Source organism: Rhodococcus sp. NPDC057529, assembly GCF_042802055.1.
In the GTDB taxonomy this organism is placed as follows: domain Bacteria; phylum Actinomycetota; class Actinomycetes; order Mycobacteriales; family Mycobacteriaceae; genus Rhodococcus_F.
The window spans coordinates 205,837-262,171 of record NZ_JBHVEY010000011.1 but is presented as its reverse complement, the minus strand read 5'-3'; the positions used below and the strand labels follow the sequence as shown (position 1 = coordinate 262,171).

The 56,335-nt window shown below is 67.9% G+C and carries 52 protein-coding genes and 1 pseudogene (2 of these 53 running past the window's edge); 24 read left to right on the top strand and 29 right to left on the bottom strand.

The window, feature by feature from the left end; genetic code table 11:
• Both ACFU5V_RS23145 and ACFU5V_RS23140 read left to right on the top strand, forming a co-directional pair.
• Window positions 1-669, top strand: partial view of an alpha/beta fold hydrolase gene (locus ACFU5V_RS23145; RefSeq protein ID WP_378702204.1) — the 3' portion only. The gene continues 210 nt to the left of window position 1, outside the view; only the last 669 of its 879 coding nucleotides appear in the window; its start codon lies beyond the left edge, outside the window; it ends in the stop codon at window positions 667-669.
• 116 nt (window positions 670-785) lie between these two features.
• Entirely contained in the window at window positions 786-1,679 is an 894-nt protein-coding gene (locus ACFU5V_RS23140) for a class I SAM-dependent methyltransferase (protein WP_378702202.1), read from the top strand.
• Window position 1,680: 1 nt separating this feature from the next.
• Here ACFU5V_RS23140 and ACFU5V_RS23135 read toward each other — a convergent pair whose 3' ends face one another.
• Both ACFU5V_RS23135 and ACFU5V_RS23130 read right to left on the bottom strand, forming a co-directional pair.
• A complete protein-coding gene (locus ACFU5V_RS23135) occupies window positions 1,681-2,490 on the bottom strand; it encodes an MBL fold metallo-hydrolase (RefSeq protein WP_378702200.1) in 810 nt (269 codons plus the stop codon).
• A gap of 60 nt (window positions 2,491-2,550) precedes the next feature.
• Entirely contained in the window at window positions 2,551-3,318 is a 768-nt protein-coding gene (locus ACFU5V_RS23130; protein ID WP_072942526.1) for a thiazole synthase, read from the bottom strand.
• A 206-nt stretch (window positions 3,319-3,524) separates the two neighbouring features.
• On the opposite strand from ACFU5V_RS23130, the gene ACFU5V_RS23125 reads away from it, so the two are divergent.
• Entirely contained in the window at window positions 3,525-3,740 is a 216-nt protein-coding gene (locus ACFU5V_RS23125; protein ID WP_378702198.1) for a hypothetical protein, read from the top strand.
• A gap of 8 nt (window positions 3,741-3,748) precedes the next feature.
• On the opposite strand, the gene ACFU5V_RS23120 is transcribed toward ACFU5V_RS23125, so the two are convergent.
• The 11 genes from ACFU5V_RS23120 to ACFU5V_RS23070 form a co-directional block, all read right to left on the bottom strand.
• Window positions 3,749-5,920: a tetratricopeptide repeat protein gene (locus ACFU5V_RS23120; protein ID WP_378702325.1), complete on the bottom strand. Its 2,172-nt coding sequence runs from the start codon at window positions 5,918-5,920 to the stop codon at window positions 3,749-3,751.
• Window positions 5,921-5,960: 40 nt separating this feature from the next.
• Entirely contained in the window at window positions 5,961-6,971 is a 1,011-nt protein-coding gene (locus tag ACFU5V_RS23115; protein ID WP_378702196.1) for a glutamate ABC transporter substrate-binding protein, read from the bottom strand.
• Window positions 6,971-8,347 (bottom strand): hypothetical protein, encoded by a 1,377-nt coding sequence (locus ACFU5V_RS23110; RefSeq protein WP_378702194.1) that lies wholly within the window; start codon window positions 8,345-8,347, stop codon window positions 6,971-6,973. Before ACFU5V_RS23110 ends, ACFU5V_RS23115 begins: the two co-directional genes overlap by 1 nt.
• Before the next feature lie 116 nt (window positions 8,348-8,463).
• On the bottom strand, window positions 8,464-9,870 hold the full coding sequence (locus ACFU5V_RS23105) for an amino acid permease (RefSeq protein WP_378702323.1): 1,407 nt from the start codon (window positions 9,868-9,870) through the stop codon (window positions 8,464-8,466).
• Window positions 9,871-10,194: 324 nt separating this feature from the next.
• Window positions 10,195-10,791, bottom strand: a complete 597-nt coding sequence (locus ACFU5V_RS23100) for a short chain dehydrogenase (RefSeq protein ID WP_378702192.1) — start codon at window positions 10,789-10,791, stop codon at window positions 10,195-10,197.
• Complete coding sequence (locus ACFU5V_RS23095) at window positions 10,788-12,713, bottom strand: APC family permease (RefSeq protein WP_378702190.1); 1,926 nt, start codon at window positions 12,711-12,713, stop codon at window positions 10,788-10,790. The genes ACFU5V_RS23100 and ACFU5V_RS23095 overlap by 4 nt, the downstream gene beginning before the upstream one ends.
• 143 nt (window positions 12,714-12,856) lie before the next feature.
• The gene (locus ACFU5V_RS23090) at window positions 12,857-14,350 is read right to left on the bottom strand and encodes a gamma-aminobutyraldehyde dehydrogenase (RefSeq protein ID WP_378702188.1); all 1,494 of its coding nucleotides are present in this window, start codon (window positions 14,348-14,350) and stop codon (window positions 12,857-12,859) included.
• Window positions 14,350-15,462 carry a proline racemase family protein gene (locus ACFU5V_RS23085; protein WP_378702186.1) on the bottom strand — a complete coding sequence of 371 codons (1,113 nt, stop codon included), beginning with the start codon at window positions 15,460-15,462 and terminating at the stop codon, window positions 14,350-14,352. Before ACFU5V_RS23085 ends, ACFU5V_RS23090 begins: the two co-directional genes overlap by 1 nt.
• Before the next feature lie 17 nt (window positions 15,463-15,479).
• Window positions 15,480-16,382, bottom strand: a complete 903-nt coding sequence (locus ACFU5V_RS23080; protein ID WP_378702184.1) for a dihydrodipicolinate synthase family protein — start codon at window positions 16,380-16,382, stop codon at window positions 15,480-15,482.
• Window positions 16,383-16,404: 22 nt separating this feature from the next.
• Window positions 16,405-17,112 carry a GntR family transcriptional regulator gene (locus ACFU5V_RS23075; protein ID WP_378702182.1) on the bottom strand — a complete coding sequence of 236 codons (708 nt, stop codon included), beginning with the start codon at window positions 17,110-17,112 and terminating at the stop codon, window positions 16,405-16,407.
• 44 nt (window positions 17,113-17,156) lie between these two features.
• Window positions 17,157-18,422: an NAD(P)/FAD-dependent oxidoreductase gene (locus tag ACFU5V_RS23070; protein ID WP_378702180.1), complete on the bottom strand. Its 1,266-nt coding sequence runs from the start codon at window positions 18,420-18,422 to the stop codon at window positions 17,157-17,159.
• 267 nt (window positions 18,423-18,689) lie between these two features.
• Between ACFU5V_RS23070 and ACFU5V_RS23065 the strand changes: the two genes are divergently transcribed.
• The 6 genes from ACFU5V_RS23065 (at window position 18,690) to ACFU5V_RS23040 (ending at window position 23,802) form a co-directional block, all read left to right on the top strand.
• Window positions 18,690-19,406 (top strand): GntR family transcriptional regulator, encoded by a 717-nt coding sequence (locus ACFU5V_RS23065; RefSeq protein ID WP_378702178.1) that lies wholly within the window; start codon window positions 18,690-18,692, stop codon window positions 19,404-19,406.
• A gap of 386 nt (window positions 19,407-19,792) precedes the next feature.
• Window positions 19,793-20,641, top strand: coding sequence for a substrate-binding periplasmic protein (locus ACFU5V_RS23060; RefSeq protein ID WP_378702176.1), 849 nt, complete (start codon window positions 19,793-19,795; stop codon window positions 20,639-20,641).
• An 11-nt stretch (window positions 20,642-20,652) separates the two neighbouring features.
• A complete protein-coding gene (locus ACFU5V_RS23055; RefSeq protein ID WP_378702174.1) occupies window positions 20,653-21,387 on the top strand; it encodes an amino acid ABC transporter permease in 735 nt (244 codons plus the stop codon).
• Window positions 21,388-21,439: 52 nt separating this feature from the next.
• Window positions 21,440-22,228: an amino acid ABC transporter ATP-binding protein gene (locus ACFU5V_RS23050; RefSeq protein ID WP_378702172.1), complete on the top strand. Its 789-nt coding sequence runs from the start codon at window positions 21,440-21,442 to the stop codon at window positions 22,226-22,228.
• A 45-nt stretch (window positions 22,229-22,273) separates the two neighbouring features.
• Complete coding sequence (locus ACFU5V_RS23045) at window positions 22,274-23,047, top strand: SDR family NAD(P)-dependent oxidoreductase (protein WP_378702170.1); 774 nt, start codon at window positions 22,274-22,276, stop codon at window positions 23,045-23,047.
• Window positions 23,044-23,802 (top strand): SDR family NAD(P)-dependent oxidoreductase, encoded by a 759-nt coding sequence (locus ACFU5V_RS23040; protein ID WP_378702168.1) that lies wholly within the window; start codon window positions 23,044-23,046, stop codon window positions 23,800-23,802. The genes ACFU5V_RS23045 and ACFU5V_RS23040 overlap by 4 nt, the downstream gene beginning before the upstream one ends.
• Before the next feature lie 15 nt (window positions 23,803-23,817).
• On the opposite strand, the gene ACFU5V_RS23035 is transcribed toward ACFU5V_RS23040, so the two are convergent.
• Window positions 23,818-25,413 carry an alpha/beta fold hydrolase gene (locus ACFU5V_RS23035; RefSeq protein WP_378702166.1) on the bottom strand — a complete coding sequence of 532 codons (1,596 nt, stop codon included), beginning with the start codon at window positions 25,411-25,413 and terminating at the stop codon, window positions 23,818-23,820.
• 93 nt (window positions 25,414-25,506) lie between these two features.
• Window positions 25,507-27,114 (bottom strand): SLC13 family permease, encoded by a 1,608-nt coding sequence (locus tag ACFU5V_RS23030; protein WP_378702164.1) that lies wholly within the window; start codon window positions 27,112-27,114, stop codon window positions 25,507-25,509.
• Between the two features lie 245 nt (window positions 27,115-27,359).
• On the opposite strand from ACFU5V_RS23030, the gene ACFU5V_RS23025 reads away from it, so the two are divergent.
• Together ACFU5V_RS23025 and ACFU5V_RS23020 are read left to right on the top strand one after the other, a co-directional pair.
• A complete protein-coding gene (locus ACFU5V_RS23025; RefSeq protein WP_378702162.1) occupies window positions 27,360-28,907 on the top strand; it encodes an amino acid permease in 1,548 nt (515 codons plus the stop codon).
• Window positions 28,908-28,944: 37 nt separating this feature from the next.
• The gene (locus tag ACFU5V_RS23020; protein WP_378702160.1) at window positions 28,945-29,970 is read left to right on the top strand and encodes a glutamate ABC transporter substrate-binding protein; all 1,026 of its coding nucleotides are present in this window, start codon (window positions 28,945-28,947) and stop codon (window positions 29,968-29,970) included.
• Window positions 29,971-30,018: 48 nt separating this feature from the next.
• Here ACFU5V_RS23020 and ACFU5V_RS23015 read toward each other — a convergent pair whose 3' ends face one another.
• Genes ACFU5V_RS23015 through ACFU5V_RS23000 form a run of 4 tightly spaced genes read right to left on the bottom strand, consistent with a single transcriptional unit; the run spans window position 30,019 to window position 34,277 of the window.
• Window positions 30,019-30,702: a phosphonatase-like hydrolase gene (locus ACFU5V_RS23015; protein WP_378702158.1), complete on the bottom strand. Its 684-nt coding sequence runs from the start codon at window positions 30,700-30,702 to the stop codon at window positions 30,019-30,021.
• A gap of 42 nt (window positions 30,703-30,744) precedes the next feature.
• The gene (locus ACFU5V_RS23010; protein ID WP_378702156.1) at window positions 30,745-32,454 is read right to left on the bottom strand and encodes a cobalt chelatase; all 1,710 of its coding nucleotides are present in this window, start codon (window positions 32,452-32,454) and stop codon (window positions 30,745-30,747) included.
• Window positions 32,455-32,464: 10 nt separating this feature from the next.
• The gene (locus ACFU5V_RS23005; RefSeq protein WP_378702154.1) at window positions 32,465-33,433 is read right to left on the bottom strand and encodes an AAA family ATPase; all 969 of its coding nucleotides are present in this window, start codon (window positions 33,431-33,433) and stop codon (window positions 32,465-32,467) included.
• Between the two features lie 10 nt (window positions 33,434-33,443).
• Window positions 33,444-34,277, bottom strand: a complete 834-nt coding sequence (locus tag ACFU5V_RS23000; RefSeq protein WP_378702152.1) for an IclR family transcriptional regulator — start codon at window positions 34,275-34,277, stop codon at window positions 33,444-33,446.
• A gap of 198 nt (window positions 34,278-34,475) precedes the next feature.
• Here ACFU5V_RS23000 and xsc point away from each other — a divergent pair, with 198 nt between their 5' ends.
• Both xsc and ACFU5V_RS22990 read left to right on the top strand, forming a co-directional pair.
• Window positions 34,476-36,284: a sulfoacetaldehyde acetyltransferase gene (gene xsc / locus ACFU5V_RS22995; RefSeq protein ID WP_378702150.1), complete on the top strand. Its 1,809-nt coding sequence runs from the start codon at window positions 34,476-34,478 to the stop codon at window positions 36,282-36,284.
• A gap of 163 nt (window positions 36,285-36,447) precedes the next feature.
• On the top strand, window positions 36,448-37,203 hold the full coding sequence (locus tag ACFU5V_RS22990; RefSeq protein ID WP_378702148.1) for a TSUP family transporter: 756 nt from the start codon (window positions 36,448-36,450) through the stop codon (window positions 37,201-37,203).
• A gap of 51 nt (window positions 37,204-37,254) precedes the next feature.
• Here ACFU5V_RS22990 and ACFU5V_RS22985 read toward each other — a convergent pair whose 3' ends face one another.
• The 4 genes from ACFU5V_RS22985 to ACFU5V_RS22970 form a co-directional block, all read right to left on the bottom strand.
• Window positions 37,255-38,622, bottom strand: coding sequence for an MFS transporter (locus ACFU5V_RS22985; RefSeq protein ID WP_378702146.1), 1,368 nt, complete (start codon window positions 38,620-38,622; stop codon window positions 37,255-37,257).
• Complete coding sequence (locus ACFU5V_RS22980) at window positions 38,619-39,890, bottom strand: hydroxyacid-oxoacid transhydrogenase (RefSeq protein WP_378702144.1); 1,272 nt, start codon at window positions 39,888-39,890, stop codon at window positions 38,619-38,621. The genes ACFU5V_RS22985 and ACFU5V_RS22980 overlap by 4 nt, the downstream gene beginning before the upstream one ends.
• Window positions 39,891-40,082: 192 nt before the next feature.
• A complete protein-coding gene (locus tag ACFU5V_RS22975) occupies window positions 40,083-40,868 on the bottom strand; it encodes an IclR family transcriptional regulator (protein ID WP_378702142.1) in 786 nt (261 codons plus the stop codon).
• Window positions 40,869-40,965: 97 nt separating this feature from the next.
• Window positions 40,966-42,147, bottom strand: a complete 1,182-nt coding sequence (locus tag ACFU5V_RS22970; RefSeq protein WP_378702140.1) for a PucR family transcriptional regulator — start codon at window positions 42,145-42,147, stop codon at window positions 40,966-40,968.
• A 176-nt stretch (window positions 42,148-42,323) separates the two neighbouring features.
• Between ACFU5V_RS22970 and ACFU5V_RS22965 the strand changes: the two genes are divergently transcribed.
• The 5 genes from ACFU5V_RS22965 (at window position 42,324) to ACFU5V_RS22945 (ending at window position 46,388) form a co-directional block, all read left to right on the top strand.
• Window positions 42,324-42,581 carry a DUF3311 domain-containing protein gene (locus ACFU5V_RS22965; RefSeq protein ID WP_378702138.1) on the top strand — a complete coding sequence of 86 codons (258 nt, stop codon included), beginning with the start codon at window positions 42,324-42,326 and terminating at the stop codon, window positions 42,579-42,581.
• Window positions 42,578-44,071, top strand: coding sequence for a sodium:solute symporter (locus ACFU5V_RS22960; RefSeq protein WP_378437287.1), 1,494 nt, complete (start codon window positions 42,578-42,580; stop codon window positions 44,069-44,071). Before ACFU5V_RS22965 ends, ACFU5V_RS22960 begins: the two co-directional genes overlap by 4 nt.
• Entirely contained in the window at window positions 44,072-45,688 is a 1,617-nt protein-coding gene (locus tag ACFU5V_RS22955; RefSeq protein ID WP_378702136.1) for an amidohydrolase, read from the top strand.
• 158 nt (window positions 45,689-45,846) lie between these two features.
• Window positions 45,847-46,098, top strand: a complete 252-nt coding sequence (locus ACFU5V_RS22950) for a type II toxin-antitoxin system ParD family antitoxin (RefSeq protein ID WP_378442491.1) — start codon at window positions 45,847-45,849, stop codon at window positions 46,096-46,098.
• Window positions 46,095-46,388, top strand: coding sequence for a type II toxin-antitoxin system RelE/ParE family toxin (locus tag ACFU5V_RS22945; protein ID WP_378702134.1), 294 nt, complete (start codon window positions 46,095-46,097; stop codon window positions 46,386-46,388). Before ACFU5V_RS22950 ends, ACFU5V_RS22945 begins: the two co-directional genes overlap by 4 nt.
• Before the next feature lie 702 nt (window positions 46,389-47,090).
• On the opposite strand, the gene ACFU5V_RS22940 is transcribed toward ACFU5V_RS22945, so the two are convergent.
• Together ACFU5V_RS22940 and ACFU5V_RS22935 are read right to left on the bottom strand one after the other, a co-directional pair.
• Complete coding sequence (locus tag ACFU5V_RS22940; protein WP_219453847.1) at window positions 47,091-47,243, bottom strand: hypothetical protein; 153 nt, start codon at window positions 47,241-47,243, stop codon at window positions 47,091-47,093.
• Between the two features lie 347 nt (window positions 47,244-47,590).
• Window positions 47,591-47,926: pseudogene (locus tag ACFU5V_RS22935) on the bottom strand (MerR family transcriptional regulator); the annotation flags it as partial.
• 127 nt (window positions 47,927-48,053) lie between these two features.
• Here ACFU5V_RS22935 and ACFU5V_RS22930 point away from each other — a divergent pair.
• The 5 genes from ACFU5V_RS22930 (at window position 48,054) to ACFU5V_RS22910 (ending at window position 51,404) form a co-directional block, all read left to right on the top strand.
• Window positions 48,054-48,473 carry an Hsp20/alpha crystallin family protein gene (locus ACFU5V_RS22930; protein WP_378702321.1) on the top strand — a complete coding sequence of 140 codons (420 nt, stop codon included), beginning with the start codon at window positions 48,054-48,056 and terminating at the stop codon, window positions 48,471-48,473.
• A gap of 40 nt (window positions 48,474-48,513) precedes the next feature.
• A complete protein-coding gene (locus tag ACFU5V_RS22925) occupies window positions 48,514-48,849 on the top strand; it encodes a hypothetical protein (RefSeq protein WP_378702132.1) in 336 nt (111 codons plus the stop codon).
• Between the two features lie 530 nt (window positions 48,850-49,379).
• Window positions 49,380-49,757, top strand: a complete 378-nt coding sequence (locus ACFU5V_RS22920; protein WP_378702130.1) for a J domain-containing protein — start codon at window positions 49,380-49,382, stop codon at window positions 49,755-49,757.
• A gap of 277 nt (window positions 49,758-50,034) precedes the next feature.
• Window positions 50,035-50,541: an STAS domain-containing protein gene (locus ACFU5V_RS22915; protein ID WP_378702128.1), complete on the top strand. Its 507-nt coding sequence runs from the start codon at window positions 50,035-50,037 to the stop codon at window positions 50,539-50,541.
• Between the two features lie 551 nt (window positions 50,542-51,092).
• A complete protein-coding gene (locus ACFU5V_RS22910; RefSeq protein WP_378432107.1) occupies window positions 51,093-51,404 on the top strand; it encodes a WhiB family transcriptional regulator in 312 nt (103 codons plus the stop codon).
• 432 nt (window positions 51,405-51,836) lie between these two features.
• Here the strand turns inward: ACFU5V_RS22910 and ACFU5V_RS22905 are convergent, their stop codons facing one another.
• Window positions 51,837-52,469, bottom strand: coding sequence for a zinc-ribbon domain-containing protein (locus ACFU5V_RS22905; protein ID WP_378702126.1), 633 nt, complete (start codon window positions 52,467-52,469; stop codon window positions 51,837-51,839).
• Window positions 52,470-52,925: 456 nt separating this feature from the next.
• On the opposite strand from ACFU5V_RS22905, the gene ACFU5V_RS22900 reads away from it, so the two are divergent.
• Entirely contained in the window at window positions 52,926-53,270 is a 345-nt protein-coding gene (locus ACFU5V_RS22900) for an Lsr2 family protein (RefSeq protein WP_378702124.1), read from the top strand.
• 328 nt (window positions 53,271-53,598) lie between these two features.
• Here ACFU5V_RS22900 and ACFU5V_RS22895 read toward each other — a convergent pair whose 3' ends face one another.
• The 3 genes in view from ACFU5V_RS22895 to ACFU5V_RS22885 are tightly spaced (each overlapping or abutting the next) and all read right to left on the bottom strand, a layout consistent with a single transcriptional unit that may run on beyond the window.
• On the bottom strand, window positions 53,599-54,552 hold the full coding sequence (locus ACFU5V_RS22895) for a LysR substrate-binding domain-containing protein (RefSeq protein ID WP_378702122.1): 954 nt from the start codon (window positions 54,550-54,552) through the stop codon (window positions 53,599-53,601).
• Window positions 54,530-55,390: an HpcH/HpaI aldolase/citrate lyase family protein gene (locus ACFU5V_RS22890; RefSeq protein WP_378702120.1), complete on the bottom strand. Its 861-nt coding sequence runs from the start codon at window positions 55,388-55,390 to the stop codon at window positions 54,530-54,532. Before ACFU5V_RS22890 ends, ACFU5V_RS22895 begins: the two co-directional genes overlap by 23 nt.
• On the bottom strand, window positions 55,390-56,335 hold the 3' portion of the coding sequence (locus tag ACFU5V_RS22885) for a CaiB/BaiF CoA transferase family protein (RefSeq protein WP_378702118.1). The gene runs 230 nt beyond the window's last position; only the last 946 of its 1,176 coding nucleotides appear in the window; its start codon lies beyond the right edge, outside the window; its stop codon occupies window positions 55,390-55,392. The genes ACFU5V_RS22890 and ACFU5V_RS22885 overlap by 1 nt, the downstream gene beginning before the upstream one ends.

Here is a 56,335-nt window from a genome sequence, read left to right as displayed (position 1 = left end):
AAACCCGCCGAGACGGACGGCACCGTCTACTCGAAGCGGACGATGGCCGCCGACGTCGTCGCACTCGCGAGGGAACTGGGCCACGACCGGTTCGCGCTGGCCGGGCACGACCGCGGCGCGCTGGTCGCCATCCGCGCCGGACTCGACCACCCCGATGCGATCAGCCATCTCGCATCGCTCGACGTGCTGCCCACCCTGGACATGTGGGACATCCTGCACGGCGCGGACGCCGCGGTCGCGTTCCACCTGTACCTGATGGCGCAGCCACCCGGACTTCCGGAGCAGATGATCGGCGCGAGCGCCGACGCCTTCTTCGGCCACTTCCTCGACGCCTGGACCGCTGATCCCGACGCGATGCCCGCCGACGTGCGCGCGGAGTACCTGCGGGCGTCCCGCGACGCCGTGCCGTCCATCGTCGCCGACTACCGGGCGTCCGCGGGCATCGACGTCGAGCACGACCGGGCGGACCGGGCCGCCGGGAACCACCTGCGGATGCCCGTCACCGTCATCCAGCAGGACTGGGGCAGCGTGCTCGGCTACGACGCCGCCGGCCTCTGGCGGGCCTGGGCGCCAGACCTGGTGCACGACACCCTCGCCGCGGGGCACTTCATGGCGGAGGAAGCGCCCGGGGACATCGTCGACGCGCTGCGTGCGCTTCTGAAGCGGTAGACGCCGAAACAGGTTGTACAGCAACATGATAGATGCGGTGTGCGGGGCGGCGTAGACTCGCCGGGGAGCCTGGTCGGCCGTCACGGCCGACACTTCGGCACGATCGGGAGGTACACATGCGCACCGACGGCGATTCCTGGGACATTGTCAGCAGCGTGGGGCTCACGGCCCTGGGGGTGGCGACGTTCCGGGCGCTGGAAACCGGCCGTCCCGATGCCCTGATCCGCGACGACTACGCGCCGTGGTTCGTGGAGGCCGCGGGCGAACCGCATTTCACCGGGCTGCTGGCCGACCCGTCCTCGCTGGGAGACACACCGTTCTCCGGGTTCATGGGGTTCCGGACGCGGTTCTTCGACGAATTTTTCCTCACGGCCGCGGCGGACGGAGTGTCGCAGGCGGTGATCCTCGCAGCCGGGTTGGATGCGCGGGCGTATCGCCTCGACTGGCCGGCGGGCACGACGGTGTTCGAGGTCGATCAGCCGAAGGTGCTGGAGTTCAAGGGCGAAGTGCTGTCCGAGCACGATGCGCGGCCCAAGGCCGACCGTCGACCGGTGCCGGTCGATCTCCGGGACGATTGGCCGGCCGCCCTCGGCGCCGCAGGCCTCGACCAAGCCAAGCCCACCGCGTGGTCGGCCGAGGGACTGCTGGCGTACCTGCCGGGCGCGGCACACGACGCGCTGTTCGAGCGGATCGACGAACTGTCGAGCCCGGGCAGCCACCTCGCCGTGGACAATTTCGCGCCGGGCACCGACGCGAAGCGTTTCGACGAGATCAGGAAGAAGTACTTCGACAAGGACCCGTTCGGCGACCTCGACATCACCCAGTTGTTCTACGGCGACGAGCGCGCCGACCCGGAGCACTGGTTGACCGAGCACGGCTGGTCGGTGCGGAGTTATTCTCCGTTCGCGCTGGCCGAGTCGTACGGTCGACCCGCGCCCGAACTCCCGGAGGAACTCGCGGACCTGGCCGACCGCGCGACGTATCTGACGGCAGTGAAGACCGGCGGCTGAGTCAGCCCCGCTCGGCGGCGAGTTCCTCGAACAGCGTCGGGTCGTGGGCGGAGAAGACCCGGACCCGCGGGGCCACCTGATTGTTCAGTTCCCGGAGTCGGCGGTGATTGGCGCGGATTTTCGAACGGTCCACCGCGATCAGCTCTTCCATCACCCGCAGGGCGCGACCGGCGGTTCCCGGCGACACCTGCCCGGGGGCGGCGACGGTGCTGCGGTGGTAGAACGCGTCGCCCGCGTGCAGCAGCCAACTGCGGTCGCCGGTGTCGACGGCCACCGCCGCGTGACCGCGGGTGTGCCCGGGCATCGGGACGAGCACGATGCGGTCGCCGACCCCGTCGATCGGGTGGGCGCCGGAGAAGCCGAGCACGGATTCGCCCGGTCCCGAATAGGTGTGCGTCCTCGGCCGCGGGGTGAGCTGGGCGGGACGGTACCGCACCTTCTCGCGGAACGACGAACGTCCCTCCGACGCTGCCTCTTCCGCGGCGGTGGTGTGCAGGGTGGCGTTCGGGAAGTCGGCGACCCCGCCGATGTGGTCGAAGTCGAGGTGCGTCGCGACGATGTGGGTCACGTCCGAGGGATTCAGTCCCAGCTTGCCGAGTTGGCGGACCGCCGTCTCCGACTCGCGGAACCGGGCGCCGGTCAGCTTCGCGTACTTGCCGACGCGACCGGTGGGGTCGGCGACATCCGCCAGTCCGAAACCGGAGTCGACCAGCACGATGCCCGCGTCGGTCTCGCAGGCCAGCACGTGGCACACCAACCGCCCGATGAGCGCCGAGGAGAACGAGCCGCAATTGAGGTGGTGTACTCGCATGGGCGTTCACGCTAGCCGAGTCGGTGTTCGCGGGCGCCCGATTACACCGCGACCGGGAACTTACACCGCGACCGGGGACGACGCCTGCGCCCAGAACCGTTTCGGTATCCGCCCGGCGGTCCGGGCGCGGCGTCCGGCCGTGACCGCCCCGGCCATCGCCGCCGCCATCAGCGGCGGGTCCGACGCCCGCGTGACCGCGGAGGCGAGCAGGACGGCGTCGCAGCCGAGTTCCATCGCCAGCGCCGCATCGCTTGCGGTGCCGATCCCGGCGTCGAGGATGACCGGGATGTCCGTGCGCGCGACGATCATCTCGATGTTGCGGGGATTGGAGATGCCGAGCCCGGTGCCGATCGGCGACCCGAGGGGCATCACGGCGGCGCACCCGGCGTCGACCAGACGCTGCGCGAGCACCGGGTCGTCGTTGGTGTACGGCAGCACGACGAAGCCGTCGTCGACGAGTTGTTCTGCTGCGGAGACGAGTTCGATCCCGTCGGGAAGGAGCGTGCGTTCGTCGGCGATCACCTCGAGCTTGATCCAGTTGGTGCCCAGTGCCTCCCGGGCCAGCTGTGCCGTCAGCACCGCCTCCGCGGCGCCACGGCAGCCTGCGGTGTTCGGCAACAGCGCGATGCCCAGCCGATCCAGCAGTTCGAGCAGTCCGGTTCTCCCCACGGCATCCACCCGGCGCATCGCGACCGTGGTCAGTTCGGTGCCCGAGGCGATCAGCGCCTCTTCGAGAACGGCCAGGTTGGCCGCACCCCCGGTTCCCATCACCAGCCGCGACGAGAAGTCCCGGCCCGCGATCGTGAGTGCGTCGGTGTGATTGCGCATAGGTACCTCTCCGATCGGCTCGAGTACCCGAACCCTACGGTCGAACCGTCTCCGACGTCAGAGCCACTTGTGTGCTGCGTCATAGGTCCAGATTGGACCCCTGCGTCGCCGTTCTTCTGGATCTTCTGGACCCGTACCAGATGCCGCAGAGTTGTCGGTCAGATGAGCTGAGCGGCACACGCCGCGACGTCACGATCGGAGCAGACATGAACACGATGGTCGCCGGCAGGAACCGCACCGCGAGGTCGAGGGAGGAGCAGCGCTTGGCCGCGGAACTGGAGGATGCCCGGCGCCGCATCATCGAACTCATGGGGCAGCTCGCCGACACAGTGCGCAGCCGCGACGCTCTGAGCGACCGGATGCAGGTGATGGCGTGGAATGCCCGGTGGGGCCGCGAACCCGTCGGATTCGGCGGGCTCTGACCCCGGCGCTACAGCCACGTGGTCGGGCGGATCAGATTCGCGAGATCCACCAGCGTGTACCGGTGCCTGCGCTCGGGGGCCTTGCGGGCGAGCGCCCGGAGCGCCGCCTCCGCCCCGGTGCGCAGGCCGCGCTCGGTGAACGGCACCCCGAGGATCCTCGTCGCCTCGGGGACACCGCCGGCATGCAGCCAATCCACGGCCACGCCGAGAACCAGCACGCGGGTCTGGAGCGCGCGTCGCTCGTCGTGGGCGAGCAGTTCGACCCGGCGGGCCGCCTCCTGCAGATCCCGTTCGCTCACCTCCGCGAGGGGCCGATCGTGGACGAGCATCAGCACACTCGTCAACCGCGCCTCGGCGTAGTGCCGGGACGTCGGCGGCACCTCGTCGAGCGCCTCCACCGAGTTCACCCGGTCGTCGCGGTGCTCGAGTTGCCGTGCCAGCCCGAACGCCGCACTGACCGCGCCGTGATCGGTGCGCCACACCGTGCGGTAGTACTTCTCGGCGGTCCCGCGCCACCGCCCGAGGTTCTCGCCGGCGCGGTATTCGCACCACATCTCGGACGTCGCCGCGAGCGCGAGTTTCGGGGCCTCCTCGCCCGGTAGCGCCGTCAGGACCGCATCGAAGCGGGTGAACGCCTCCTCGAAGTCGCCGCCCACCAGGGCGCACAGCCCGGTGTGCCAGTCGACGCGCCACGTGTCCTCGAGTTCGTGGTCGAGGGATTCGAGGATGGTGGCGGCATCACGCGGCTGCCCGAGGTCGAGGTGCGCGCGCACCTCGGCGAGCGGGATCTCGATGCTCGTCGACTCCACGCCCTCCTTCGCCGCCACCTCCTTGGCCCGGTGCAGCGAATCGAGGAGTTCCCGCGGCCTGCTGTGCACGACGGACAGCAGCGGGGCCGCCGGATCGTCCGGGTCCACCAACGGAATCGGCAGTGCCCGAACGATGCTCATCGCGCTGATGCGTTCGTCCCGGCGATGCCCGTCCACGTAGACGTCGGTGCGGCTGATCGTGAGGTCGGTCCCGAACGTCGTGCGCTGCGGGCTGAAACGGTGGGACAGTCCCGGCTGCGGGTTTCCGGTCCGCTGCGCCCGCACCTCACGCAGAACACCCTCGAGCTGCGTCGACATCTCGTCGGCCGACGCGAAACGCTTGGCCGGGTCGGGGTGGATGGACCGCAGCAGCAGCCGCTGGTAGAACTCGTATTCCGCCAGCAGCGGCGCCGCCTCCGGTGACGGCAGGCCGTCGACGTAACAGCCCCCGGCGGTGGGCATGTCGAGGGTCAGCACGGCGAGCGTCCGCCCGACGGTGTAGATGTCCGAGGCGACGGTGGGCCCGGTGGTGGCGATCTCGGGGGCTTGGTAACCCTGTGTGCCGTAGATGTATCCGTGATCGCCGATCCTCGCGACCGCGCCCATGTCGATGAGCTTGAGCTGGTCGTAGTCGTCGCCGATCATGATGTTCTCGGGTTTGAGGTCGTTGTACACCAGCCCCATCGAGTGCAGGTATCCGAGCGCAGGCGTGACCTCGAGAAGGTAGCGGATTGCATGCTCCACCGGCAGCCTCGGCTTCGGGTCGTCGGGAGCCGCGTCCTCCTTCAGTTCGGTGAGCACGTCCCGCAAGGTCCGGCCCCGGACGTACTCCATGACGATGTAGCCGACGGGATTGCCGTCCATCCCGGGGTGTTCGACGAAGTTGTAGATCTTCACGATGCTCGGATGCGTCACCTCGGCGAGGAACCGGCGCTCGGCGAGCGCCACTTCCTGGGCCTCGGGGTCGCCCGAATGCAGCAGGCCCTTGAGGACGACCCAGCGGTCGCTGACATTGTGGTCGAGCGCGAGATAGATCCAGCCGACGCCGCCGTGGGCGAGACACCCGAGGACCTCGTACTGACCCGCCACCAACTCGCCCGCCTCCAGTTGCGGGGCGAACGAGAACACGGTCCCGCAGTGCGTGCACACCCCTTCCGTGTCACCCGGCCGGGCCTCGGTGGAACGTCCGACGGGCCGCTTGCACCGGTCGCAGTACCGTTTGTGCTCGGCGAGTACGGGATTGGTCAGGAGCATCGACAGGTCGGAGGTGTGTGCGGCGTCCGGCACCGTGCGGGACGACGGGACCTCGTCCTCGTCGTCGTCCGCGAACGGATCGAACCGCACTCCGCGTGTGGATTCCGGTTCGTCCATCGGGGTTCGCCTGGTCTCGTCGCTCACGTTCGGTGACACCTCAGTCCCGGTAGGTGGCGGTCGGCGGTCCCGTGACGGGTCCGAGCACCGTCAGCCAGCTGTCGTAGAGCCTCATCCACGTTCCGTCTGCGCGCATCCGATCCAGCGTCCCGTTCACGAAGCGCACCAGATCCTCGTTGCCCTTGTTGACCCCGATACCGTACGGCTCCGACTGCAGCGGCGGGCCGACGATCTCCAGATTCGGATCCTGTGCGGCGAGCCCGGCCAGGATGGAGTCGTCGGTGCTCGCGGCGTCGGCCCGGCGCTGCTGAAGCGTCACGAGGCAGTCGTCCCAGTCGGGCACCGTCACGATCGTGGCCTCGGGCTGCACCCGGCGAACCGTGTCCAGTGAGGTGGTGTCGGCGACGGTGCAGACGCGCTTGCCCGCCAGATCCTCCGGGCCGGAGATGCCGGAGACCTTCGGCACCAGCAGTCGCTGGTATGCCTGGAAGTACACGGTGGAGAAGGCGACGCGTTCGGACCGTTCACACGTGATCGTCGTGCTCTTGACCACGAGATCCACGGCCTTCTTCTCGAGGGCGTCGAAACGGTAGCCGGACGTGAGCAGGCGGAACTCGACCCTGGAGGGGTCGCCGAACAGGTCCCGCGCCATCTCACCCGCGACGTCGACGTCGAATCCCATCAGCATGCCGGTGGTCGGGTCCCGGAAGCTGAACAGGTTGGTGTTCTGGTCGATCCCGACGACGAGCCTGCCGCGCGCGGTGATCTCGGCCAGCGCGCTTCCCGGCGCCCGGACGTCCGGCGCGGCGACCGGGCGCAGACTCGCGAGCGCGCCGCAGGAGTCGGGTGCGGGTGGTTCCGCGGGCACGTCGCCGGTGGGCGGATGGATCTGAAGCCCGTTCGTCAACGGCTGTTCGGAGTAGTCGCCGCTGGCGATGGGAGTGAGGGGTTGCGGGGCGGCGCAGCCGGCCGCGAGAACGGTGGCCACCGCAGCGGAGACCAGGAGGGCGCGCGGGCACGTCCGCCGTCTCGGTCGCCTCACCCGCGTCATCAGTGGTACTCGTTCAGTCTGGGCCAGATCCCCCCACCGACGGCGAACCCGCAGAGCACGCCGATCACCATGCTACCCACCGCGAGCAGCGACAACGAGCGAAAGGACTCGGTCATTCCGTCGACTTCCTCGCCGCGGAAGCTGTCGATCCCGTGTTGCAGCGCCTCGTCGAGGGCCGCGAACGTCGCGGGCGACGCGGAGTCCGCGGGGCCGATCGCGACGGCCGTCGCCCCCGGGTAGTCCCCTGCCTCCAGCCTCTGTTCCAGCGTCTCGTGCGCGTGCCGCCAGTCGCCGAGTGCCGTCACCGCCTCGTCGATCGGCTGCGTGGCTCCCGGTTCGTGAGAACCGCCCTGCAACCCCGCGAGCACGTCGGCCAGCGCGGCGGAGCGGCGGGCGTAGTCGATCTCGGACTGTTCGTCGGAGCCACGCTGCAGCAGCGCGAGGGTCTCGTCCGCCCGGGCCTGCTGAGCGAGGATCCGCGCCTGGGTGATCGTCGCGAGTGGTTGCGCCCCTTCGGTTCTCGCCCGATCCGTGGCCGCAGTGGAGACCAGGGCGGCGCCGGCCAGCCAGACCAGGAGGGTCGCGGCGAGCAGCGACGCGACGACCAGTCCGGGATTGATGCGGCGTTTGCTCTTGCGCGCCAGGTACACCTGCGCGAGGAGGAGCGCGACGAGCAGGGCGACGGTGACGGCGAACGCGGCTCGGGGAAGGCGCCCGGTGAGGACCTGGGTGTCGGCGACGGCCCTCGACTGCTCCGAGTACAGACGCTCGGCGGCGGGCAGGATCGTGTCCTGCATCATCGAGGACGCGTCGCTGAGGTAGGCGACGCCGACCGGGTTGCCCGAGCGGTTGTTGGCGCGGGCCGTCGCGACCAGCGTGGTGTACGCGGCGAGGTTCCGGGACACCTCGGACAACTGGCCGAGGGCGGCGGCATCGGTCGAGTCGACCCCGTTCGACGCGGTGACCAGCGCATTCGACGCGTCCCCGATCGCCTGGTTGTACCGATTGCGGACGGCGATCGGCTCCACGCCGCCCGAGATGAACGACGTGGCCGCCGCGGCGTCGGCGATGGACAGCGAACTGTACAGCCGTTCGGCCGCGTAGGTGAGGGGTTCGGTGTGCGTCCGCAGGGTCTCGATGCGTTGTTGCCGGGCGCCGATCGCCGCCGACGTGACCGCCCCGGTCGCCAGCGCCGCGGTGACGAGCACGATACCCAGCACGGACAGCCGTCCCGGGGTCGAGACGAGGAATTCCCGCCACGGCCGGCGCCGGGAGTCGGGCTCGACGAGCAGCGACTCGTCGAGCGAGTGTTCTTCGGTGACGACGTCGTCTCCGCGGTGGAACACGGTGTCCTCCTCCGCCGAGGTCTTCTGCAAGTGTGCCCCGATTCGCGCCGGGTCGTGCCGGAAAAAGCCGATGTGGCATCGGGGGCACAAAGGAGGGGCAGGGACCGCTGGTGCGGTCCCTGCCCCTCCTCGGGTGAAGCAGTGTGTCAGTGTTGCTCGCGGGTCACGACCCCGACGAGTTGTTCCGCTTCGGCACCCGTGTCGGCGGCCGATTCCGCGGGCGCGGTGACGGTGTCGAGCCGTTCGGCGCTGGTGCGGCTGCGCCGGCGGAACTCGTAGCCGATCAGGATGAAGGCCAGAGTCACCACACTCAGCCAGAATTGCGAACGGGTGGTGGGGAGCACGGCCATGGCCGCGATGACGGTCCCCATCAGTGCGATGGTCGCGTAGCTGAGCCAGGGGAACAGCCACATCTTCAGGGTGAGGGCCCCGGGATCCTGCGCCTCCAGCTTCCGGCGGAGCGCGACCTGGGAGATCGCGATCATGAGGTAGACGAACAGCGCCACGGCGCCGTACGAGTTGACCAGGAACGAGAACACGAGATCCGGGGAGACGAACGCCGCGATCACCGAGGCGTATCCGATCACCGTCCCGGCGAGGATGGCGCGCCGGGGCACACCGCCACCCGACAGGCGGGTGAACATGTGCGGGGCGTCGCCGTTGCGGGTGAGGGCGAAGAGCATCCGCGAGGACGTGTACAGGGCGGAGTTCAGGCAGGACAGCACCGCGGTGAGGATGACGACGTTCATGATCGTGGCCACGCCGGGAATGTGCAGGGCGGACAGGGCCGCCGCGTAGGGGCTGACTCCGACGGCTTCGGCGCTCCACGGCACCACGGCGACGACCACGAAGATGGATCCGACGTAGAACGTGATGATCCGGACCACGATGGAGCGCATCGCCCGGGCGACGGCCTTCTTGGGTTCCGCGGACTCGGCGGCCGCGATGGTCACGATCTCCGCGCCGGTGAAGAAGGCGACGCAGGGAACGACCGCGGCGAGCACCGCGCCCCAGCCGAGCGGAGCGAATCCGCCGTGATCGACGAGGTTCGCCACCCCGGGGGTCGAGTCCGGCCACAGTCCGGTGATCCACAGGGCACCCAGACCGAGGAAGAGGACGATCGCGATCACCTTGATCGACGAGAACCAGTACTCGAACTCGCCGAACGACCGTGCCGACACCAGATTGGTGCAGGTCAGGATGACGAGAAGGCCGAGGCTGAGGATCCACAGCGGCGCGGACGGCAGGTAGAGCTGGAGTATTCGGCCACCGGCGATGGCTTCGACGGCGACGACGATGACGAAGAAGTACCAGTACATCCAGCCGACGGAGAATCCGGCGCGATTGCCGAGCGCTTCCCTGGCGTACACGTAGAACGATCCGACCACCGGCTTGGCCACGGCCATCTCCGCCAGCATCCGCATGATCAGGAGCGTGATGACCCCCGCGATGAGAAACGACACGATCGCCGCCGGGCCCGCGCTCTCGATGACGACACCGCTGCCGACGAACAATCCGGCACCGATCACGCCGCCCAGGGCGATGAGGTTCATGTGCCGTTTCTTCAGGCCCTTCCCGAGTCCGGACTCCTGGCCCTTTCCTTGGTCGGAGTCCTGGGATTGGGCCGGGGGTGGTGTTGCAGTCACGTTTTCCTCCACTGTGCGCTGACCGGAAACGTCAGGTCGCCATCGCGATCCGGGTCGGATCACCGGCGGTTGGAACGGAGAACAGTGCCGGCGGAGAAAGGGAAGACGATCCACCGCGAACTGAACTGTTGATGTGATGCACAACACTGTATGGAGCGTGCCGTGGGGAGCACAGTGCCAGTTCCGGAGCGCCTCTGAGGTCCAGATTGTGAGGTTTGGCGGTTGCTGCCGTCACCCCAGTTCGTAGACGCGGCCGGTGTGGATCCCGGCCACCGATTTGGCGAACGCGCGCGCGACTTCGGCGGCGGGAACGGGCGCGAATCCGGGGAAGAAGTCGCCGTAGACGTCGAGTGCTTCGGTGACGACGCTCGGGCTGACCGCGTTGATCCGGATGCCGCGCGGAAGTTCGGCGGCGGCCGCTTTCACGAACGCCTCCAGTGCCCCGTTGACGGTCGACGCGACCACACCCGAGCGAATCGATTCGCGGGCGAGCACCCCCGTGACCAGGGTGAACGAGCCGCCGTCGGCGACGAACGGCAGCCCCCGCAGCACCAGTTCGATCTGCCCGAGCAACTTGTCGTCGAAACCCAGCCGGAAGTCGCCGGTCGTGGTGTCGCCGAAGCTGGGGAACGGGGTGACGCCCGCCGTGCAGACCACCGCGTCCACCGTCCCGACCCGCTCGTACAGCGCGGTGACGGCGGCGGCGTCCCGGAGGTCGACCGGGACCTCGGTGGAGCGGGATGCGACGACGACGTCGTGGTGGGGTGTCAGGGCGTCCACCACCGCCGTGCCGATGCGGCCGGTGCCTCCGACGACGAGAACCTTCACGAGTGGACCTCCTGTTCGTGCACGGCGGCGATCGGTGCCGCCCGGTGAGCCGGTGTGCGGGTGGGTGCGGCGGGTTCGACCGCGAATTCGGAATCGGCGAGGGCGGCGTCGAGTTGCTCTGTGTGGAAACCGCTGCGGACGGCCCACACGTAACTGACCAGGGCCAGCGCGATCACGACCGGCAGGTCCCAGGAGTCGGCGAGCGGCGGTTCGTCGAGGGGGCCGAATTCGCCGTAGTAGGACACCAGCAGCGTCGCGAGGAGCGTGGCGATCAGCCAGACACCGGCGTCGAGGTGACGGCGGCCGGCAGGGGTGCTCGCCACCCGCAGCGCGAGCACGAAGCCGAGCAGTGCCGCGGTCATCGCCGCGAAGTAGATGGGGAACGACCAGCTGCCTGCCCGCTGCACCTCGGTGGTGTTCATGAACCATCCGCCGCGGGAACTGATGTAGATCCACACGATCAGGAACACCGCCGAGATGGACCAGCCGACGGGCCTGCGCACCCAGCCGTGGTTCACCGACGTGTAGGCCCCGTAGATGCTCACCCCGGCGAACGCGATGACCAGGAGCTGCGCGAGGGACGCGAAGCCGGCGGCGTAGACGATGAACAGGCCTGCCGCGTAGCCGGTGGGCGCCCAGAAACCCATGGCGGGCAGCCGCCAGGTGCGCTCCGCGTGGGGTGCGGTCTTGCGGAGCACCGGTGCGATCGCGCTGCCCATCAGGTAGCTCAGCACCAGGCAGACCGACACCACCGACACCAGCTGGTACCAGCTCGGGAACGGGAGCATGAAGAGCGCGCTGACCACGATCGCGACCACGAGCGACACCCACGGGATGCCGTACCGGTTCACCTTGGCGAGACCCTTCGGCGCGTATTTGTCGATGCCGAACGCGAACGACGCCCGGGCGGCGCTGCCGAGGGTGACCCAGCCGTTGCCCGCCGGGGAGATGGCGGCGTCGATCAGCAGGATGGTGGCGAAGGCGCCGAATCCGGCCGCACCGAGGGCCTGGAACAGCGGGGCCGACGCCCAGTCACTGGTCCGCAGACCCGCCCAGTCACCGACGGAGATCCCGGCGTCGGACCAGTCGAGTGCGCCGAGGAAGCCGATCTGTAGGCCGATGTACACGACCATCGGGATGAGGATGGACAGCACGATCGCCAAGGGGATGTCGCGCTTGGGGTTTCGTGCTTCTCCGCCGTAGTCGAGTACCTGCCGGGAGCCGAGGTAGCCGAACGCGATCCCGCCGATCGCGAGAGCGTGCACGATGCCGCCCGCGCCGGTGGGGAGGAAGCCGCCGCCGACGGTGAGGTTGCTCGAGTTGAACGCGAAGAACAGCAGGATGAACGTCAGGCACGGGACGACGAGCTTCCAGATCGTCACGTACGTGTTGACCTTCGCCAGCAGTTTCACGCCGAACAGGTTGAGGACGAAGAAGATTGCGAGAATACCGATGCCGCAGAGTATTCCGTTCGGCCAGGCGAGGATGGTGGTGCCCTGCTCCACCTTCACCAGACCGAGGTGCGGGAAGCGGCCGCCGAGATAGGTCAGGACGGCCTGCGCTTCGATGGCAGGCAGGCAGACCGTGCCGATCCAGTATCCCCAGCCGGTGATCCACCCGGCGAATGCGCCGTGGGAGAGCGCCGGATAGCGCACGATCCCACCCGATCTCGGGAACATGGTGCCCAGTTCGATCCAGGTCAGCGACACCACGACGAACAGACCCGCGCCGAGGATCCAGGACAGGATGGCGGCCGGGCCTGCGACCGACGCCGACGACAGCACCGCGAACAACCAGCCGGAGCCGATCTGCGTGCTCACCCCCAGCAACGTCAGCTGCCAGAGCCCGAGGGTTCTCTTCAGTTTGTGATCGGGAGCGTCCGGGGATCCGGGCGCCGAAGGTGAATCCGGTAATGTGCTCATGTGAATCCTCCTTGGGGATTCAGGTGCCCGCTCTCATTGGTGTGAGGTTTCGGCGGGCGCCGGGGACCGTCGTGTCCGGGGGTCGACCTCCTCGGCAGAAGAGATCGACCCCGCCCCGGTGGGTAGCTGAAAAGTGTTCGGGGTCAGTGTCCGCCGAAGATGAGGTCGTGCCAGCCCTTGTGCGCCTCTCCGGTGATGTCGGACATGACGTGCTTGACGTTGGTGTACTCGTCGAACGAGTAGGTGGACATGTCCTTGCCGAATCCGGACGCCTTGTAGCCGCCGTGCGGCATCTCGCTGATGATCGGGATGTGGTCGTTGACCCACACGCACCCGGCCTGGATTTCCCGGGTGGCCCGCTGCGCCCTGTACACGTTCTGCGTCCAGGCGGATGCGGCGAGGCCGTAGGGGGTGTCGTTGGCGAGGGTGACGGCCTCGTCGTCGGTGTCGAACGGCAGTACGACGAGGACGGGTCCGAAGATCTCCTGCTGGACGATCTCGGAGTCCTGCGCCGCGTCGACGATCAGCGTCGGTTCGTAGTACGCGCCCGTGGCCGGGGTGTGCTCCGGGATGCGGCCGCCGCGAACCACTTTCGCGCCGGCGTCGCGGGCCCGGTCGACCATCGCGGCGACCTGGTCGCGCTGCTTCAGTGAGATCAGCGAACCCATGTCGGTGTCGGTGTCGTCGGCGGGGCCGACCTTCACCTCGTCCATCAGTTCGGCGACCCGCCGGACGAAGTTCTCGTAGAGGGGACGCTGGATGTAGGCGCGGGTGGCGGCGGTGCAGTCCTGGCCCGCGTTGATCAGCGAACCGGCGACGGCGCCGCGGGCGGCCGCCTCGAGGTCGGCGTCGTCGAACACCACGAACGGTGCCTTGCCGCCGAGTTCCAGATGGACCCGCTTGACGCTGCCGGCCGCGGCCGCGGCGACCTGCTTGCCGACCGGCGTCGACCCGGTGAACGAGACCATGTCCACGTCGGGATGCTCGATCAGAGCCTGTCCGGCGATCCGCCCGGCCCCGGTGAGGATGTTGACGACGCCGTCCGGCACGCCGGCCTCCTTCGCGGTTTCGGCGAAGAGCAGCGACGTCAGCGGGGTGAGCTCGGAGGGCTTGAGGACGATGGTGTTGCCGGCGGCGACCGCGGGCAGGATCTTCCAGGCCGCCATCTGCAGCGGGTAGTTCCACGGTGAGATCGACCCGACGACACCGATCGCCTCACGGCGGATCGACGACGTGTGATCGCCGGAGTACTCCCCGCTCGCCTTGCCCTCGAGATTGCGGGCGGTGGTGGCGAAGAACGTGACGTTGTCGATCACCCCGGGGATGTCGAAACCGTCGGCCAGCTTGATGGCCTTGCCGCCGTTGCGGCTCTCCAGGGCGGTCAGCTCCGTGCTGCGGGATCGCAGGACCTCGGCCCAGCGCAGCATGATGTCCGAGCGTTCGGCGGGCGTGGTGCGGGACCAGCCCGGGAACGCGGCGCGAGCGGCCGCGACGGCGGCGTCGACGTCCCCGGTGGTCGCGGCCAGGCCGGTGGTGATCGGCTCGCCGGTGGACGGGTCGATGATCGTCAGCTCCGTGTCGGAGCTGCCGTGCCGGCGTTCCCCGGCGATGAACTGCAGCTTCTCGTGGGTGGTCATCAATTCTCCAGATCGAGTTGGTCGAGTAGTTGCCGGGCGTCGTCGCCCTCGGACTCCGGGCCCCACAGGTCGCCCAGGGTGTAGCCGCGCGGAAACGGGTCGTCCGCGTCGAGGACGTACTGGTTGAACCCGGTGATCCAGCCGCGGCCGCTGACCGACGGCAGCACCGCCCGGTGTGGTCCCACGTCGGTGATGTCGGTGAGTGTGCCGGTGAACGTGGTGCCGAGCAGGCTCTCGTGGACGAACTGCTCCCCGAGCGCCAGTTCGCCACGCGCATGCTTGGCGGCCATGCGACCGCAGGTGCCGGTGCCGCACGGCGACCGGTCCAGCGCGCCGGTCCACGTACTCGGGTCGTCGAGGTCGACGGCGCCGTTGGGCAGGACGACGGTGTTGCGCCCGGAGACCCCCGGGGTCGGGGACGGGCCGTGGATCATCGTCAGTGCGACGTGGTCGATGTCCGGGTTGAACGGATGCCGGACCGCGACATCGCGTTGCGCGACGGTGCGCAGCACGGCCCCGGCGCGGGCCAGGTCCTTCGCGGCGCCGGGCACCAGTTCGACACCGAGGTCGGCGGCCTTGGCCTGGACGAAGAACTGTCCGCCGAAGACGATGTCGACCGGGACGGTGCCGTATTCGGGCAGCTCGAGCGGATGGTCGATGGCGACGGCGAACGCGGGGACGTTGTCGAAGGTGACCCGCACGACCCTGCCGCCGGCGATGTCGGCGCGCACGTGTACGACACCGACGGCGGTGTCGACCTTCAGCTTCGTCACCGGCTCCTGCACCGGCAGGGTGCTGGTCTCCAGGAGCGCGGTGACGGCGCAGATGAGGTTGCTCCCGGACATCGGCCGGAATCCCCCTTGTTCGAGCACCACCATGCCGAAGTCGCTGTCCGGGTTGACCGGGGGCAGCACCAGGACGGCGCACAGTCCGGGATAGCCGCGCGGCTCGTGCAGCATCAGCAACCTCAGATCGTCGAGGTGCTCACGGCAGTACTGCAGCCGGTCGGCCATGGTGGCGCCTTTGACGTGCAGGTGGCTGCCGATGAGCACCCGTCCGGGCTCGCCGGCGGCGTGGACGTCGACGGCGTTGATGGTCTGCCTGGGGATCACGGTCTCGTCCTTCGGTTCTAGTTCTCGACGACGCTGACGCCGGCCGCGACGAGGAGGCGGCGGAACTCGTCCCGGAACTCCGGTGCCAACGGCAGCACCGGGCGGCGGGTCGGGCCCGCGTCCTGGCCGACGAGCTCGAGGCCGGTCTTGATAGCGCAAGCGTAGTTGTGTGATTCGAGGAATTCGCAGATCGGGAAGATCTTCGTCCACAGTTCCCGGGCGGCAACCAGATCGCCGCGGACGGCGAGCGCGTCGTAGAAGTCCGCGCACAGCTGCGGGATGACGCTCGCGGTCCCCCACACCGACGCCTTCGCCCCTGCGGCGAGCCCGGCGAACGAGAGGGTGTCCCAGCCGTTGAGGGCGGTGATGTCCGCGGCGTGGTGGTTCAGCACGGACGCGAACTTCGCCGCGTCTCCGCCGGTGTCCTTGTAGGAGTTGACGCGGGTCTTGCGTGCCAGTTCGGCGAACTGTGACGGCGCCAGGTCCACCCCGGTGGCGGACGGGAGGTTGTAGTACATGATGTCGATGTCGACCGCGTCGGACACCGCGCTGTAGTGGGTCAGCAGTTCGTCCCAGGACGGGGTGTCGTAGAACGGCGGGACGATCATCACCGCGGCCGCGCCGGCGTCGGCGGCGTGCTTGCTCAGCTCGACGGTCTCGGCGGTGCTCAGTGCGCCGGTTCCGGCGACGACGGGGACCCGGCCCGCTGCGGCCTCGATGTACAGCTCCGTCGCCCGCTTGCGTTCGTCGGTGGACAGGGTGGTGAACTCACCGGTGCTTCCGCCGGGGACGAGGCCGTTGATGCCGCCGCCGATGATGTGCTCGGCCTGACGCTTGATGCCGTCGGGGTCGACGGCCGATCCGTCGGCGGTCAGCGGGGTGACGACCGCGGCGAGGATTCCGCTGAACTGCGTGCTCATGAATTGTCTCCTTGTTTGTGTGTCAGGGGTGGTCGGAGTCGCCGATGATCGAGACGACTTCTTCTGCGCTGCTTCGGATGTGCCGGGTCACTTCGGCCCGGATGATGTCGGGGTCCCCCAGTGCGATGACGTCGACCAGCCGGGCGTGCATGGCGAGGTCGCGGTCGGGGTCGTAACGGGTGGCCTGGTCGACCGTCATGGCCATGCGGATCTGCGCCGCCACGAGAGGCCAGATCTTGATCAGCATCTCGTTGCCCGACGCCAGCCACAGCGTGCGGTGGAACTCGAGGTGCGTCAGGTCGGACGCCACCACGTCGCCGGAGGCGATCGCCGTCCGGTGGTCGTCGAGTGCCTGCCGCAGGGTGTCGAGTCCGCCGCGGGTGGGGTCGGCGGCCAGCCGTTGCGCCGCCGTGGTCTCCAGCGAGACACGGACCTCGGCGAGATCGAGCAACGCGTGCGGGCTGGTCTGCGCCACTCGAATCCCCTTGTACGGCTCCTGGATCAGGGTTCCCTCGTGGATCAGCACGTGGACTGCTTCCCGCAGGGTGGGCCTGCTGACGCCGAGGACGGCGGCGAGTTCGACCTCCTTGATCCGCTGGCCGGGTTGCAGCTCCCCCGTCAGGAGGGCCCGGCGGATCGAGTCGGCCACTTCTTCCCGGCGCGTGCCGCTGCTGATCGGCTGCAGACCGCGGACGACGCCGGTGCCGGTAGCCGGTGGTGCGATCGTCATGGCGTGAGGTTTCTTTCTCGGACGGCGCCTGCCGAGACGGCCGATCAGGCGCGGCGCAGGGCGCGCCGGGACAGGAAGCGGTTGGGCGAAATCGAGGTGGCGATCTCCGGAACACGGTGATTGACAATGGTTTCGGTGATGATCTCGGCGGTGCCGGGGGCCAGGGTCAGGCCCAGCATGCCGTGCCCGGAAGCGATGTAGGCGTTGTCGAGGTTCCCGAACTTGCCGACGATCGGCAGGCCGTCCGGGGTCATCGGACGCAGTCCCGCCCACGGCGCCGCCGCTCCGGGCGGGTTGTCCCAGCCGTCGAAGTTCTCCGCGGCCGCACGCTGGATGGCGGCGACCCGGGTCTGGTTCACGCTCTCCTCGAAGCCGCCGAACTCCATGGTGCCGGCGAGCCGGATCATGCCGTCGAGTGGGGTGACCGCCACGCGGGCGTCCTCGAGCGTCAGCGAGGTGTTCAGCGTGATCGGTGCCGGACTGTAGTCGACGCTGTAGCCCTTGCCCGGACGGATCGGCATCGGGGCGCCGAGTTCCTTCGACAGCGGGCCACTCCACACGCCGGCCGCCAGCAGCAGCGCGTCGCCGTCGATCTGCTCGCCCGTGTCGGTGACGACACCGGTCACGGTGGAGCCCCGGCGCAGGAAGCGTCCCACCTTGGTGTTCTCCCGGATCTGCACCCCGAGTTCCTCGCAGCGCTTGACCAGCGCACGGGTGAGGGAATCGGGTTCGAGCTGGCGGTCGTCGGCGAAGAACAGACCGTGCTTGATCCGGTGGTTCAGCGCCGGCTCGGTTTCCTGGACGCCGTCGCTGTCCAGGTGGGTCGGGTGCATGCCGAAGCCCTCGAAGATCGGCAGGGATCCGCAGTGCTCCTCGTAGCGCTCCCGGGTCTCGAACGCCAGCAGCACACCGGCCTTGTGCATCTCGAATTCGATGCCGTCCTTGGTGTATTCGTCGAGCAGGTCGTTCGCATCCGAGGCGAGACGCAGGTGCGTCTCCAGCCCGAAACGGAAGTCCCGGGCGTTACAGTGCCGCGCCATCGTCAGCATGAATTTGAGGAAATCCGGTGCCACGGAAGGCTTCACATACAGGGGGCTGTCCGGCTTGAGCATCCACCGCAGTCCCTGCAGGATGACGCCCGGCGCCGGGACCGGCCCGCTCTCGGCCAGCGCGATCTTCGCGGCATTCCCGTGGGTGGCGGCCGAGCCGGCGGTCCGGGCTTCCAGTACGACGACCTCGCAACCGGCCTTGGCGAGACGGTACGCACTCGCCAAGGCGACGACACCACCTCCGACGACAACGATTCGCATGATGTCTTCAGCCTCCTGACAGCGCCGACCGGCGCTTCGATGCAACCGGTGGGTCGCGAAAAATGTGAGATGCAGTTTGTCAGACAATCTGCGCTTGTGATGGGCAACACTAAGCACTACCTCGACCCGCTGTCAACGGCTGGGGAAAATTGGCGCCCGTCCCGTGATCGAACGGGGCTCCCCTGCATCCATATGGGTGCCAGGTCCGGGATTGTCAGGCAATATGCATAATGGGTTTCAAGAAGTCCCCACTCGACAAGGCGGATCATGGCGAAGTCACAGGCCACGGCGGCAGTCGCACCGAGCAGCTCCTCGGCGCTGCTGCCGGTTGCCTCGACCACTCGCCGCGACGGCGTCATCGCCGAGATCAAGCGCGCGATCGTGCTCGGCGCCCTGAAGCCCGGCGAGAAGCTGACCGAGGCCCAGCTGTCATCTTCGCTGAGTGTGAGCAGGCCGACCGTTCGTGAAGCCCTCAACCAGCTGGCCCAGGAGGGGCTGCTCGTGCAGGAGCCGTATCGCGGCCTGCGGGTGGCATCGCTCGACGCCAAGGCCCTCCTCGACATCGCCGAGGCGCGCGTCGCGATCGACATGCAGGCGATGACCGCGATCCTCGCCGACGGCTCCGGACGCCGCCTCGAGATGGTGATGGACAGCTGGCGCGAGTACGCGCGCCTCGCCTTCGACCCCGACCCGCTCGTCCAGCACGACGCCCACCTGCGATTCCACCGCAGCATCTGGGCGGCGTCGGAGAACTACCTGCTGCTGAAGCTGTGGCCGGTCACCGAGGCTCACATCACGATCGCGCTCGCGCAGGACCAGTTCACCCGGTCGGACCCCCAGCGTGCCTTCGAGGTCCACGAGCGGCTGGTCGACGCGATTCGCACGCGCAACCTCGACAAGATCCGGGCGGCCTTCGTCGCGCACACCATCGACAGCGCCGAAGAGCTCGTCGCACTGATGGCGGCCGCCGAGGGCTCGGACTGAGCTTCGGGGCCCCTCGGACGGCCGTGGCCACCGAGATAACCCGAAATTTACACACCGGCGCCTGACGCGCACCGGCGCAGGCGCGACCGGACAATCCCCAGATCAGCGGCCCGCGGGCTCCTCTGTGCACGATGGTGGTGTTTCGTCCGGGTGACGCCGATCGGCCGAAGTCTCGAAAACCTTCCCCTACCTCTTGCGCTCCGTATGATTGTTTGACAATCTTACGTAGGAGGAAATGCGGCGTGGATCACACTTTCGCCGACTTCCACACCAGCCGAGCGATGGAGACACACGCGCTTCACTCGAATCGCCTCCCCGAACTCGGAATTCGGACCAGTGCCGCCGCACCCCACGGCGCCTGCACCCTGCACACGAAGAGGGCAGTCATGCAAAAAAGCACCAAGAGAGTTCTCGGCGTCGCCGGCATCTGCGTCGTCGCCGCGGCATCCGGCTACGTCGGCGCCGGCCTGAGCAGCGGATCGGAGTCCGGCGGTGTCGGAGGTCCGCAGGGTTCGTTCATCGACGACATCAAGGACCGGGGGGAACTGCGGGTAGGTGTGGCAATCGCCGCGCCGATGACCGTCCAGGGCTCCGACGGAACGCTCGGGGGACCGAACCTCATCCCACTGCGGGCGCTGGCGGATCAACTCGGGGTGGAACTGAAGCCGGTGGCCGCCGAATGGAAGAACATCGTCGCGGGACTGCAGGCCGATCGCTACGACTTCGCCGCCAACCTCGACTACACCGTCGAACGGTCGCTGGCCATTCAGTTCACCGATCCGGTCTACGAGTACCAGGCGGTGTACGTGGTGAAGGCCGACTCGCCGCACACCACCGCCGAACAGATCAGGGCGGACGGGGGTGCCGTCGCGACCGCGCAGGGCTCCGCCCCTGAAAAGGCAGTTCAGGAAACAGGATTGACCGTCATGCCGGTGGACAACTATTCCAACGCGCTCTCCGCGCTCCAGGCCGGTCGCGTGATCGCGGAGTTCGCCGATCTACCGACCGCCGAGGCCCAGACCCTCGCCGATCCCAGCCTGAAGATCGTGGTGCCCACTCCGCCGATCTACTCCGCGTCGGCCGCGTACGGTATCCCCGCCGACACCGACACGCGGTCGCTGCAGATCATCAACATCGCCATCGAGCGTGCACGCGAGAGCGGGGAACTCGCCCGCGCCTACGCCGACGTCGACTACCACGAGATCGACGATCTCGGCGACCTGGTCAAGAAGTAGGGGCGGCAGCCATGAACTACGAATTCGACTGGAACGTAGTCGCAGACGCGTTTCCCCTGATGCTCGACGGCCTGGTCGTCACGCTCGAACTCACGGTCATCACCATCGCGATCAGCATGGTCCTCGCCGTGCCCGTCGCGGTCGCGCGGATGTCGGAGATCGAACTGGTCCGCTGGGGGGCGCAGGCCTACATCGAGGTGTTCCGGTGCACCCCGATGCTCGTCCAGCTCTTCTGGATCTTCTACGCACTCCCCGCCCTCACCGGCCTGACGATCTCCGGATTCACCTCGGCGATCATCGCGCTGTCGGCGAATCTGACCGCATTCATGGCCGAGGCCTACCGAAGCGGATTCCAGGCAGTGCCCGTCGAGCAGGTCGAAGCCGGCAAGATGCTGCGCCTGACGCGGCTGCAGCAGCTGCGCTACATCATTGTGCCCCAGGCGATTCGGCAGCAGACGCCGGTCATCCTCTCGCTGAACATCTCGATCTTCAAGGATTCGGCCCTGGTGTCGACGATCGCGGTGGCCGACCTGATGTTCGTCGCCAACACGATCTCGTCCGAAACGTACCGTTCGCTGGAAGTCTTCACCCTCGCCGCGGTGATCTACTTCGCGGTCGCGTTCCCGGTCTCCCTGGCCACCAGCAACCTCGAACGACGCATGCAGCAGAACTCGGCACGCGGGGCAACAGGCAGCCAGAGTCTCCTCAGCCGCATGATTCCCGGGCGACGGGTGGCGACGGCATGACGACCGACCACCGCACCCCCACCGATCGCACGAACCGAACCAGAGGCCAGCGATGAAAACCCTCGAATCCACCGCACCGTTCCACACCGAAATCGGCGGCGTCCTCGTCTCCGCCCGCGGCCTGCAGAAGAGCTTTCACGGCCGCACCATCATGCGCAACGTCGACTTCGACATGCACGCCGGCGACATCACCGTCATCATCGGCAAGAGCGGATCCGGCAAGAGCACCATGCTGCGCGCGCTCGCCGGTCTCACCGAACCCGACGAGGGAACCATCGACTTCGACGGCGTCCGCGTCTTCGAGGACCAGCAGCGCACCGAGGCGTGGGCGGACAAGAGCTTCCACGTCGGCATGGTGTTCCAGACGTACACGCTCTGGCCGCACATGAACGTCCTCGACAACCTCACCCTCGCGCCCCGCAAACGGCTCGGCATGTCCGCCTCGGAAGCCCGGGACCGCGCCGAATCCGCGCTCGCGGAGGTCGGGATGAAGCAGCACATCCTGAGCCGGTGCACCCAGCTGTCCGGCGGTGAACGCCAGCGCGTCGCCATTGCCCGCGCGTTGATGATGAAGCCGCGACTGCTGCTGTGCGACGAGATCACGTCGGCGCTCGACCCGCCGGTGGCCGCCGAGGTGCTCGAGGTGCTGCGGCGCCTGAAGGCCGAGGAAGGCATCGCCATCGCTCTGGTCACCCACGACATGGCCTTCGCGTCGAAGGCGGCCGACCGCCTGGTGTTCTTCCAGGACGGCGAGATCGCCGTGAACACCACACCGGAACTCGCGTTCACCAGGTCCGACAACGAAGAGCTGAACAAGTTCATCGACGCCGTCCGGTTCTGACCGCACCACCCCCCGACACTCCGACCGAACGGGAGCCGCTACCTCATGAGCCCAACCCAGACCATCCGCAGATTCGACGACCACGTCGTGATCGTCACCGGCGCCGGCGGCGGCATCGGTGCCGCGATCAGCGCCCGGTTCGCGGAGGAGGGTGCTCGCGTCCTCGTCTGCGACGCCGCCGACGCGGCTGCCAAGGCCGTCGCCGACGAACTCGCCGGGCGGGGTCTGCTCGCCGAGGCCCGGGTCTTCGACGTCACCGACCCCGACGCGTGCGCGGCACTCGCCGCGGACGTCGTCGAGAGCTACGGCCGGATCGACGTCCTGGCGAACAACGCGGGCATCAACCGTCGCGGCGACCTTCTGTCGCTGACCGAGGACGACTGGTCCGCCACGTTCGCCGTGAACGTCGACGCCCTGTTCCACCTGTGCCGCGCGGTCCTGCCGACGATGATCGAGGCAGGCGGGGGCGCCGTCGTCAACACCGCGTCCCAGTGGGGCCTGTACCCGGCCCCGGGGCACGTCGCCTACAACGTCTCCAAGGCCGCCGTGGTCTCCTTCACCCAGAACCTCGCCCGCGACTACGCCCCGCACAACATCCGGGTCAACGCGGTGTGCCCCGGAGAGATTCGCACGCCGATGCTCGAGGCAGGCCTGGCCCGCAAGGGCCTGACGGTCGCCGACCTCGACGCGAAGGTCCCGTTCGGGAGGATCGGGCGACCCGAGGAGGTCGCCGCGCTCGTCGCGTTCCTCGCGTCGGACGAGGCCCCGTTCCTCTGCGGTGCGGCCGTGGAAATCACCGGCGCGCAGGCTGTCTCGTGAGCGCGCACGCGGCAGGTCCGCTCGCCGGAAAGGCTGTTCTGGTGACCGGTGCGTCCCGGGGTATCGGTGCCGCCACCGCCCGCGTGATCCACCGGGACGGTGGCACCGTCGTCGTGCACTACGCGTCGAACGAGCGCGCGGCGAAGAACCTTGCCGAGGAACTCGGCGGCAGCCGGGTGCACCTCGTCCAGGGAGACCTCACCGACCCCGCCGCCACCCGCGACGTGTGGGAGGAGGCGGTGCGTGTGTGCGGGCGGATCGACGTGCTGGTCAACAACGCCGGCGCCTGGATCGCGTCCCCGGTCGAGGACGAGTCCGAGTGGAACGAGGGGTGGACTCGCAACCTCGCACTGAATCTCACCGCACCCGCCGATCTGACCCGGTACGCGATCACGCATTTCCGCGAACACGGCGGAGGCGCCGTGGTCACCGTCGCCAGCCGCTCTTCCCATCGCGGTGACGACGCCGACCACCTGGCGTACGGTGCCGCGAAGGGTGCGATCCTGGCACTCACCCGAGGTGTCGCCCGCGGCTTCGCCGGCGACAATATCCTCGCGTACGCGGTGGCACCGGGATGGGTGGCCACCGATCTCGCCGACGACGCGGTGACCAGCGGCGCCGCGGCCGCGCTACCCCTCGGCGAGGTCACACCGCCGGAGGACGTGGCCGAGACGATCGCGTTCCTCGCGTCCGGTCGTGCCCGTCACGCGACCGGGGCCACCGTCGACATCACGGGAGCGGACTACGTTCGCTGACGGTACGGACCGGGTTCACAGCGGCGCGGTGATCGGCGCCTCGGGTGCCTCCGTGACGTTCGTGTGCCCGGTCTCGAGGTACTCGGTGACGGCCTGGTCGACGGCGGCGTTGCCGCCCTGGATCCCGGCGCCGTGATCTCCGCCCCCGACGGTGACGAGGTTCGCCCCCATGTCGTGGGCGAGCCGAACTCCGCCCTGATAAGGAGTCTGCGGGTCGCGCAGGCCCTGCAGGACGAGCGGCGCCGTCGCCAGCCCCCGATTGGTCAACGCGGGCGGCGCGACGACGGGCGGCGCGCCGGCGCAGAACGTTCCGGAGCTGTAGCCGTACCCGATGAGGTCGAAGAGGTCTCCGGTGACGAACGTGGAGAACAGCCAGCCGGGGATGCGGTCCGGCCGCGCCGCGACGGCGTTCTCGTTGCACACCACGAGCGTCTGCATCGTCTGGGCTTGGAGCAACCGCGCGTACTCCTGCTCCGTCAGGTCCTTCAGGCCGGCACCCTCGGGGATCGCGCCGGGTCCGTCGCGGACCACCCGGGCCAGGAGTGGCCAATTGTTCCGGGCGGGAAGCAGTTGCCGTGTCATCACGTAGATGCTGGACGACGTCTGGGTGTGCGACGGGTTGGCGATGCCCCGGATGAAGGCCTCGAACTGGACCCGGGCAGGCCCGGTCAGATCGACCCCGCCGCGGTAGGCGTCGGCGAGCGATTCCAGGCCGGGCGGTACGTCACCGACCTGGGCGGGCGGCGGCGCGAGCGTCGGGTTGCCGCCCGCCTCCTCGACGATCCGGTCCGACCACCGCTGGTAGACCTTCAGCGGTGTGTCGCCGAGCCCGTACGTGTCGTCGTGGGTGGCGACCCAGTCCATGAGGTCGTAGAAGCGTTTCTTGTAGCCGTCGTTCTGCTGCCACAGCACGTCGTTCCACAGCCACTTCTGGTCGACCGCGGAATCGAGGACCATCCGGCCGGTGTGCTGCGGGAACAGCGTCGCGTAGGTGGAACCGAGGATGGTGCCGTAGGACAGGCCGTAGATGTCGATGACGTCCTCGCCGAGTGCCGCGCGGACCTGCTCCCAGTCCCGCGCAGTGTTCTCGGTCGTCAGGTGCGCCGTGGTGCCCGGCGCCGCGGACTCGCACGCGGCACGCGTTGCGGCACCGCCGAAGCCGAGACCCATCGCCGTCGTCTGCTCGGGGGACAGGGTGCAGTCGACGGCACCGGCGTACGGGAGCCCGCGCGGTTGCACACCGATCACGTCCCACTGTGCGCGGACCGCGTCGGGCAGCACGTCGACGAACATGCTGTTCGAGCCGATCGCGTCGCCGCCCGGCCCACCGGGATTGGTGAACAGCACGCCCCGCCGCGCGCCGGGATCCTCGGCGCGGTGGCGGGTGACGAGGACGTCGATCGTGCCGGCGGCCGGATCCGCATAGTTGCGGGGCACGGTGACCGATCCGCACTGCTCGGACGCCGGATCGAGTTCGTATTCGGCCGGGCAGGGCCCCCAGTCGAGTTCGTCGCTCGGCGCCGGCTGCGCGGCGGCGAGCGGTGTGGCCCCCGCCGCGAAGACGACGCCGATACCGACGGCCAGGGCCGCTCGTCCGAAGATCCCCCGCATACTCCCGCTGCCCCCTCGTAGTGTCGCGATCGTTTCGCAGCCAGTCTCTCAGATCGCGTCCACCGCAGCGGGATGTGCGACCGCGTCCGTGCGTCAGCCGGCGCCGAGACCGACGACGGCGACCATGAGTGGCAGCAGGACGATGATCAGGATTCCGCCGATGATGTCGAACGTGATGCCGCTTCGGATCATCGTGGTGATCCGGACCGCCCCGGAGCCGTAGACCACGGCGTTCTGCGGCGTCGACACCGGCAGCATGAAGCCGAACGACGCGGCGAACGTGGCCGCGAGGGCCGGGACGAACGGGTTGACCCCGGCCGCGATCGCCACCGGAATCACGATCGGCACCACGACCGCCGCGGACGCCGTGTTGCTCGTCGTCTCCGACACGGCGATGGCCAGGAGCACGGCGAAGATCGTGATGGCGACGACGCTCGTCAGGCCCAGCGAATCCGCCACGGAGGTGCCGATCGTCTCGGCGAGACCGGTGTCGGCGAGCAGCGACCCGAAGATGATGCCGGTGCCGAACAGGACGATCGTGCCCCAGTCGATCTGCGCCGCGTCCCGCCAGCGCAGGGTGAACTCGCGTTGCTCCCAGTCGGTCGGCAGCAGGAAGAGCAACGCCGCCCCGAACACCGCCACCATTCCTTCGTCGAGTCGGTCGCTGATCGTCGCGTAGAGGTCGGAGTCGTTGCCGGCGATCACCGCGACGACGCCGGGCAGGATCCACAGCGTCACCGTGACCCCGAACGCGATGAGCGTGTTCTTCTCGGCCCGCGACAGGGGGCCCATGTCGGCGCGCTGCTCCGCCAGGTAGTCGGAGACGCCTTCGATGCGCCGGATCTCCGGTTTGTTGAGGCGCAGCAGGATGAAGGCGAGCGCGATGAACATCACCAGGCAGATCGGGACGGCCATGACCATCCACTGCCCGAAGGTGATCCGCTCCCCCGTGGCCTCCTCGATGAGCCCGCGTCCGATGAGGTTCGGGGGGCTCCCGACCGGCGTCAGCAGGCCGCCCACGCTCGCGCCGTACGCGAGCATCAGCATGATCGCGGCGCCGACGCGGAGCCGCAACGGGTCGAAGTCCGGGGCGACCACGCCGCGGTGCTGCATCAGCTTGGCGATGACGCCGAGGATGCCCAGCGCCGTGGGCAGCAGCATGGCCACCGTGGCGGTGTTGGACACGAACGCCGAGAGCCCGCACGTGATGACGCCGAACGCGACGATGACTCCGGTGGTGGACTGGCCGACCCGCGGCAGCGTCAGGATCCGGAACGCGAACCGCCGCGCCACGCCGTGCTCGAGCATCGCCTGAGCGAGGATGAACGCGCCGATGAACGTGAAGATCGTCGACGACCCGAATGCCGAGAGGACCTCGTCGGCGGGCGCCACCCCCAGGAACACCACGACGGCCACCCCGAGCAGCCCGCCGATCGGGATCGGCACCGCCTCGGACACCCACAGCACGATGACGCCGAGCAGGACGCCCGCCAGCGTCTGCTGGTTCGGCGGAATGTCGAGGGGAAGCGCGAGGAATCCGATGGTGAGCAGCGGAGCGAGAAAGAGCCCGATCGTGCGGCGGCCCTTCTCGAATCGCTCCTCCGCGGGCGAGAGTTGCTGTTCGCCGAGGCTGCGGTACGTCGTGTGTCCGAGCAACGCCTTGTCGACGTCGGTTCGGTCGCCCTGGTTGTCGGTGGTCATGGCGCCTCCCGCGGCGACGAGGATCGGTACGGAAGTAGTACCCGTCGGGAGGGGCGTTATGCGCTGGTCCCTCTCCTGCCGCCGGATCTGGCTCTGGGCGGTCGCTGTTTCCGAGTCGTAAGGTGAGGTGACTCACCCAATAAGTGATGTGGGTCACACTTGCTCGGTGCCCGCCCTGCACCACCGTCCGGCGACGGACGGCCGCAGGCCGCCGGCGCGCTCGGTCAACGCCCCCTGGAGGAAATGTGGACAGTACCGTTCCCGAACACACCGACAGTTCCGGTCTCGGAAAAGGCCTGAAACGCCGGCACATGAACCTGATCGCGCTCGGTGGCGTGATCGGTGCCGGCCTGTTCGTGGGCAGCGGCGTCGTCATCGGCGGCGCGGGACCTGCCGCGATCATCTCCTTCCTCCTCGCGGGCATCATCACGTTGCTGATCATGCGGATGCTGGCGGAGATGGCGGTGGCCCGGCCGGTGGTCGGATCGTTCTACGTCTACGCCCGCCAGGCGCTGGGGCGTCGGGCCGGGTTCGCGACGGGGTGGATGTACTGGTACTTCTTCGTCATCGTCGTTGCGGTCGAGGCCATCGCCGGCGGCCGGATCCTGCAACTGTGGATCCCGATGGTGCCGCTGTGGATGCTGAGCCTGGGGCTGATGCTGCTGCTGACGGCCACCAACATGGTGTCCGCCCGCTCCTACGGCGAGTTCGAGTACTGGTTCTCCTCGATCAAGGTGGTCGCGATCGTCCTGTTCCTCGGGATGGGCGCCCTCTGGATCACCGGGCTGTGGCCCGATTCGACGCCGGGGCTCGGCAACCTCGTCAGTCACGGCGGATTCACCCCACTGGGCTGGGGTGCGGTGCTCGCCGCGGTCGTCCCCTGCGTCGCCTTCTACACCGGGGCCGAGATCGTGACGATCGCCGCCGCCGAGTCGGAGGAACCGAAACGTGCTGTCGCCCGGGCCATGCGGTCGATCGTGGCGCGGATCGTGACGTTCTACGTCGGGTCGATTCTCGTGGTCGTCACGATCCAGCCGTGGGACACCGAGAGCGTCGGTGTCAGTCCGTACGCGTCGGTGCTCGAGGTCCTCGGGATTCCCGGCGTCGCCACGATCATGAACTTCATCGTCCTCACCGCGGTACTCTCCTGCCTGAACTCCGCGCTGTACACCACGTCGCGAATGTTGTTCGCCCTCACCCGGAACGGCGATGCGCCCAAGTTCTTCACCAAGCTCTCCCGCAACGGCGTGCCGCGTCGCGCGATTCTGCTCGGCACGACCATCGGCTACATCTCGGTCGCCTGCACGTACGTGTGGGGCGACATCGTGTTCAACTTCCTCGTCAACTCCTACGGCGCCGTCGCGCTGTTCGTGTACCTGTTGATCGCCGTCTCCCAGGTGGTGCTCCGCCGGCGGCTCGAGCGCGAAGATCCCGCGGCACTGCAACTCCGGATGTGGCTGTTCCCCTGGCTCAGCTACGCCACCATCGCGCTGATGGCCACGGTCATCCTCGCGATGGCCTTCCTCCCGAGCACCCGCTCGCAGTTCCTCATGAGCGGTCTGACGTTGATCGCCATTCTGATCAGCTACGAGGTGCGCAGGCGGCTCGGCAGGGCAGGCATCGACGACGAATCGCTGTCCGCCGCTCCCCCGATCGGTTCGGCGAACGAGTCCGTCTCGCAGGCCGAGAAGCGCATCGAGTCGGTGGAGACGCTCGGCGGCTCGGACATCGAATTGGCCGCGGCGGCGCAACAGGAGCCGAATTCTCACCGCCACCACCGGAGGCAGTCGTGAACACCCGTGCCGTGACCTGATCGAACTGTGACAGCCGATGACCAGGTCGTGGAGACGAACCCCGGCCGGCCCGCTCCTGCGGTGCCGGGCGGGGCTCGTCGCGGCAATGTCGCTGGGTGTCGTGGGCGTGGCGTGCGCGGCCCCCTCGGCGCTGCCCCCACCCCCCGCCGGCGACTATTCGCAGTACTCGCTCCCGGACGGTGCCGAGATCCTGCCGCCCACGGCTGTCGTTCCGCCGCGCCCACCGGATCCCTCCTCGTGCGGCGCGCTGTCGAGTCTGCGGCCCGACCCCGGTCTGCGGCCGGAGACAGCGCCGCTGGGGTCGGCGCTGGCCGCGATCGTCGCGCGGGGACGGCTGATCGTCGGAACCGACCAGAACACGAACCTGTTCAGCTTCCGGGACCCGTCGACCGGCACGCTGTCGGGGTTCGACGTGGACCTGGCGCGGGAGATCGCCCGCGACCTCTTCGGCGACCCGGACAAAGTGGAATTCCGTCTGCTGACGTCGGCCGGCCGCTTCGATGCACTGGAAAGAAACGACGTGGACCTGGTGGTTCACGCCACGTCCATCACGTGCGAGCGCGCCACCCGGGTCGGATTCTCGTCCGTCTACTTCGAGGCGTTCCAGCGACTGCTCGTACCGGAGGGATCCGGCATCACCTCTCCCGCGGACCTGGCCGGCAAACGGGTGTGCACGTTCATCGACACCACGTCCCTCGCCACGATCCAGCGGGTGGCACCCGAAGCCACGATCGTGGCCGTCCCCGACTGGGACGATTGCCTGACCACGTTGCAACTGGGCCAGGCCGACGCGGCGACCACCGACAACAGCATCCTCGCAGGCCTCGCAGCGCAGGATCCGAACCTCGACATCGTCGGCCCGAATCTGGAACTGGAGCCGTACGGGGTCGTCGCGAACAAGAACAACGACGCTCTGGTGCGCTTCGTGAACGGAACCCTGGAACGGATGCGCGAGGACGGGACGTGGAATCGCCTGTACGACCGGTGGTTGGGCCTGCTGGGGCCGACGGCGGGTCCGCCGGCGCCGAGTTACCGGGACTGACGGGTCACGGGCCGGCCCTGCGCGGCAGGACCGGCCCGCACTCGTCGATCAGCCCAGCAGTTCGGGGATCTTCGCGGCGCTCTCCAGGATGTGCGTGTGAGGCTCCGGGCGCAGCGTCGCAGAGTCGTGGGCGCCGGTCAGGACGCCGACCACATACCGCGCCCCGGCGTTCGTGCCCGCGCGCAGATCGTTGGGGGTGTCGCCGCCGACCAGGACCTCGTCGACGCTCTGCACGCCCGCCAGTTCCATCGCACGGAAGATGAGATACGGCGACGGCCTGCTCATCCGCACCTGGTCGCTGGTGATCACGCCGTCGATGTCGCGCCCGATCTCCCAGCCGACCTGCTCGAGGAGCGGCTGTGCGATCTCGCGCGAGTATCCGGTCTGGAGAACGATCTTGACGCCGCGCTCCCGAAGGGTGCCGAACGCATCGTGGACTCCCGGCAGTGCGGTCGGAGGTGTCTTCCGGTACGCCCCGAGAAGCATTGCGGTGAACTCGGATTCGACGGAGTCGAGAACGGCCGTGTCGGCCGGGGCTCCGCTCTCGCACAGCAGTCCCTCGATGGCCTGCCGCTTGCCCGTGCCCTTCCAGCGGTCGAAACGGTCGTCCGGAATCGGTCCGCCGAGGTAGTTCTCGACGGTGTCGCGCAACGCCACGTACACGGCGCCGCCCTCGTCGACGCTCGTGCCGGCAATGTCCAGGGTGACCAGCGAAACCCGGGGTTCGGTCATGGGGTGACTCCTTCACAGTCGAGCCACTCACAGGCGCGCCTGTCAGTGGGCGATCATCGACAGCACGTCGGCGATGACGTCGCTGTTGGTTCCGTGCGTCAGATCGAGCGTCCGGCAACGGTCGTAGTACGGGCTCAGATCCAGCCCGACGCCCAGGCCGTAGACCTCGACCGCGCGTTCGTCCTCGTGCCGTTCGACCACGACCTGGAGGTGGTGGTCCAGGTAGAACTCGTCGTTGGCCAGCGCGGTGGCGCCGTCGAGTGGGCTGCCGTCCGAGATCACGAACAGCAGCCTCCTGCCCGGGCCGCGGTCGCGCATCCGTGAGCACGCCCAGTCGACCGCCTCACCGTCGACGCCCTCCTTGAACAGGTCGTCCTTCAGCAGTCCCGCGATGGCGGGACGCGCACGGCGCCAGGTGGTCTCGGCGTCCTTGAACACCAGCTGCCGGACCTCGTTGAGACGTCCCGGATCGTCCGGGCGACCGGACCGGAGCCAGTCCCTGCGGGCCCGGCCGCCGTTCCATGCGGTGGTGGTGAAGCCGAGGATCTCGCACCGGGCGTCGGCCAGTTCCAGCGCCCGCGCGAACACGTCGACCAGGACGGCGACCGGTTGGCTGAACTTCTTCATCGAACCGGAGCAGTCGATGAGGAACGTCACCGTGGTGTCGTTCCGCGGTTCGGTGCGTTCGGCCCGGAAGAGTCTGCGTTCGGTGGGCGAGGTGACGAGCTGCGCGAGCCGGCGACCGTCGATGTAGCCCTCGTCGCGGCCGCCCTCCCAGCCGTCGCGGGCGGGTTCGGACAGCAGGGTCTTCAGCTGCCTTCCGAGTTTTCGGACGTTGAGGCGATTGTCTTCGATGCCGGCGTCGAGGCGCCGGCGGAAGTCCCGGAGCAGTTCGGGCCGGACGAGGGACGTGATCTGCCGGGTCTCGTCGTAGGCGCGGGTGAACACGCGGTAGCCGTCTCCGCCGTCACCGAGCGCGCGGCTGTGACCCGACGCGGCCGTCGCGAACGCGTCGTTCTCGTCCGGCTCGAAGTCGAAGATCAGGGAGAAGGTTGCGGCGCGGTCGCGCCTCGTATCGTCCGATTCGTCCGCGTCCGCGGCCTGCTCCAGTCGTCGGCCGATGACGTCGGCGATCGCCAGCGCATGCACCGCGAAATCCGATTGCGAGTGCCGGGTTCGCCGTAGCTGCGGAAGCTGTTCGCCGAGAACGGAGGCGAGGCCGAACCGGGTCGATTCGATCAGATCCTGCGTTGTCTCGGGTATCGGCTCGGCGGTGATCCGTCCCCGGCACATCTGTATCACCGTGAACAGCAGCATGCCGTGCACGGTCTCCGTCAGGCCGGACGCCACGAACTCGTGCGACCACCGCGAGAATCGGTGGGCGAGATTCGCGCGCACCCCGTCCCACGCGCCGGCGGCCAGCGATTCGACGCGGAACTGTTCGAGAGTGTCGAAGATCAGCCGACTCGGCGTGTCCTCCGGGCACAGGGTGCGGTGCAGTGTGGGATCGGTGTGGAGCAGTCGCAGCGCCATGCCGTCGCCCGCACCGCGGAAGGAGGCGACGTCGGCGCGGTCGAACGACGGGTGCAGGTGCGGGGCGGGCATCGGCACACGCCGATGTCCGCGATGGAGTTCCGTTCCGCGAAAATGCAACTCACCCTGACCGGTCAGAGCGCGGATGCTGCCGGCGCAGAGTTCACGAACCTCCTGCCGACGACGGACCGATTCGGGGCACACGGGCAGTTCTGCCATCACTGCCCGCTCAGGCCGTGCTCGCCGCGAGCATCGCCGACCACTCGGGTTCCTCGTCGAAGCATCGCTGGAAGTACTCGGCGACGATGGGCCGCTCGGCCTCGTCGCACTTGTTGACGAACGACAACCGGAACGCCAGCGCCGGGTCGTGGAAGATCTCGATGTTCTCGGCCCAGGTGATCACCGTGCGCGGCGACATCAGCGTCGACAGGTCGCCGAGCCGGAAACCGATGCGGGTCAAATTCGCCACGGCCACCATCGACGCGATCAGCGACCGCCCGACGGACGGCACGCGCGCGGCCACGATCTCGATCTCCTGTTCCGCGGGCAGGTGATCGAGCGTCGCGACGATGTTCCAGCGGTCGATCTGCGCGTGATTGAGTCGCTGCGCACCGTGATACATCCCGTTGAGGTTGCCCAGGCCGACCGTGTTGGCGGTGGCGAACAACCGGAACGCCGGATGCGGAGTCAGCACCCGGTTCTGGTCGAGCAGAGTGAGTTTGCCGTCGCGTTCGAGGAGACGCTGGATGACGAACATGACGTCGGGGCGGCCGGCGTCGTACTCGTCGAGGATGAGGGCGACGGGACGCTGCAGCGCCCAGGGCAGGATGCCTTCCTGGAATTCGGTGACCTGCTTGCCGTCTCGCAGGATGACCGCGTCCCTGCCGATCAGGTCCAGCCGGCTGAGGTGGCCGTCGAGGTTGACCCGCACGCACGGCCAGTTGAGCCGCGCCGCGACCTGCTCGATGTGCGTGGACTTGCCGGTGCCGTGCAGTCCCTGCACCATCACCCGGCGGTTGCGGTCGAACCCGGCGAGCAGGGCAGTGGTCACCGCGTGATCGAACCGGTACGCGGGGTCGACGTCGGGGACGTGGTCGACCGGTTCGCGGAAGGCGCGCACCGTCAGATCGGTGTCGAGTCCGAACAGCTCACGCGCGGAGAGCACGTGGCGGGGTGCCGCAGTGGTCATTTCGGGCATGTGCCCTCCTTCAGTTCATGTCTGCCGTTCCGTCGTCCAGGACCTCGTTCTCGATCTCACCGATGGCGTCGGCCGCCCGCCGCAACGCGGGGAGCAGCTTGAGCGCCTTGTCGGGGGTGAGTCGCATGACCGGGGCCTGGACTGCGATGCAGAGATTGGAATTGCCTGTGGCGCAGGGGACGAGCACCGCGGCGCACACGAGACCGGGCAGGAACTCCTCGTCGTCGATGGCGTAGCCGTCGCGGCGAACCTGCTTGAGTTCGGTCTCGATCAGCTCGATGTCGGTGACCGTCTTGTTGGTGTACCGCTCGAGCGGCATCCGCCCGAGGAGTCGCCGGCGCTGGGCGGGGCTGAGTTGCGACAGGATCATCTTGCCGCTCGCCGAGCAGTGCGCGGGCACCCGCGACCCCGCATGGAGTGTAAACCGAAGGGGCTCGGAGGTTTCCACGCGGTCGAGGTACACCACCTCGCTGCCCGACAGGGTGGTCACGTTGCAGCTTTCGCCGAGTTCCGCGACGAGGTTGCGGAGGATGGCGTGCCGCGCGCCGTGGTGGGTGTCGTTGAGCAGCAGGTTCTCGGCGAAGCGGCGCAGGCGCACGCCGGTGCCGTAGTGCCTGCCGTTGTTCTGCCGGGTGAGGAGTCCGGCCCCCTCGAGTTGCTGCAGCATGCGGTGCAGGGTCGGCTTGGCCATGCCCGTCTCCTCGACGAGCCCCTGCAACGTGAACAGCTGGTCCTTGGACGCGATCATCTCGAGCAGCGCGAACAGGCGGAGCGTCGGTGTGTCTCCGGGTAGCTCCGTCGTCGGGTGTCCGTTCGACTCGTCGATCCGGTGAATCTCACCCACGGTTCCTCCTAGGCAGAACGGCGACGCTTTCGCATCGTGTATCGAAAAATCATACATCTGGTTCCAGTTTTGGGAACATTCATTGACGAAGCGTGTGACGTGGCCTACTGTCACTGCAGATCACAAAATCACGAACGAAACGTTCCGATTTTTGACATTCTCGGCCGGTTCCGGCGCGCCCCTGAAGGAGGATCACACATGACCAAGAAGAAGAACGGTGCCGATCGCACCGCTGTTTCCGGCGTACAGAAGATGACACCGTCGGAGGCGTTCGTCGAGACGATGGTCGCGAACGGCGTGACCGACATGTTCGGCATCATGGGATCGGCCTTCATGGACGCGATGGACATCTTCGCTCCCGCAGGCATCCGGCTCGTCCCGGTCGTGCACGAGCAGGGCGCCGGACACATGGCCGACGGATACGCCCGCGTCAGCGGACGTCACGGCATGGTCATCGGGCAGAACGGCCCGGGCATCAGCAACTGCGTCACGGCGATCGCCGCCGCATTCTGGGCGCACAGCCCCGTCGTCATCGTCACCCCCGAGGCCGGCACCATGGGAACGGGCCTGGGCGGCTTCCAGGAAGCCAACCAGCTGCCGATGTTCCAGGAGTTCACGAAGTACCAGGGCCACGTCAACAACCCCAAGCGCATGGCCGAGTTCACCGGCCGCTGCTTCGACCGCGCGATGTCCGAGATGGGCCCGACGCAGCTCAACATCCCCCGCGACTTCTTCTACGGCGAAATCGAGACGGAGATCCCGCGGCCCACCCGCCTCGACCGTGGCCCCGGCGGGGAGCAGAGCCTGAACGAGGCGGCGGAACTGCTGGCGCAGGCCAAGTTCCCGGTCATCGTGTCCGGCGGCGGCGTGGTGATGGCCGACGGCGTCGACGAGTGCAAGGTACTCGCCGAGCGTCTCGGTGCCCCCGTCGTCAACAGCTACCTGCACAACGACTCGTTCCCCGCCAGCCACCCGCTGTGGACCGGACCGCTCGGCTACCAGGGCTCGAAGGCCGCGATGAAGCTGATCAGCCAGGCCGACGTCGTGCTCGCCCTCGGCACCCGCCTCGGCCCCTTCGGCACCCTCCCGCAGCACGGCATGGACTACTGGCCGAAGAACGCCAAGATCATCCAGATCGACGCCGACCACAAGATGCTCGGCCTGGTCAAGAAGGTCTCGGTCGGAATCTGCGGCGACGCGAAGGCCGCTGCCGTCGCGCTCACCGAGCGGCTCGAGGGCAAGGCCCTCGCGTGTGATGCCAACCGCGAGGAGCGCAGCAAGAAGATCGAAGCCGAGAAGGCGGCGTGGGAGAAGGAACTCGACGAGTGGACCCACGAGCGCGACCCGTTCAGCCTCGACATGATCGCCGAACAGGAAGGCGAGGACGGCAACTGGCTGCACCCGCGTCAGGTGCTGCGTGAGCTGGAGAAGGCGATGCCGGAAGACGTGATGGTCTCCACCGACATCGGCAATATCAACTCCGTCGCCAACAGCTACCTCCGCTTCGAGAAGCCGCGCAGCTTCCTCGCCCCGATGAGCTTCGGTAACTGCGGTTACGCACTGCCGACCGTCATCGGCGCGAAGGCCGCGGCACCGGAACGGCCCGCCATCGCCTACGCAGGCGACGGCGCCTGGGGCATGAGCCTGGGCGAGGTCATGACGGCCGTCCGGCACGACATCCCCGTCACGGCCGTCGTGTTCCACAACCGGCAGTGGGGCGCGGAGAAGAAGAACCAGGTCGACTTCTACAACCGCCGCTTCGTCGCCGGTGAACTCGAGAGCGAATCCTTCGCCGGAATCGCGCAGGCGATGGGAGCCGAGGGCATCGTCGTCGACAAACTCGAAGAGGTCGGTCCCGCGCTGCAGCGCGCGGTCGCCGCACAGATGAACGAGGGCAAGACCACGGTCATCGAGATCATGTGCACCCGCGAACTCGGCGACCCCTTCCGCCGCGACGCGCTGTCGAAGCCGGTTCGCCTGCTCGACAAGTACAAGGATTACGTGTAAATCCACCCGCTGCCAGCACGTGGCCTCCGGCGATCACGCCGGGGGCCACGTCCCGTGCGGTCCTGGTACCGACGATCCGACGCCGTCTGGACCTGTCGGTTCGCGGCCGCGACCCCCACACTTCTGACGGAGACCACGACGAACGGAAGCGGAGCAACAGGGTATGGCGGCAACGGTGTGGGATCTGTCGTTGCCCGCCCTCCTCTTCGCGCTCGGCATCGTGGTGGCCGGCGGAGTCGTCCGCGGCTTCGGGGGTTTCGGCGGTGCAATGGTGTGGGTCGCCGGACTCGTCGTCCTGCTCCCGCCGACGTCCGTGATACCCACCGTGTTCGTCCTCGAGGTCGTCGCCAGCGCGGCGATGCTGCCCCAGGTGTGGCGGCAGGTGCACTGGAAGTCGTTGCGCTGGTTGTTCGCAGGCACCCTGATCGGAATGCCGCTCGGCATGTGGGCGCTCACGCAACTGTCCGGTGACCTGGTGCGCGTACTGCTCGGTGTCGCCATCATCGGATCCGCCGTCGCCATGGCCGCCGTCTCCGACCGGCAGTCGCTGCCGGGCCCCGGTGTCACCGCCGCGACAGGAGTGGCGTCCGGGCTCCTCAACGGCGGCTTCGCCCTCGGCGGCCCGCCCGCCGTCCTCATGTACTTCTCCGCGTCCACCCACGTGGCCGCCGGACGCGCCTCGCTCGTCGTGTTCTTCCTCGTCATCGACGCCTTCGGAGCAGCGGGCTCGGCCGCCGGCGGCCTCCTCACGGTGCCCGTCCTCGCGCAGATCGCTCTGTTCACACCGCTCTGCATGTTCGGCGCCGCCGCGGGGAAATGGATGTTCGACCGCACCACCGCCCACCAGGTCCGCCAGCGGGTGCTGTGGTTGCTCGGCTTCCTCGGCGCCGCCGTCCTCGTGCAGGTGGCGTTGCGGTAGACCGAGGCCCCGCTCCCGGTAGACCGAGGCGGGGCCACAGCAGGTTTGGTGTCAGGTCGCGGGTGTGTGCGACATGGCGGCGTTGTCAGGGTGTGAACTGCCGTCCCGGTCCTCCGTGTAGAGGTCCCGGCGGCGGATTGCGAGCGTGCACAGTGTGCTGACAGCTCCCACCGCAACGATGTATCCCATGATCAGGGAGAGTCCTCCGCTCGCCGAGCCGAGGAGGGACGCGAGCACGAGCGGTGTCAGACCGGACGCGACGATTCCCGACAGCTGGTAGACGACGGAGATTCCGCTGTAGCGGACTCGGGTGGGGAAGAGTTCCGCGAACAGCGAGGACTCGGGGGCGTAGACGATCGGATAGAGGACGCCGAGGACCAGCACGATGGTGATGACGATGACGGCGGTATCTCCGGTGCCGATGAGCACGAAAGCGGGATAGGCTGCAGCCGTGAGGATCACGCTGCCCGCCGCGAACACGTGCCTGCGGTCGTACCGGTCGGCGACCTTTCCGAAGACGGGAATGAAGACGATCATGGTCGCAGCCGCCGCCATCACTGCCAGAAGCAGGGTTTGACGGCTGAGGTGCAGCGTGCCGGTGCCGTAGGCGATCGCAAATACCGCCCACGTATTGAAGGCCACACCCTCGGCCCATCGACTTCCCATTCCCAGCACCATGTTTCGCCGCGACTGCGGGCTCTTGATCAGTTCCAGAGCGGGCACGGTGGCCTTCTCCTCCACCGTCTCGAGCTTGCGGAAGGCGGGGGTTTCCATGACCTTCAGGCGGATGAACAGGCCGACCGCCACCAGGATCGCGCTGAGCATGAAGGCGATCCGCCAACCCCAGTCCAGGAATGCGGCCTCGGACAGGGTCGAGTTGAGTGCCGCGAAGACACCCGTGCCCAACATCAGGCCGATGGCGAGACCGATCTGCGGCAGGCTTCCGTAGAACCCGCGCTTACCGCGGGGTGCGTATTCGACGGCCATCAGGACGGCACCGCCCCATTCGCCGCCGATCGCGACCCCCTGTGCGAGCCGGAGCACCACCAGCAGAATCGGCGCGGTGATCCCGATCGTCGCGTACGTGGGGACCAGTCCGATCAGGCACGTCGCCACACCCATGATCATCATGGTCGCGACCAGGGTCTTCTTCCGGCCGATGCGGTCGCCGATGTGACCGAAGATCAGACCGCCGAACGGACGGGCCATGAATCCGATCGCGAACGTCGCGAACGCGAGCAATGTGCCGACGATCGGATCCGAACTGGGGAAGAACAGCTTGTCGAACACCAGGCCGGCGGCGATGCCGTAGAGGAAGAAGTCGTACCACTCCACTGTCGTCCCGACGATGCTCGAGGCGACGACGGTACGGATCTCGGATTTCGAGGGTTCCTTGTCGGTGTCTCGCGGAGTGGTCACAACGACTCCCGGAATATGTGGGTGAGGGCGTCCCTCGTCACCGGCCGGGGCACGACCGCCAGCTGACGTGTCTGCTTCATCGTGCCATCCACCAGCGTCGCCAGGTGCTCCTCCCCGTAGCCGAAGCTTCGCAATCCCGAGGGCATTCCGATATCGGTCATCAGCTCGCTCAGTACGTGCGCGAGCGCGTCCGCTCCGTCGGTGGCCGTGAACGTCCGGCCGGAGAGGAGCTCGGCCGCCCGCAGGTGCCTGCCGGGGTCGCTCGGGTAGGTCCATCGGAAAACTGCCGCGGCAGTGGCGGATACGGCCTGACCGTGCGGCACCATCGGCATCGGAGGATAACCCTCGGCCTGGTAGTTCTCGACGGCGCCGGCGACCGGGTACGCATTGGCGTGGGGCAGATGGGTGCCCGCGTTACCGAACCCGGTGCCTGCCGAGGTCGAGGCCAGCGCCATCTGGTAGCGAGCTTCCAGGTCCCGCCCGTTCATCACCGCGCGTCGCAGGTACTTCCCCACCAACGACAGGGCCTGCTCGCACCAGGTGTCGCTGATGGGGTTGGAACCGCAGAAGGCGGGGCGCTTCATCGGGTCTTCGGGCGCAGGTTTGGCGTCGAACCGGACGCTGGTGTAGCTCTCGAGCGCGTGGGAGAGCACATCCATCCCGCTCGCAGCGGTGACCTGCGAGGGCAGCGTGACGGTGGTCAGGGGATCGACTATGGCGAGCGTCGGTCGCAACGCGGCATGACTGACCCCGGCCTTCAAGTGCAGGCCGAGGAAGTCGATGACGCAGATCGTCGTCGATTCCGATCCGGTGCCCGCGGTGGTCGGTATGGCGATCAGGGGTTTGAGGGGAAGCCACGGCGCCGTACCTCCGCCGATGGGCGGGGTCACGTAGTCGAGCAGTTCCCCGGGGTGTGTGGTGAGGAGGTTGACGGCTTTCGCGGTGTCGATCGCGGAACCCCCGCCCACTGCGATGTAGGAGTCCCACTCCCGTTCGCGGGCGAATGCGACGGCCTCGTCGATGCTTTCGTCCGTGGGTTCCACTGCGACGCCGTCGAATACGTCCGCCTTGATGCCTGCGGCGAGCAGCTGATCACGGATGCGGTCGGGGATCCCGGTGTTGCGAACGCCCGGGTCGGTGATCACCAGACAGGATTCCGATCCCCGTGCGGACAGCTCGGCGCCGACCTCGTCCAAAGCGCCGATACCGAATTTCAGTGGGGGTGCTGCCCAGGTGAAGACGCTCTCGTTCTCGTTCGATCGGTACATCGTTGAGACTCCTTCGCTGTCACAATGTAGGGATAGTCCCCACACTGTGAACCGACGATAGGCCAGCAACGTGGATATGTGAAGTGCCTCACAAGAAGAATCTGACGGATCCAGCACAGGGCGGATCGCGACGGCACGGAACGACACCGGTTCCGGCCGCGACGAACACCCGGGCCGTGGAAGAGTTTTCGGTCAGTGAGACATCGCCCGGTTGACCGGGACGAATTGGGATACTTCCTTCGCCGCCTGGACAATCCGGTCCCCGAGCGTCCGGACCCTCGACTTGGGCATCCGGACGGTGGGGACCTGAATCACCAGCGCTGCCTGCGCGTATCCGTCCGCGTCGAGGATGGGTGCGCCGACGCAACGCACACCCTCGACGTTCTCCTGCTCGTCGATGCTGTACCCGCGGACCCGGATCTCCCGGAGTTGCTCCGACAGTTCACGGGGAGTGCTCAAGCTGTGCGGAGTGACCTTGGCGAGCGTGGCCGGAAGCGACTCGACGTACGTCTCGGCGTGTGACGAGAACGCCAGGATCGCCTTGCCCGACGCCGTCGTGTACAGCGGAAACCGGGCGCCCGTGTGCTGCTCGAACCGCAACGGGAGCGTCGACTGCACCCGCATCATCACCACCGATTCCGACCCCTGGCGGATGGAGAGGTTCACGGATTCCTGGGTCTCGGCATTGAGTTGCTCCAGGATGGGTAGCGCCTTGTCCATGCCGAACCCGCGCTGCGCGGCCTGACCGAGCAGTACCGTTCCGCTGCCGAGGTAGTAGCTGTCGGACATCGGATTCCGCGCTACGAGACCCTCGGCGATCAGGGCCCGGATGAGTCTGTTGGCGGTACCGGACGACAACCGGAGTTCCGCCGCGATGGCACTGCCGGTGAGTTCGTCGGCGGACGATGCGAGCAACTTGAGCACGGCCAGCGCACGTCCGACGGATTGTGTGCCCGCGGGCAGTTCCTCGCTCACCACGCAATCCCATCCTCGTCCGACCTGCCGGCGAATCGATGTTACCCGCTCGGTGGATGACCGAGGCCCGGATCTCGTCGCGGTTCGGGCTGGTGGACCGCTATTCTCCCGCGATGTCGGGGGCCGTGTCGCCCGAATCGCGGTGGAACAGTCCGAGACTCAACACCGAGCGCTGCAGGCCGTCGAGGGTCCGGGGATCCCAGCCGGTCAGCTGTTGCCAGCGGTCGAGCCGGTAGGTGATGGAGTTCGCGTGGAGGTGGATGTCCCGGCCGGCCGCGCTGATGGAGAAGCCGTTGCGGGCGAATGCCGACACCGCCTCGACGAGGTGCGGGTGGTCGGCGGCGACGGTGGCCCCCGGTTCCAGCAGCGTGGTGAGTTCGGCGCGATGGTCTGCCAGCGTCGCGGCGACCCATTCGTCGGCGAATCGGACCACGGCGCCGGTGGGGGACGCCAGTTGCAGGACCCGCCGCGCGTCGGTGATGCTCATCGCCGCACCGGCCAGGCCGGGGCGGTCCAATCCGACACCGACGGTGGTGCCCGGGTGGCCGAGCCGGACCTCGCGGATGATGTCGTCGATCGGTGCGTGCTGGCTCAGGGCGACGATGACGGCGGCGTGCCCACTGCACTGGGTCGTCCCCGGGATCGCGTCCAGGGTGCGTTGCAGCCGCTCGAGCTGCGCTTCCGACCACTCCTCCGCCGCGACGCACACCGCTCGAAACCCGTCTTGCGGTGTGAACCCGAGCGCCTCCGCCAGCTCGCGCACGTCACGGTCGTCGCCGTCGCGGGACCTCGCGAGTGCCTCGAAGAATCGGTACCGCACGCCCGCGCGGATGGCCTGTTCGCTTCGGGTCGCGTCGGTGTGTCCGACGGCGACCGCGCTGGTGGCGGTGTGGACGAGATCCCACATCATGCCGCCTGCACGCAACAGGTCGGTGGTCGGTTCGGCCGCTCTGGCGACCATCGTGTTCCACAGTTCGCGGGACGCGATGTGATACGTCTCGATGACATCGGACAGGGGTAATCCCTGCATGGCCCGGCGCCGGCCGAGCTGACGGGAACGCTCGAGGACGTCGTCGGCGAGTGGCTCGCTCTCGGCGAGGGCGCGCAGCGTCGCCGCGAGCTGCCGGGCGATGTACTCGTGCTGTTCGTCGATCGGAACGGCAGCGTACGACTGCAACTCGGCGCGGATCTGACGCACCGATCGGTCGGTTACCGACTCGATCTCCTCCGAGACCTGCCGGCACAACCGCTGGATCGTGTCTTCACCCGCGGACTCGGGCACATTCCCCTCGCATTCCACACTCCCGTGAAATTCACGAACCGCTTCGGCGTTTTCCGGGATTCGCCCATGGCCCGCGGGGAGTGACTCGGACCACACTAGTGCCAGAGTGCACGTCGATCGGCACCGGACCACACCGCGTCGCCGGTCGACGCAGTCAGAATAGGAGCCCAACAATCATGTCCAACGAGGCAAAAAGCGCCTTACTCGCGATAGGTGTCCCGTTCGCCGGGGTTCTGGGCGGCATCGTGGCCCTGTCCGGGTCCACGGCCGCGGTCTTCGGAGTTCCGATCCTGTTCGCGTGGTTGTTCCTGTGGATGCCGCTCACCTCGCTGTGCCTCCATCTCGCGTGGAAGCTGTTCGACCGCACAGACTTCGAAGCTGCCGAACGCGCCGAATCCGCCGCTGCGGGCAGTGGGATCGGAGAACAGTCATGACCGCGGCGTTCTTCACGCTCGTGCTGATCCTCGCCCTCGGGGCGGGTGTGCTGTCGCGGCGCGGCAGCAAGAAGGAGATCTCCGACTACCTGGTGGGTGGCCGGTCGTTCGGTCCGCTGCTGGTCTTCATCCTGGGGGCGGGTGAGGCGTACAGCATCGGCACCCTGATCGGGTTCCCCGGCGGCGTGTACGCGCACGGCGCGAGCTACGGCGTCTGGTTCATCGGCTACATCCTGCTGGCCTACCCGATCGGATACTTCTTCGCGCCGTACCTGTGGCGGGCAGGCAAGCGGTACGGCGCCATGACGTTGCCCGACGTCGCCGGACGCCACTTCCGTTCGCGGGGACTGGAATTGACGATCGCCATTGCGTCGGTCGTATTCCTCATCCCGTGGGGTCAGCTTCAGCTCGCCGGACTGCAGATCGCGCTCACCGGGCTGGGGATCTCCATCGATCCCACCGTCGCCGTCTTCGCGGGAGCGGCCCTCGCGCTGCTGTTCCTCATGTTGTCCGGGGTGCGCGCCCCCGCGTTCGTGTCCTACGTGAAGGACACCGCCCTGCTGCTCGGCGCCGTCCTGATCGGACTGGCGGCAGTGATCGAGACCGGTGGCACCGAGAAGCTGTTCGCCGCGGCGGCAGCCAGTGGTGGCGGCTCGGCCTCGCATTCCACGGTCACCGGGTCGTCGCTGACGTTCGTCCTGACGACCATCGTGTTCCAATCGGTGGGGTTCTTCATCTTCCCGATCATCGTGCAGGCCGTGCTCGCGGCGAAATCCGAGGCGACGATCAAGCGGGTCGCCAAGTTCAATCCTCTGTACATGCTGATGTACCCGTTCCTCGTCGCCGCCGCGTTCGGCGCGATCACGCTGCTGCCGACCAAACTCGAGGGAACCGAATCCGACCAGGTGCTCCTGCAGTTGTCGCGACAACTGTTGCCCGACTGGCTGACCGGCGTCGTCGCGGGCGGCGCGGCCCTCTGCGCGATCGTGGTGCTGTGCGGGGCGGCCCTCGGCATCGGTGCGATCGTGTCGCGCAACATCATTCCCGGGATCCCCGAATCCCGCCAGCGGATCTGGGTACGCGGAGTCGTCGTCGCGTATCTGGCGATCTCGCTCCTGCTGACCCTCGCGACACCTCAGCTCCTGCTGACCCTGGTCAACACCGCGTACTACGGCGTCACACAGGCCGCCGTGGTGTTCGCGACGATGGTCTTCGGCTGGAAGCTGCGCCCGTCCGCCCTCGCGATGGGCGTGGTGCTCGGAGACGTCGTCGTGCTGTGGCTGTATCTCGACAAGCACGGTCCCGTGTCCGTGTGGCTCGCCGAGCACGGTGTCAATCTCGGCGCGGCCGCCCTGATCCTCAACATTCTGTTCGTGGTGGCGACGCGGTTGTTCTGGCCTGCCACCGACCCCGTCCGCGGCCTTCGCACCGAAGGTCGCACACCCGCCGCCGTGGAATCCACGGCCACTCCCAGCCAAGTAGGTGCCTGAATGTCCCGAACACTGCTCACCGCCGACGCGATCCACACCCAGGACCCCTTGTCGCCGACCGTCGAAGCGCTGGTCATCGCCGACGACCGCGTGCTCGCCACCGGCACCGCGAAGGACATGGCCGACTGTGCCGGGATCGACGCCCGCCGCGTCGACCTGCCCGGCGCCACGGTGATCCCGGGGCTCATCGAGTCGCACATCCACCCCACGTACGCCGGTCTCACGGACGGCTGGGCGGACTGCCGGACGCCACCGTGCCGGTCGATCGCCGACATTCAGCAGGCGCTGCGTGCCTCGGCCGGCGGCAGCGGCTGGATCCGCGGGTGGGGTTACGACGACACCCAGATCGCCGAGGGACGGCACCCGACCCGGACGGATCTCGACGCGGTCAGCACCGACAGGCCGGTCATCGTGCTGCACATCTGCGGGCATTTCGCCGTCGCCAACACCGCGGCACTCGCGGCGGCGGGCATCGACGAGTCGACGGTGCCGGTAGACGACCCGCTGTTCCCCCGCGGGGACGACGGTCGGCTGACCGGGATGGCGTGGGAAATCGACGCGGTGTCGAGGCTCACCGCGGCCGTTCCCGCGCTGACCGAACAGGAGGTCAACGGTGCCCTGCTCCGCAGCCTGCAGTCGGCGCGAGCACGGGGAATCACCACCATCCACGATCTCGGGGTGGGTCTGTCGGCGGGCGAGCAGGAACTGGCCGCCTACCGCTCACTGGACGCATCGGGTGAGCTACCGGTCCACGTCGTCGGGTTCCTCCGCGGCGACCTCGCGCTGCAGGCCCTCGACGACCGACGGGTCACGTTCGAGCACGCACCCGCGGCCGGAGCGCACTTCCGGCTGGCGGGCGCGAAATTCTGGGCCGACGGATCGATCCAGGGACTGTCCGCCGCACTCCGCGCCCCGTACGCCTGCGACCCCGGTCATCACGGCGACCTGCTCTATCCGCAGGAGCAACTCGACGAGATGATCCTGCGGGTGCACCGCGCGGGTGGCCAGGTCGCCGTGCACGCCAACGGCGACGCCGCCGTCGGCGCCGCCATCACGTCGCTGCGGCGGGCGCAGGCCACCGACGGCCGGGTGGGACGGCACCGCATCGAACATTGCCAGGTGAGCGCACCGAGCGACCTGGCCGCGATCCGGGAAGCCGAACTCGGGGTGAGTTTCTTCGTCAACCACGTCTTCTACTGGGGCGATCGCCACCGCGACCGCTTCCTCGGCGCCGAGCGGGCCGCCGACATGGATCCCCTCGCCTGCGCCGACGACCTGGGTCTGCGATTCGGGTTGCATTCGGACTGCCCGATCACGCCGATGGACCCGCTGGCGACCATCCGCACCGCGGTCACCAGGATGACGCGGGGCGGCACCGTGCTCGGCGGGAACCAGCGGATCGGAGTGGATCGCGCGATCCGGGCCATGACCGTCGACAGCGCCTACCTGGTACACGACGAGACTCGCGTCGGCACCCTGACCGCCGGTCGTCGCGCGGACCTGGTGGCGCTCGACGGCAGCCTTCGCGACCTCGGCGACGGCACCGTCGACACACCCCGTCCGGCAATGGTGATGATCGACGGCGAATCGGCGGACATGCGCCCAGCCCGGGTGTAAGTGTTTCAGCTGCAATGGAACTCGTGGCAGCAGGACCGGCGATGTCGGTGGTCACCGACATCGCCGTCCGCACCCCGGGGTGGTCTCCTTCGCCCTGCACTACGGCCTGGTCGTGAAGACCCCGTGTGCGATATACCAAGAATTGGTACCATCGGGTCATGGGTAAGAACACGTCCTTCAGTCTCGACGAGCACTACAGCACGTTCATCGAGAACGAGGTTGCGTCGGGTCGCTACCGGTCCGCCAGTGACGTCGTCCGGTCGGCCCTGCGGCTGCTGGAAGACCGCGAAACCCACCTGGGCGCGCTGCGACAGGCGCTGGCGGACGGCGAACGGAGCGGCCCCTCGACGCCGTTCGACTTCGACGCCTTCCTTGCCCGCAAACGCGCGCAGGAGCCGCGCCGCCGGTGAGCCGATTTCTGCTCTCCCCCGCCGCTCAGGCCGACCTCGAACACAACTGGGACGACACCGCCGACCGCTGGGACGTCGACCAGACCGAGGAGTACCTACGGGAACTTCAGCGCGGCATCGAACGCGCCGCCGCGAATCCGCTGGTCGGTCGGCCCTGTGACGAGATCCGAACCGGCTATCGCAAACTCGCCGTCGGGGCACACATGTTGTTCTACCGGGTCACCGCCGAGGGCGACGTCGATGTCGTGCGTGTCCTGCATCAGCGCATGGACGTCGACCGACACCTCTGAGGCGCCTACCGATAAGGGAATCAAGATCAGCGACAAACAGTTTCGCGGACTGGACGCTCGCCACGACTGGCACGGCCGAGGAACTACACCGTCACCAACGGTGCACCGGCTGCGGCGGTGACGTCGGCCCGATAATCGCTCTCGCCGACCTCCCTTACGTCCGATGTGCCGACGGCCAAGGGAGTAGGGTCCGCAGCATGCAGGACAAACCAGTGAAGGTCCAGGCGCGAGAAGTCCGCCAAGGCGATCTTGTGGTGGGGAGCCGTACGTCCCCCATCACGCACGGCGCCTTGATCAAGGACACGTGGCGCGACGGAAACAACCGAGTCGTAGCGGCCGTGGACGCCGGGAAGCACACCTGGACACCACGCCAAGAGGTCTACATCTTTCGGCCCTCAGTGGCCTGAGGTACTGACCCGACTGGCCCGGTTTGCGGTACCGGCACGGACGGCGTCGCCCACTGCGGCGAAGTGAGCGAGGCAGACGCCGCGCACCAGATCGCGCCGCACCTCCGCCTCGTCGACCTGACCGTCAGGTCGTGACCGCGCCGATCGAGGCGCAGCCGGGACACAGGACACCGTCACCGATCTCCCACCCGTTCAACCGGGCCATCGCGGCGGCGAAGGACCGCTCCACCTCCCGCGACCGGTACACGTGATCGCAACGGCTGCAAGAGAAAACGGTGTGCGGCGGGCATGGTTCTCACATCGCCTCCCGTTCACCGAACAGTATCTGCTGCCACCAGTTGGCCAGCGGGCTCGGCTCCGGCCAGCGCACCGGTTCACCCAGCACCAGCGGGGCCTCGACCGTGGGATCGCCGAACTGTTGCTGCTGATGTCGATCGTCGTGGCGCACAGCAGCACACCTCCCCCTCAACTCCGGCACCCGTTGAAGGAGGATCATGACCACCGCCGCCCGTCCGTTCGCCTCCGAACCCGCGCGCAATTCCCCCCGGCGGCTCCCACTCCGCGCCTCGGGACGCGCCTGTCCGGTGCGGCGATCATGTTCGGTGCCCTGTCCATCGTGCTGTTCTGGATGTTCGGGTTCGGCATCGTCCGCGGTGGGGCCGCCCTCGTCACCGGTGCATTGAGGCTCCGGCGCCCGGACGTCGCCGTCCGACCGCGCCGCAGACACCATGATCCGCCGGTCGAACGGTCGGGGATCGCCCACTCGACGAGGCCTGGCGCGGCCCGTCACGGCGGTGGTGGTCGTTGCGCGCGCAGCTGGGCGTTGTCGGTTTCCAGACGGGCGTTGTCGGCTTCGAGTTCCCCGGTACGGCGCTCGAGGTCGAGGACGTGGCCGATACCGACCAGGTTGACGCCGGCGTCGATGAGTTCGGCGATCCGCCGGAGCCGGACCAGGTCGTCGTCGCTGTAGCGACGGGTACCACCCCCGGTGCGGGCCGGAGTGAGCAGCCCGTACTCCTCGTACAACCGCAGCGCCGCGATCCCGAATCCGGACAGTTCGGCGGCCACCGAGATGCCGTACACCCCGCGCCGGGAGCGGATCTCGGTGTCGCGCTCGGATTCTGGGGTCATGCCGTGCTCCGATCGGAAAATATCTCGCCCAAACTCTTGTCATAGTCTATGACAAATGCCATACCGAATCTACAGCATCTGCTGGAGTTTAATTGTTGAGATGAGAGGGTTTCTGGAGGTGGAGACGATGTTGATGCGCACCGATCCGTTCCGCGACCTCGACCGTCTGACGCAGCAGATCCTCGGCACCGCGGCACGGCCGGCGGTGATGCCGATGGACGCCTGGCGCGAGGATGACCGGTTCGTGGTGGAGTTCGACCTGCCCGGCGTGCAGGTGGAATCGATCGATCTGGACGTCGAACGCGACACCGTGACCGTGCGGGCGCAGCGGCTCGGGCTCGACGACAAGCAGGAGATGGTGGCCTCCGAGCGCCCGCGTGGGGTGTTCAGCCGGCAGCTGTTCCTCGGCGAGAACCTCGATGCGGACAAGATCGAGGCGTCCTACGACGCCGGGGTGCTGCGGTTGACGATCCCGATCGCGGAGAAGGCCAAACCCCGCAAGATCGAGATCAGCAACCATTCCGAGCGCAGGGCCGTCACCGCCTGACCCACGCCGTGACAGCCCTCCCAGGAGGGGGTGAACATCGATGACCCCGGCGATCATGGTCACCGCAGCACCCGGCACCGGCTCACCGCGCATCGCACGCGCTGTGGTGCGGCCGTGGCACGAGCTGGACTACGAGCTGCTCGTCGCCGATTCGGATCGCATCCTCGCCGACGCGCTCACCCCGCAGGCCGCGGTCCTGCTCGCGACGATGGCCACCGCACGGTCCGGTCCGTGGCATCGGCCGCGTCCCCGGTGGTCGGGGTGGCCGGTGACCGCTCCCCCGGCCCCGCAGATCCGGGCCACCCAGCGCTCACCACCCGGCGGAAGCGAGCCCACCGGGGCGGTGGCCGGGATGCGACTCGAACACCCGCGGTGACACACGGATCGACGGATGCGACCGGAACCGCTCGAGAACGATCACGAAAGGAGTGAGGCGACACCGCAACGAATTCCACGGACCGGTTCGACCGCCGCCGCGTCTCCGTCACCTGTCCACTACGCGGACACGGCGCGGCGAACCCCCGGCACACTGCACCGATCCGGGGCCGCCGACCCACCGACGGGACACACCGGCGCCACCACACCACAGCGATGATGTTCGGGCGCATCGCCATTGACGATGGCACCCTTTCGACGTCGGCCGCCCCGGCTCCGGCACCCGCCACGCACACGACGCCACACCCGCGACGAACCCCCGCACGCGGGGAACCGGCAGAGATGAGCGGTGCCGCAGGCGGACTCGCAGCGCCGGCGAGGCCACCCCATCCGGCGACCCGGACGCGTACCCGAACAGCAGCCAGGGCCGCCGCGTACGCGCGGCGCCGACCTCCGATCCGACCACGCACGTGAGAGGGGCGTGGACACGACCAACGCCACGGAAGACGACGTGGCGAGGAATGTAAGACGATGAGCATTGACCGAGATCCGTACCGGGTACTGGGACTGACCCCCGCGGCCTCCCAGTCCGAGATCGCCCGCGCCTACCGGCGCCTGCTCCGCCGACACCACCCCGACACCCGCGGACCGGGGCCCGCGGACCCCGGTGCCGACGAACACCTGCAACAGATCCTCGCCGCCTATACCCTGCTGCGCGACCCGGGCCGCCGCGCCGCCCACGACCACACCGACCTCCTCCGGGGCGCTGACCCCGGCCGGCAGCGGCGGGCCCCGCCACCACCGGCACCCGACCCACCCCGGATTCGCGTGCGGATCGTGCCGCGTCCCGCGGCCCGCCGCATGTTCGGCATCACCGTGCGGATCGGCCCGGTGCGCTGGCACCACTGACCGGGCGCCCCCGTGCGTCCTCGTCGGACGGGGTTCGCGCGAGAAGGGCAGGCATCCGCCAGCCTCGACGCGACCGGGGTGGGCGTGGGCGCCACACCGGCGGGTGCTGTGCCGATGCTGGGGTTTCCTTCCGGCTGCAGGCTGATTACCGTCCTCGTCACAGGTTCAGACAGCAGCCGCCGAACTTCATCCACTGCGGCCGTTGTGCGTGCACCCACCTCCCTCCCCCACCGGCAGGGTGCCCGCTCCCCGACCGCCCCCTTTTTCGGGAGCGACCATGACCTACCTGCGATCGGTCATCGAAAGCCCACAACGCCTACGCCTGTCCCTGTCCGAGACCGCCGGCTGGGACCGAGCCGGCACCGACCACTGCCCTTTCACCCTCAAGATCGACGAACCCACCGGCGGTCCGATCGTGCTGCGCCTGAGCGGCGACGTCGACGCGGTCACCGCCCCGATACTCACCGCCTGCCTCGACGAAGTCGTGCTGCACGGCCGCAGCGCCGTCGTCGACCTGCTCGGCACCACCTTCGTCGGATCCGCGGCCCTGTCCGCACTCGCCGAGGCCGGCCCCCGGATCCGCGAACAACGCGGCCACCTCACCGTCGCCGCACCTGCCCCTCTGCGCCGCATCATCGCACGGGTCGGCATGGACACCGTGCGCACCTTCGACAGCCTCGCGCACGCCTTCGTCGCCGCCCACGGCGGGCCACAGTTGGCCGGCGGGCCGCCGCCGGACCCGACGACCGGCCTCCCGCCCACGCCGCGGCGACAGACCCGGTGACCATGCCATCGCCGACCGTGCCCGCCGACCGAGGACCTCCCGTCACCCGACGGGCCGAGCGCTTGCCCTCCCGCCATCCCCGAAACCGTGGCGGCGCGGGCATGTGACGCCCACTACTCCTTACCGATTTCATCCAGACGTCAATCAGACCCTCGCTACCCTTGGCATAACGCCTCGTCAGACCCATAGTCCGGTCAACGACGAAGGTGTGGAGGCACCCCGAGACCGCCGCCTCCGTCGTGTCCCCGATGTCGAGCCCAGGCATCACCACCCCACCCCGAGCGTGGGGACGCTCCGGCCGCCATACCCCTGATCGGTACCGCCCGCACTCACCCGCGCCGGCTTCCGCAGCGCAGCACCCGGCCACGCGATGAGCACCGCCACCATTAGTGCACCTCGCGGCCATGTTCGCCGAACACGACACCCCACCCCGTCCGAACCACCACGGACCCGAACCCTGCCGCACCCACACCGAGCGACGGTACTGACACCACGCACCACCCTCCCACCCCTTTCCTCACTGTCACCCACCCCGGTACCGGAAGAGATGCATGAACACACCCACACACCTTCGCCCGCACCCGCATACCCAGTCCGACTGGCAGCACCACGGAGCCTGCCGCGGCACCGAGACGCCCGTGTTCTACTCCCCCGAGGGCGAACGCGCCGGCGCCCGCGCCCGACGAGAACGGGCGGCGAAGCAGATCTGCCAGCAGTGCCCAGTACTCACCGCATGCCGCGACCACGCCCTCGCGACCGGCGAGTCCCACGGCATCTGGGGCGGACTGACCGAACGAGACCGCACCCGCCACCACCGCCGCACCCGCACACCGCACCGCCGCCCCGGACCCGGACCGCTGTGACCCCCACCTACCGCCCTCACCATCCATGTGATCACCCTCGCCGGGGTGGCGGACCAGGCAGCGTCACCACGCACCCGATCGCCGGCACGATCCGCCACAAGTACACGCCCCGCGATCCGTTGGACGAATCCGATGGGGCCGCGCACGGCGGCCTCCGGCGCGACCTGGCCGACTCGGCCCAAGCGACGAAAAGGCACCTGGAACTGGGCACCTGGACCACCGGACGGGACACGAGCGGGTAATCCGCGCGGATCGCAAACTCAGAGCCAAATACGCTGCCGGAAGCATATTTCCGGCGTGCCGGTAACGGAGATTATGACATTTCTCCTGGCCAGGGGACTACTCCGATCACGATACCCGTGTCCGGTCTCCGCTGTCCGGTCCGGGCTTTGTTGGCAGTTTCCAGCTAACCCGGCATCGCGCGGCGCGGCGTCACCTGTCCGGTCCAAGTTGGCAATCGGCGGCCGAATACCTGGTGCGTGCGGCCCATCCAGTGCCTCCCTGCAGCGGCACAGCTGGCATTTTTGACAGGTTTTGCGACACACTACGATCTGGCGCTTGATTGTCAGGCGCCGCGGCATACGGTGCGCCTCGAAAACTGATCGAACGCGCCAGTGGGAAGATCTCGACCCACCACTCGACGGTGTCGGCCGCCGCGCCGCAGAACAGGGCGTAGAGCGGGCTGTCGTCGAGGAGGCGAACCGCGGCGCCGGCCGAGCCGTCGAGCGCGTCGAGGATCAGGCGGGTGTGCTCGGTGACCTCGCACTTGTCGCACGGGTGGGCGAGCACACGGAAGGTGGTTTCGCTGGGCCGGAGTCTGCGGTGACCGCAACTGTGCACGACGGCGCCAGGGGCGACGCAGTACAGGCAGGCGTAGAGATCGCCCTTCTTCCACGCCGCGTGCGATCGCCGTTGCAGCGGTGCCTCGCGCCACTCGTGACCGACAGGGCATCGCCACCACAGCATCTCGTGGGACGAGTTCGAGATCGCATCCAGATCGACCCCGACATTGCGGGTAGGATGCAGTTGACCAAACAGTTCCGTGTGCTCGTCTTTGAGACGCATTACCCCCCTTGGGTTTCGATGGGTAGAGATACTCTCCCGTTCATTCAGTGGCGCGGAATTGCACTCGGCGCAACCTCAGTCGCTGTGTGAGCGCTAGGCCAGCCAGGTCATGAACCCGAGGAGGAAGACCCCCAGGCCGGCTGACCAGCACCGGGAATTGCGTGCTGACCTTCATCCGGCCGAGGACACCCGTGGACGAGACGTACCCGATCGCGGCGGCCACCGCACCAAGAATCATCACGTGCCACGCCACCGGTGCGGAAAGTTCGTCATACCCGTGAACGGTAGCCAAGCCTCGACAGGCACGGGAGACGGTTTCTACCGCCTTGACCAGCAGCGATGCTTCTGCGGCATCGCTGAGCCTACCAAAGACGACCACACGTCGGGCGTGTCGCAGGCGCTGATGCCGCCAGTACTGTCGAGCCGGTCGGTACCGGAAAACAAGGAGTGGAATCTGTGGCACGCAAGGTCGTAGTGGAGATGGTCGACGACATCGACGGCACCGCCATCGGTGAGGACGGCGAGAGCATCCACTACGCAGTCGACGGCGTCGAGTACGTGATCGACCTCAAGGACGAGCACGCGAAGGAACTCCGCGAGACCTTCGAGTACATCGACCACTCCACCCGGGTCGGCGGCTGCAAGCACCGCACCGACCGGCCGGGCAACGCCACTGCCGGGAAGCGGCCGCGGGGCGACACGCAGAAGATCCGCGCCTGGGCGCTCGAGCAGGGATACGAACTCTCCACCTACGGACGTATCCCCACCGAGGTCGAACAGGCCTTCCACGCCGCCCACTGACGGGTTTCGCCCGCCCCACCCACCCGGACGACATTGCCCACTACCGGCCACCACCAGCCGACGCCCAGGGCAGCAAGGTGGCCGAAGCCGATGCGCCGGCAGATCCGGCGGCAACCACGCCGGACGGCACGCCGTGACTGTCGACGAGTACCTGCCCGGATGGCTCGACGAGCGCCACGACATCGGGATGCGGCCCCGCTGTGCAAGACGAACATCATCGACGTCACCGGATCGGCGAGCTCACCTCGGATGGGCTTAGACATCCATCCTCCGTCGTTAACCGATCGGCCTCGGTGCAGTTATCAGGTGGCTGATTCCGGAAAGGCATTCAACCCGACGCAGGCGACGAGCTGAGACGAATTCCAGGCCAACGACCCTCGGCCTGCATCGCAGTCGTAACTTCCACGATGCCTGCCTTTACGGCATCGAGGGCGTCTGTCGACTGACGATCCCGACGGGCCGGACACACGACAATCCGACGCTCGATGTGGGGGCTGATGATTCGCCGCGTCGCGATTCTTTCCGAATCAGGTTGGGCAACGCACGATACCGGAAGGACAGTGCAGGCATCTCCGTTCGCCGCGATCTGGATCATCGCACCGAGACTGTCGACGTCGGCAACGATGTTGGGAATCCACCCTCGTGCAGCGAAGGCACGCTCAACAAGGGCACGGAGATTGCTGCGAGCACCTGGGGCGACGAGGGGAACGTTCCGCAGCTCGGCGAAGGCGATCTCTTCGTCTCCTTCGCACTTGATCGACGGTGGGGGTATGCCGATCAGATACAGATCCTCCGCGTAGAGCTCGGTTTCGGCGGGACCCACTGGCGCGGTGTCGTCGCGGTAGAGGATTGCCAAATCGAGTCGTTCGAGTGCAAGAAGTTCCTGCAGGTATCCGCTCATTGATTCGAAGACCTGCAAATAGATGCCGGGGTGGTGGTGCCGTGTCCATGCAAACAAGGCGGGAGCTAATCTACCAGCGACAGTAGTGGGCAGGCCGATGGCAACCGGGCCATGCACTTGGTGACTACCGCGGGTGACATCGCCGGCAAGGCGGTCAAACTGACGGACGAGATGTTGCGCATCCCGATAGAGCACTTGACCGGCCTGCGTGGGGGTTACTCCCCGAGGTCCGCGGGTGAACAGTTGCACTCCGAGTTCACTCTCGAGCGCGGCGACCCGCTGGCTCAGCGCGGGCTGTGTGACATAGAGGCGCGCAGCAGCCTGTGTCAGGCTCCCGTAGTCGACGACGGCAATGAAATCACGCAGGTGCGCGATGTCCACTCTGATACTCCGTTCGGTTCGAGCCCTCCCGATGTGAGACCACGATGCGTTGAGCCCGCTCGAGGACCGGCCGGTCGATCATCTCTCCTGCTACCACGAGCGCACCACTGCCCGCTGATCCTGCGGCATCGACGATCCTTGTTGCCCAATCGACTTCTTGTTCGGTGGGCAGAAAGGCGCCTTCGACTGGTGATACTTGTGCTGGGTGGATGCACAGTTTCCCGCCGAAACCCCATGCCTTCGCCCGAGCCGCTTCCTGGTGGATCGAGTCGAGGTCGGTTGTGGATACACAGATTCCGTCGATCGGTGCGGGTAGGCGATATGCCGCCGACCATCGAACCAGGTCACTGCGAAAGGAGTTCAGTGCCGTGTCGTCGCTGACTCCGAGGTCGAGGGCCAGATCGATCCCGCCCAGACACATCCGTGCGAGTTGCGGACTTCGCGCAATCTCGGGCAGGTTCACGAAACCTCGGGCGGTTTCGATCAGACCGATGACGGCGCATCCTGTGGTCTCGGCGGTCTCTTGAATCTGCTCGGCGCTTTCAGTCTTGGGCAGGATGACCGCGGCGGGGACGAGGGCCCTGCATAGGTCGACGTCGTCACGGTACTCTCTGGATCCGTGTGCGTTGATGCGTATCGCGGCAGGAGTTTTCGCTGGAGTGAGCCAACCCCGGCGTGTCTGTTCGCGAGCGGATTGCTTGCAGGCGGGAAGCACACTGTCTTCGAGGTCGACAACGATGACATGTGCACCTGATTGCACAGCTTTGGCGAACCTGTCGGGCCGCGTGCCGGGCACGAAAAGCCAGGTAACGGCAGTGGCGATGTCGGGTGATGTCATCAGGCTGCCCCATCTTCGATCATGGCGTCGATCTCCGTGGTCGAGAGTCCGAGTTCGGTGAGGACTTCGCGAGTGTGTTCGCCGAGGGCAGGTACAGCTTCCATCCTCGGCTCGGCGCTGACTATTCCCGGCGGGGTGAGAGCTGGGATCGGCCCTGCGGGGGTGGACACCTCGTGCCAGCGGCCACGGGCAGCAAGCTGGGGATGCGCCCACACGTCCGCCATGGTGCGCACGCTTGCGTGAGCGACAGGAACCTTGGAGAGAAGCGCCGTCGCCTCATCGTGGGACAGTGAGGCGAACCTGTCCCCGATAATCTTGCCCAACGCGGCACGGTGGGCATTGCGTTGCGCGTTCCCTGCATAGTCCGGGTCATCGGCGAGCTCAGGCTGGCCGAGGAATCGTTCGCAGAATCCGCGCCACTCGCGCTCGTTCTGGACTGCCATCATGATTGTTCTGTCGTCGCGCGAGACGAAGGGACCGTAGGGGTAGATCGTGGCGTGGGCGGCGCCGGCCCGCGGAGGTGGTTCGCTGCCGTCGAAGGCGTAGTAGAGCGGAAAGCCCATCCATTCGACAGTCGCCTCGAGCATCGATACGTCGAGATGCGTGCCTTTGCCCGTTCGAGCCCGCTCGAGCAGCGCGGCCAGAATCGAGGTGTAGGCGTACATTCCGCCGGCGATATCGGAGAACGAGACCCCGACCTTTGCCATTTCGTCTTCGGTTCCCGTGATCGACAGGAGCCCGGATTCGCTTTGGATCATCAGGTCGTAGGCCTTGTGGTCTTCGTAAGGTCCGCCCTGGCCGTAGCCCGAGATATCGCACACGATCAGCTTGGGATTGCGCGCGTGAAGTTCGGCGGCGCCGAGCCCCATTCGCGCCGCGGCTCCAGGGGCAAGGTTCTGGATGAAGACGTCGGCCGTTGCCAACAGTCGCTCGAGCACGGCGAGC

Excerpts from the sequence above, each read along its gene's own strand:
- ACFU5V_RS23115 (WP_378702196.1), bottom strand. The coding sequence starts at position 6,971 with ATGACGCGGGTGAGGCGACCGAGACGGCGGACGTGCCCGCGCGCCCTC.
- ACFU5V_RS22950 (WP_378442491.1), top strand. The coding sequence starts at position 45,847 with ATGGGTAAGAACACGTCCTTCAGTCTCGACGAGCACTACAGCACGTTC.
- ACFU5V_RS23080 (WP_378702184.1), bottom strand. The coding sequence starts at position 16,382 with ATGAGCACGCAGTTCAGCGGAATCCTCGCCGCGGTCGTCACCCCGCTG.
- ACFU5V_RS23135 (WP_378702200.1), bottom strand. The coding sequence starts at position 2,490 with ATGCGAGTACACCACCTCAATTGCGGCTCGTTCTCCTCGGCGCTCATC.
- ACFU5V_RS23095 (WP_378702190.1), bottom strand. The coding sequence starts at position 12,713 with ATGAGCACATTACCGGATTCACCTTCGGCGCCCGGATCCCCGGACGCT.
- ACFU5V_RS23060 (WP_378702176.1), top strand. The coding sequence starts at position 19,793 with ATGCAAAAAAGCACCAAGAGAGTTCTCGGCGTCGCCGGCATCTGCGTC.
- ACFU5V_RS22910 (WP_378432107.1), top strand. The coding sequence starts at position 51,093 with ATGAACACACCCACACACCTTCGCCCGCACCCGCATACCCAGTCCGAC.
- ACFU5V_RS22890 (WP_378702120.1), bottom strand. The coding sequence starts at position 55,390 with ATGACATCACCCGACATCGCCACTGCCGTTACCTGGCTTTTCGTGCCC.
- ACFU5V_RS23090 (WP_378702188.1), bottom strand. The coding sequence starts at position 14,350 with ATGACCACCCACGAGAAGCTGCAGTTCATCGCCGGGGAACGCCGGCAC.
- ACFU5V_RS23015 (WP_378702158.1), bottom strand. The coding sequence starts at position 30,702 with ATGACCGAACCCCGGGTTTCGCTGGTCACCCTGGACATTGCCGGCACG.
- ACFU5V_RS22990 (WP_378702148.1), top strand. The coding sequence starts at position 36,448 with ATGGCGGCAACGGTGTGGGATCTGTCGTTGCCCGCCCTCCTCTTCGCG.
- ACFU5V_RS23050 (WP_378702172.1), top strand. The coding sequence starts at position 21,440 with ATGAAAACCCTCGAATCCACCGCACCGTTCCACACCGAAATCGGCGGC.
- ACFU5V_RS23010 (WP_378702156.1), bottom strand. The coding sequence starts at position 32,454 with ATGGCAGAACTGCCCGTGTGCCCCGAATCGGTCCGTCGTCGGCAGGAG.
- ACFU5V_RS23130 (WP_072942526.1), bottom strand. The coding sequence starts at position 3,318 with ATGCGCAATCACACCGACGCACTCACGATCGCGGGCCGGGACTTCTCG.
- ACFU5V_RS22960 (WP_378437287.1), top strand. The coding sequence starts at position 42,578 with ATGACCGCGGCGTTCTTCACGCTCGTGCTGATCCTCGCCCTCGGGGCG.
- ACFU5V_RS22980 (WP_378702144.1), bottom strand. The coding sequence starts at position 39,890 with ATGTACCGATCGAACGAGAACGAGAGCGTCTTCACCTGGGCAGCACCC.
- ACFU5V_RS23045 (WP_378702170.1), top strand. The coding sequence starts at position 22,274 with ATGAGCCCAACCCAGACCATCCGCAGATTCGACGACCACGTCGTGATC.
- ACFU5V_RS22915 (WP_378702128.1), top strand. The coding sequence starts at position 50,035 with ATGACCTACCTGCGATCGGTCATCGAAAGCCCACAACGCCTACGCCTG.
- ACFU5V_RS23055 (WP_378702174.1), top strand. The coding sequence starts at position 20,653 with ATGAACTACGAATTCGACTGGAACGTAGTCGCAGACGCGTTTCCCCTG.
- ACFU5V_RS23105 (WP_378702323.1), bottom strand. The coding sequence starts at position 9,870 with ATGAACCTCATCGCCCTGGGCGGCGTGATCGGTGCCGGATTGTTCGTC.
- ACFU5V_RS22905 (WP_378702126.1), bottom strand. The coding sequence starts at position 52,469 with ATGCGTCTCAAAGACGAGCACACGGAACTGTTTGGTCAACTGCATCCT.
- ACFU5V_RS23035 (WP_378702166.1), bottom strand. The coding sequence starts at position 25,413 with ATGCGGGGGATCTTCGGACGAGCGGCCCTGGCCGTCGGTATCGGCGTC.
- ACFU5V_RS22925 (WP_378702132.1), top strand. The coding sequence starts at position 48,514 with ATGACCCCGGCGATCATGGTCACCGCAGCACCCGGCACCGGCTCACCG.
- ACFU5V_RS22955 (WP_378702136.1), top strand. The coding sequence starts at position 44,072 with ATGTCCCGAACACTGCTCACCGCCGACGCGATCCACACCCAGGACCCC.
- ACFU5V_RS23075 (WP_378702182.1), bottom strand. The coding sequence starts at position 17,112 with ATGACGATCGCACCACCGGCTACCGGCACCGGCGTCGTCCGCGGTCTG.
- ACFU5V_RS22930 (WP_378702321.1), top strand. The coding sequence starts at position 48,054 with ATGTTGATGCGCACCGATCCGTTCCGCGACCTCGACCGTCTGACGCAG.
- ACFU5V_RS23120 (WP_378702325.1), bottom strand. The coding sequence starts at position 5,920 with ATGGACGAACCGGAATCCACACGCGGAGTGCGGTTCGATCCGTTCGCG.
- ACFU5V_RS23020 (WP_378702160.1), top strand. The coding sequence starts at position 28,945 with ATGACCAGGTCGTGGAGACGAACCCCGGCCGGCCCGCTCCTGCGGTGC.
- ACFU5V_RS22920 (WP_378702130.1), top strand. The coding sequence starts at position 49,380 with ATGAGCATTGACCGAGATCCGTACCGGGTACTGGGACTGACCCCCGCG.
- ACFU5V_RS23030 (WP_378702164.1), bottom strand. The coding sequence starts at position 27,114 with ATGACCACCGACAACCAGGGCGACCGAACCGACGTCGACAAGGCGTTG.
- xsc (WP_378702150.1), top strand. The coding sequence starts at position 34,476 with ATGACCAAGAAGAAGAACGGTGCCGATCGCACCGCTGTTTCCGGCGTA.
- ACFU5V_RS23070 (WP_378702180.1), bottom strand. The coding sequence starts at position 18,422 with ATGCGAATCGTTGTCGTCGGAGGTGGTGTCGTCGCCTTGGCGAGTGCG.
- ACFU5V_RS23005 (WP_378702154.1), bottom strand. The coding sequence starts at position 33,433 with ATGCCCGAAATGACCACTGCGGCACCCCGCCACGTGCTCTCCGCGCGT.
- ACFU5V_RS23140 (WP_378702202.1), top strand. The coding sequence starts at position 786 with ATGCGCACCGACGGCGATTCCTGGGACATTGTCAGCAGCGTGGGGCTC.
- ACFU5V_RS22965 (WP_378702138.1), top strand. The coding sequence starts at position 42,324 with ATGTCCAACGAGGCAAAAAGCGCCTTACTCGCGATAGGTGTCCCGTTC.
- ACFU5V_RS23125 (WP_378702198.1), top strand. The coding sequence starts at position 3,525 with ATGAACACGATGGTCGCCGGCAGGAACCGCACCGCGAGGTCGAGGGAG.
- ACFU5V_RS23065 (WP_378702178.1), top strand. The coding sequence starts at position 18,690 with ATGGCGAAGTCACAGGCCACGGCGGCAGTCGCACCGAGCAGCTCCTCG.